This is a genomic window from Reichenbachiella carrageenanivorans (genome assembly GCF_025639805.1).
GTDB lineage: Bacteria > Bacteroidota > Bacteroidia > Cytophagales > Cyclobacteriaceae > Reichenbachiella > Reichenbachiella carrageenanivorans.
The window spans coordinates 519,045-576,715 of sequence record NZ_CP106735.1; the positions used below are offsets into that span (position 1 = coordinate 519,045).

Consider the following 57,671-nt stretch of genomic DNA (forward strand, 5'->3'; position numbering starts at 1 on the left):
TACATAACTCTATCCATTCCAAACGCTAAGACTACGACATCTAGGTAGGATACCAGGTCCTCATATTTCCAAGATGACCAATCTGCCTCTGTCACTAAGCCAGAGACCTTGCACCAAACATTAGCATACGAACCGAGCACCTTCATACACGCTTTCCACTCTTCTATTTCACCAGCTTTGATCGCTGGCTTAGCCATATGATCAATCACAAATTTCTGCTGGGGATGACGTTTCACCGTTTCGATGGCAGCCTGTAACTGGCTCGGGTATACTAAAATATCATATGTGAATCCATATCGATGGAGTTGAGCCAGTCCATTTTGAAACTTAGTGCCCAGCATAAAATCAGGGTCTGGTTCCCCTTGTACGATATGCCGAAAGCCAAGCAGTTTCTTGTATTTTGAATAGTTTTTTAATTGATTTTCGATGTCTACTGCCTGCAAATCCACCCATCCGACCACGCCTTTGACCAGGTCGTTTTTCTCTGCTTGCTGTAGCAAAAACATCGTTTCCTTATCACTTTGATCCGCCTGTACAGCTATACATCCATCAATTTTGTTGGCTTTTAACTCTACGGCTAAATCAATGGGCATGAAATCTCTTTTCAATACAGCCATATCATCACTGATCCAGCTGTCTCTCACGGGATCATATTCCCAAAAGTGTTGATGTGAATCAATCACTTTCATTTGATTAAATGATTAGGAAAGTCTTCTACTCGATGACAGCACACTTGCTGCATGACTTGATCTAGTTCTGTCTTGAGCAATGAAATCGTATGATCGCCTCCTTTTTTTCCCAAGGCACTAACGCCATACATGAAGCTACGACCCATAAAAGTAAAATCCGCTCCACTTGCCATGGCTCTGGCGATGTCTGGCCCACCTCTGAGTCCTGAGTCCACCATCACTTTGAGTTTGTCTTTAAACTTAGGTGCAAGTGCTGCCAATGGCACGATAGATGACTGACCAGCGTCTAGTTGACGACCGCCATGATTGGATACGATTATCCCATCCAAGCCCAACTTCACAGCCTTCTCTGCATCCGATTCGTTGACGACTCCTTTAATCACTAGTTTGCCTTTCCACTGGTCTCTGATGGGTGCAATTCGCTCTTCGCTCAACCAACCCGAAAACGTATCATTCATGAATTTCCCCAACTGAGATAAATCCAGATTTTTGGGCATATAAGGTTTTAACGTTTCAAAATTGGGCTGCCCTTTGATCAGGGTATTTAGCGCCCAACTCGGCCTGCCAAATGCTTGCATGATATTGGATATCGACATTTTTGGGGGCATCGATAGCCCATTGCGAATGTCTCTGGGTCTATGTCCAAATACGGGCACATCGGCGAGAATCACCAATACGGGCATTTCTACATCCGCTGCTCTTTTCAACAAATCGTCCCTCAATTTGGTATCTACTGGATGATAAAGCTGAAACCATGCTCTTCCTTCGGTCAGCTCCGCGGCACGTTCGATACTAGAGGTAGTCACTGTGCTCAAAACGAAAGGCACATTATGCTTGAAAGCAGCCTTGGCAAGAATATCTGGGGCACCTGGCCACATGAGGCCTTGCAATCCTACTGGCGCTATGCCAAATGGAGCATCATAGGTATGCCCAAAAAGCTCCGTACGCATATCTGACCCTCTCTTGTCAGACAAGTATTGAGGCATCAATTCGACTTGTTGTAAATCCCTTCGATTTCTATCCAAATTGACGTCCTCATTGCACCCGCCATCGAGATATTCAAATGCGAATTTGGGAATCCTTTTTTTAGCTTTTTTTCTCAAGTCATCCACAGAAGGATAACGAGAGTCATAAGCTATTTTCACTTCACTCATGGTGTATCTGTTATTTTAAGCGTACTCTATTGACTAGCAAAAAGCATGAAATCCCGCCAGAGCTTATGGTATGGTTGGGACCAAAACACCTTCTCTGGCGGATTCCATTCATTCTAACACAAATGCTGACACAATACGGGCGTAATCAGCATTTACGTTATCCTTCGTAGTTTTTCACTTCTTGTCTAGACGACCCTAGACCTTCTATCCCTAGCTCTACTACATCTCCTCCTTTTAAGTAAACTGGAGGCTTGAAGCCGAACCCTACTCCCTCTGGAGTACCTGTAGAGATCACATCCCCTGGCATCAAACTCATAAACTGTGACAGGTAGGAAATGACATGCTGTACATTGAATATGAAATCGTTTGTGTTTCCGTCTTGCACTTTTTTACCGTTCACGGTCAACCACAAGTTGAGATTGTTAGGATCCTTGATTTCATCTTTGGTGACTAGGTATGGACCTAAAGGAGCAAACGTATCGCAGCTCTTTCCTTTCACCCACTGTCCGCCACGCTCTATCTGAAATTCTCTTTCGCTTACGTCATTGTGCAAGCAGTAGCCTGCGACATAATCCATGGCTTCTTCTTCCGAAATGTAATTGGCTCGCTTGCCAATCACTACGGCTAGCTCTACTTCCCAATCCGTTTTTTTACTGTTCTTAGGGATTTCAATCGCATCGTTTGGTCCGACGATCGATGAAGTAGCTTTAAAAAACACGACAGGTTCTTTGGGTACATCCATCCCACTTTCTTCCGCATGCTTTCGATAGTTCAATCCGATACAAATAATCTTGCCAGGGCGATGAACAGGTGCGCCCAATCGGGTATTTTGATCCACTTCTTTGGCTAGTTTAGGATCAAACTCTCCCTTCAATTTATCTAGGCCTCCAGCCGCAAAAAAATCTTCGTCGTATTCACGTACCAAATGGCTCATATCGTACCACTTGCCTTCAAATTCCAAACCTGGCTTTTCTTCGCCTACATTTCCGTATCTTATTAATTTCATTCTTATATTATTTTGTTTTGACCTCTATTTTTCGATCATTCTCATTATTAATATATTCTCCAAGGTGGAGAAATGATTTCTTATTAAGTATTTAGTGTCACAAATCCACCATCAATCGGAAAGTCACTCCCAGTAATAAATGAGGCTTCATCAGAACATAGATAAAGTACAAGTGCACCGATTTCATCTGGGTTGCCCATCCTGCCTATCGGCTGAGATTTTGACAAGGTGTCAAACATTTCTTTTTCGTTTCCAGGATAGTTCTTTGCAAGAAATCCATCCACAAACGGAGTATGCACCCGACCTGGTGAAATGCTATTACACCTGATGTTGTGAGCCAGAAAATCTTTAGCGACAGACATGGTCATGGCATGTACGGCTCCTTTGCTCATCGAATAGGCAAATCGATCTGTAAGACCTACGTGGGCAGCTATCGACGATAAGTTGACAATCACGCCCCCTTTCATTTTCATCAATTCGACTGCAATTTTCGAACAATGAAAAACACCTTTTACATTGACATCTAAAATCCGGTCAAATTCTTCCGAGCTGGTTTTAGAAATACTACCAACATGGGCAATTCCTGCATTATTGACCAGTATGTCTAGTCCATTCTCTTTCGCAATTTCTTGAAACGTATTTTTGACCTGATCTTCGTCTGCCACATTGCACGCAACGGCAACAGCCGATCCTTCAGCGTCAGATATCTCATCGGCCACTCGCTGAGCAGCTTGTAGAGACAAATCCGCAATTACTACTTTGGCCCCTTGCTGCGCCAATGTCTTGGATATGGCTTCTCCTATACCACTCCCTCCGCCTGTGACAAGCGCTGTTTTTCCAGATAAATTAAATTTTTGAATCATAGTGACACTCCTCTTTTCCATGGTATAAAATCATTTTGTTCCAACTTCATGGCTTTGGTTTCTTCTCCACTAGCCACGGCTATTATTTTTTCGATAAGTCGGTCAGACGTTTCTTTGAGTGAGGCCTCTCCTGCAGCCACAGGCCCTGTATTGAAATCTATGATATCAAACATTTCTTCATAGACTTTGGTATTGCTCGACACCTTGATCACGGGAGTGATCGGATTGCCTGTGGGGGTGCCCAATCCAGTCGTAAATAAAATAATATTTGCTCCTGACCCAGCCAATCCAGTGGTCGATTCCACATCGTTTCCTGGTGTGCATAGCAGGTTCAATCCTGGCTTAGTAACTGGCTCTGTATAATCCAACACATCGCTAACAGGTGCCTTGCCTCCCTTTTTGGCAGCACCTGCTGACTTGATTGCATCTGTGATCAACCCATCCTTTACATTGCCTGGAGATGGATTCATATCAAACCCTGATCCCACTGCATGAGCTCGCTTGGCATACGCATCCTGTATGCTCAAAAATTTTTCTGCGGTAGGTTTGTCTACACATCTATCGATTATATTTTGTTCCACGCCATTGAGCTCTGGAAATTCACTCAAAATGGTACTTCCGCCTAGCGTCACTAGCGTGTCTGATGTTTCGCCTAAAACTGGATTGGCCGATATTCCCGAAAAACCATCTGATCCACCACATTCCAGCCCTACGATCAATTTATCTAGCGAAGCTGGTTTTCGCTCTATTTTATTGACTTCTTCCATATGAACCAATGTCTGCTCGATGGCAGTAGTGACCACCTTTTCCTCGGTTTTTAATTCTTGCTGCTCTATAAAAACGACAGGCTTCTCATTCTGAGGATACAACCCATTTCTTACTTTTTTGAACCACTCTACTTGGGCATGCTGGCACCCAAGGCTAAGGATGGTCGCACCTGCTACATTGGGGTGACTCACATAGCCAGATAGCAATCGGAGAAGTGTTTCCGAATCTTGCTGTGTCCCCCCACAACCACCGTCGTGGTTCAAAATTTTAATCCCATCTATGTTTTTAAATACTCGCTTTTGCTCCAACGTATCAGCTTTTTCCGAACTTCCAGAAACCTTATTCCTGACCATTTGTTCGTATTGATTGGGTTTGTAATACCCCAACCCCTTGATCAAAGCCTCTTCGATAATTTTGACATTCCTGTTTTCACAAAACACTAAAGGAACGATCAACCAATGATTGGCTGTGCCTACTTTTCCGTCTGACCTGTGATAGCCCATAAATGAACGGTTTTTCCATTGATCCACCGAAGGGGCACTCCATTGATAACTGAAATTTTCTTTGATAACAGGGGCATCTGCAAAATGTTTGATATTAGAAGTACTGATCAGACTACCCTTGGGAAGGTCGTGGTTGGCCGTAGCCACTGGTACGCCATACATGATCACTTGCTCGCCCGCCTTCAAATCAACCGTAGTGAATTTATGTTTTTGAGCGACTGGTTCTTGAAGTGTAAAAGTCTGATTCTCTACGACCAAATCTCCTTTTTCAATCCCAACTAAAGCCACCAAAACATTGTCTTTTGGGTCTATTCGAATCGTCTTCTTTTCCATTTCAAGTTATTTATATTCTTCCTGTTCTACTTCACATAGATAAGGGTTATGGTATCCTTTAGTCAAAAAAATCAATGGATAGTTGCTGCGCACAGGTGTGTAATTTATATTTGATCATGGGAAATTTTGTAACAGTAAGCGATATCGCACGGCAACTAGGCATTTCACATAGTACCGTATCCAGAGCGCTAAAGGACAATCCAAGAATAAGTAAATCCACGACAGAAAAAGTAAAAAAGCTAGCGGATCAGCTGGGTTATCGCACCAATGCCAGCTCCCATCATTTGCTCAAAGGAAAGAGCCAACTCATAGGCGTAATAGTCCCTGATATTTCACTCCACTTTTTTGCCAAAGTAGTGGATCAAATAGAACAGATTCTAAATGAAGCTGGCTATGTCGTGCTTCTACTAAACACGCAAGAGTCTGAGCAAAAAGAGAAAAAAGCTATAGAAAAATGTCTGAATTATCGGGTAGATGGGGTTATTGCTGCCTTGTCGATACAAACCAAAAAATTTGACCACTATGAAAAGCTACTGAAGTATGATATCCCTTTGGTTTTTTATGATCGAGTGGCCAACTTTTTGCCTGTCCCCAAGGTGATTTTAAATGACTACCAAGGTTCGTATGATGCCACCAAACACCTGTGTGAAGTGGGCTGCAAAACGATTGCGCACATCTCTGGCAGTATCAACCTGAACAATAGCAACAACAGGCTATACGGCTATATAGATGCCCTAAATGACCACAAAATAAAGCTCGATGAAAAACTCATCCACTATCAGGAAGAAGACAAAGAGAGTACCAAGCAGTTTTTGAACAAAATATTTAAATCGCACCCCTCTTTAGACGGATTATCTGTATTCAACGATTATGTAGCCAACTATTCCATCAATATTCTTCAAGAATTAGGAAAAAAAATACCAGATGACATCGTCGTGATTGGGTTTTCTGATGAGCCCGTAGCTACTTATATGGAGCCACAGCTTTCGTCTACTCAGCAAGTAGGCCCCAAAATGGGCAAGCTAGCTTCTCAAAAACTACTCTCTCTGATCAGGGGCGATGAAACCATGCAAAACGAAAAGATTATAATCAAGCCAGAGATTGTCGTTCGGGCATCCACAAAAAGAAAGCAAAACTAAATGCATGTGTTGATTGAAATTTAAAATATACCAAGCAAAACTTTCATTGTATTTTATCAAAAGGAGACAAATACTCCGCCTTTGGGTTGGTTTCGTTAAACTTGACCATCAGCTCATATACATTAGGTATTTGCTGTTTAAACCGCTCCAAGATATCTGATGAGATATTTTTCTTAGAAAAAGGCACCACCTTCACAAATTCCTGATTTTGTCCCGCCTGACGTCCATATTTATAATCATATGTAAAATTGCCCTGCTTATCTGTCTGGATATGCTGATTGGTCTGATTAGGCACACTAATATAAAACTCACTGTTTTCTATACGATTAGTTTCACTAAACAATGCCGACTCCTGCAAATGAGCAAACAACTCTCTGGCTGTATTCACAGCAGGATCTACCAATGTAATATGCTCCACCATATATGACCGATAAATCAATTGCCCCTCCTGATTTTGATAATTATACAGTTCTGTGAGCACCTTACTGATTTCTTCGGTAAGATAAGGATAATGCGTACAGCCTAGGATGATGGTTTTCAACTGGTTTGATGATTCTGATTTTCTGATTTTCTCTAATAGAGTTACCAAATGATATCGAACGTAGTTTTCAGCATCGTTGATCTGCATAATGGAGCAGTCATCAGCACTGGCAGCATCACAAAGCATCTTGCCAGCATCATAGTCAAAGTTATAAATATCTAATAGTGTCTTATCTATTTTTAAATCACCAGACAAATCTGGGCCTTTATATGATTCTCTTGGGGTTTTCAGTCCTCTCACAAAGTAATTAGCATCCTCATCTACGGCTTCTGCGATACCAACTCCCCCTTGATCAAACACCTCTATATGCCCCGTATAGCCTAGCTCTTTGATATACTTATCCAGAGCACTTTTATAGCCTTTTGAGGCTACTGTCCCTGCTGTGGCTAGTACGCCAACAATACCATTTTCGTCTTGTCCGAACAGCTCCAAGGCACCACGCACTCCTGCATCAATAACGCCAATAACCTTTACATCCGAATGAGCCATTTGCAAAAAATCATCTAAATCACTCTTTCCATAAGCTGTGGCTGTATTACAAGCTACCACAATGGCCTTCACAGGATCTTTGTCCGATTGATAAACAGAATCCTCTGGTCCGGTGTAATATTTATTGCCTAATAAAAACTGAGCATCTTTGATGATATGTTCTTTTAGCAAATCCACTTTTCCTGCATTCGAGTAATTCCCATAAGGCATATTGGCTTGATCCCCTAAGTAGATAAAAGACTCTCCTGCAAAATCTTGCACTCCGTCTGCTCCCAACGCATGGCTTTCCCCTCCATATTCATCAAAATTCACTATGGCCTTGAGTACAGTCAACCCTCCTGTGCCAGAATCAAATACTCCTATAGGAAGGCTTTTCCTATTCGCAGGATAATTCTCAAAATCGATATGATAGAAGCTTTTTTCATCACCTATAATCGTACGTCGTATATCTGTATCAACTGGTGAATTAGGACTCTGACAAGCAAAAACCAGCCCTACTAAAAACAATAAAAAGTGTGGTTTAAATATTCTCATGATTGATATAGTGTCAAATTATTTATGAAACAACCTATTGATATCTTTGAAGGCTTTAAACTCTAGCGCATTGCCTTCTGGGTCTAAAAAAAACATAGTAGCCTGCTCGCCTGGGAGGCCTTCGAACCTAATGCACGGTTCTATCAAAAAAGTAATTTGCAGTGATTTAAGACGATCGGCCAGCTTGTTCCATTCTTCCCACGACAGCACCACACCAAAATGCGGTACAGGCACCTGCTTACCATCTACTGGATTGCGTTGCTGATCGGCATTTGCAGGAAGAGCAGGTACTTGATGAATGACCAACTGATGACCATAAAAATCAAAATCCACCCATTTGCTATCGCTACGGCCTTCGGTACAAGACATTGTTTCCCTATAAAATTCTCGACACTTATCAAGATCAACTACAGGAATGGCTAAGTGAAAAGGTCTAATATCGCTCATATTCAGTGTTTTTTTACTTTTTAAAACCGCAATCCCCAAGCTCAAATAGAGCTTGAGGCATTGCTTGTTTTGGGTTAATGTAGTTTTAAATACTTTTAGGCTGTTCTGCGTGCGCCACCACCATCGTAACAGTAGCATCACCTGTCACATTCACGGTAGTTCGGCACATATCTAGCAGGCGATCTGGTGCCACAATCAGTGCAATCCCCGCCGCAGGTACTCCGATAGATTCCAATACGATGACCAGCATAACCATCCCTGCTCCTGGCACTCCAGCCGACCCCACAGACGCCAGCGTAGCTGTAAGTACAATCATGAGCTGACTACCAATAGATAACTCCATACCTAAAGCCTGAGCAATGAATACAGCAGCTACACTTTGATAGAGACTGGTACCATCCATGTTGATGGTAGCACCTAGCGGAAGCACAAAACTGGCTACCTCCTCTGGTACCTTGAGGTTTTGCTCTAAACAATCCATCGTAACAGGAAGTGTCGCCGAGCTAGAACTGGTGCTAAATGCAAGCAATTGAGCTGGTCGTATACCACGAAAAAAATCGGCATACTTTATTTTGGTGAAAACCATAAGTACAGAAGGGTAAACCAATAAGATCATAGCTCCTAGGCCTAACAATACAGTCGTGACATACCACATCAAAGCATAGAGCAGGTCAAATGCTTTGGCAGCATCGGTACCTGCCAGCTCTACAATCAGCGAAGCAATCAAAGCAAACACACAGTACGGAGCCACTTGCATGATGTAGTGTACCAGCTTAATAATGATGTCATTGAGACCATCAAAAAAAGCAATTACAGGTGTCCCTTTTTTCTTTGGTACTTCGAGCAAGGCAATACCTGCCGCTATAGCAAAAAGTACTATTTGTAACATCATCTTGTTGTCGGAAGCCGCTGAGATGATATTGGTCGGTATCAGTTTGACTATTGGCTGTAGCGGCCCTTCACTTTTCAACTCAGATGCCGAATCCGCTTTCTTTTCTACCTCTTTAGCATAGAGAGACATCAGGTCATCCCGAGTCTCTACTGAGAGCTTTTCACCAGGTTTCATCACATTCACCGCCAGCATACCAAGGCTGGTAGCCAGTACTGTAGTCGCCAGATATAAACCGATCGTTTTAGCTCCCATTCGCGATAGCTTTGAGATATCACCCAAATTAGAAACACCCACGATGAGCGAAGCCAATACCAACGGTACTGCGATCATTTTCAGGGCATTGACAAACAGTGTACCAAAGGGCTTGATATAGTAAATCGTAAACTCTGGAGGCCACTGACAGATAATGCTCAGCACACCAAACAACAAGCCTAAAGCCAGCCCTAAAATGATTTTTATATGTAAGGGTAATTTTCTCATGGTCAATTATTATATCTACTTATTTGCTGTTTTTCTCAATACCTGACCAGACAAGGCACCTGTGTACATCCCCTGTTCAATCGTCAGTTGTCCGTTTACAAAGGCATATATGATCCCTGAAGACATTTTTTCTGGATCTACAAAGTCTGCCAACGCCTTGTAGTTTTTTGCATCCCAAACCAATACATCTGCTTTGAATCCTTCTTTTAACACCCCACGCTCAGGTATGCCAAACGTCTGAGCAACTAAGCCTGAACTACGGTGCACAAATTCCTCAAGAGACAGAATCGGATCTTCGAGCACGAAGCGTTCATACTTCTCAGGAAAACTGGCATATTTTCTTGGGTGCCCTTTGGTACCATCAGAGCATGTCATCACCCAAGGTTGCTGCATAAAATTCTTAATGTCCGTTTCATTCATATTGAAAGAAGCTACTCGTGCACCACCATTGCGTAGAATATACAAGACGGTTTCTTCAGGGCTCATTTGGAGTTCCTCAGCTATTTGTTTGATGTTTTTGGCAATGAATTTTTCTTCCCAGCAATCGGCCGTGATCAATAAAGCTTCTGCACCACCTCTTCTTCTTAAATTTTCATTTAACTCCGCTCTGATTTTTGGAAGTAGGCGTTCATCTATAAGTCTATTTTGATAGGCTTCTTTACCATCTGCCATCACCCAACGGTTGAGCAGTGCATTGCCTAGGTGTGTACCAGAAGCCCGCCACGGATACTGATCAGCCGTCACTAAAACACCAGACCTTTGTGCATTTTCTATCAGATCAATTACTTCTTGGCTTTTTCCCCATACATCTACGCCAAGTGCCTTGATGTGCGCTATATGCACAGGCACTCCCGCTTCTTTTCCGACCGTAATGGCTTCGTCTATTGCCGCTACCAAACCAATATTATAGGTGCTTTCATCTCGAATATGGCTTTCATATAGCCCGCCATATGGTTTAACAACGGCTGCCAGAGCTGATACTTCATCTGTTTTAGAAAAACTCCCAGGAGCGTAGTACAACCCTGCTGATAGCCCAAAAGCACCTTCCTTCATCCCTTGATCGACCAACAGCTTCATTTGTGCCAGTTGTGCTGAATCTGGCCGTTCATCTTTGCTGCCCAACACGGCCTCTCTTACCGTCCCATGACCGACTAAAAATGCAGTATTGGTACCTATGCCATTGGCGAGTAGTACTTCACTTATACGATCTACGTTATATGGTCCTTCACCATCATTCCCATTCATTACGGTAGTCACTCCTTGGGTCAGGTAATTCAAATTCTGACGTCTAGACAGACTCTTTAAGTCTCCAATACTGTGGGTATGTGGATCTATAAAGCCCGGAGAAACGATAAGACCTCTGGCATCAACAATTGTTTTTGCGCTAATATGCGAACCCAGATTCTGGTCTACATGGACTATTCGATCTCCTATAATGGCAAGATCTCCGACATAGGCTGCCCGTCCAGTACCGTCTACAATGGTGCCTCCTTTGATCCAAACCTCTACATTTATGCTTTTGAAAGAAAAAAAGAAAAACAAGCAGACCAATACAGCCAGAGTTATTCCGATAAGATATTTCATGAGTTGTTGATTACAAATCTGATTGTAAGAGAATCTTTATTAATTCTTGAGCTGAGACCGAACCTATGGTTTGAATTTCGTCTCTTGGGGTACTATCACCTATTTCATAAGTAATACCCTCCGCTCCAAACTGCGTATAGAACCACCCTTTGGTGACAGGAGTGCCCAAACCAGCCGCGCTTTCATTGGCATGGTATCCCTCTATTTGATTTTCCAAGCTAGCAAACCATTGATTCCTCAACCAAGGAATGGTCTGTACAGAAATCTTATCGGCATCCAAAGTATAATAGACATCATGGAAAGTAGAATGAAAATCGAGACCTAAGATTACCTGTGCCTTGAGACTATCCACAGCATTGGCCAAGTGATTTGCCACCAGGCGAGTCTCTGGCTGACGGTAGTAGGCCCAATCTCGATTGAGATCCACCCCGCCAGAATTGTGTCTCCAGTGTCCCAAATCCACGCCATCAGGATTGATCAATGGGTAAACAAATACTTGATATTCTTCCAAGAATTCATCAATCTGATCGGATTGGAGCAAGCCCTCAATAAAAGCTTGCATGGCGAGATATCCCGTTACTTCTGGGGGGTGCTGTCTACTCAAGACAACAATCATTTTCTTGCCTTTTGGATCGCCTTCCTTGATTTGCAACCAGGGAATTTGACGACCAAGAGCTGATCGGCCTATGGTCTCGTAGGTGACAAGTTCAGATTCTGAAATCGTCTCGCACCATTGCAGCCCCATTTTAGCATCTAAGACTTCCTGAGCAGCTACCCAAAGCGTATCCGAAGACACCTCTAACTTGAGCGTAGTCATCTGGCTAGCAGAATCGTACAAAATACGAGCGGAATCTAACAAAGACCATGTCACTCCATCGTGACTGAGCTTTGGGTAAAACCGATGCTTTCCAGTGGGGTATTCCAAGGTCACATATTGCTCAGAGGCTTCTTTTCTCCACAATTTGAATGCGTACCATGCACTCTGATTTATAGGTTCGTTTTCAGGCATTATCGTAGCGTAAAATGAACTGTCGCTGATCTGCCTAAAATTATTGAGCCGTGCACCATCAAACAGATTGCTTGCATAAAGCCCAGCCGCGGTGGCATATACTTTCTTTTCTTGATACGCTATAGTTTTAGAATGGGTATCGACTGGCTTAGGAAAATCGTAGGTACTTGCTCCCTTTTGGGAAACACTACACCCCGCTCCAATCGACACACACGCCAATCCATAAACTATATAAACCAATACACCATATCCAATTTTAATTCTCATAATTCTAATTGTCTGCGATAACCCTAGACCTGTGTTATTCCTTGCTCAGTATGAAAGTGTAAGAACCCGTAATTCCTTTGCTACGAGCTCCTAATGGCTCGTTGGTATCATTGGTAAATGTGATTGTAAGTACGGTATTGTCTTGAGCCAATGCGACTGCAATGGGTCGTTCATCTTCATTCAATACAATTTGTCCGAAATTGCCATCTACATATTGCCAAGTCCCTTGTGGATAAATGATATTGTTGGGATCTCCCTCTGCGTAATAGCCGAATTGCTCGGTAAAGAAGATGGAAAAATCTTGATAGTCTAAAGTAATATCATTGCCATCTCTCAGCACTTGAGAATTTTCACCAAGCACCCAAGTACCTGCGATTAGCCTACTGTGCTCCTCCTCTTCTGGTATATTCGACGAGTCGTCTCCACAGCCGACAAGCGCACTAAGCAAAACCAATAATAGTATGTGTATAGGATTAATTTTTTTCATCTCTTTCAATTTTTTTGATTATTTAGATAACTACTGTTTGACTAGTTTGCCACTTCTTACTACTTGCTGTCCGTCGGACACTGTATATAAGTACACACCCCGCTCTAGAGCAGAAGCAGACTGATTATTGATTCCTACTTCGATAGACCTATTCAAGACCTCTTCTCCACTCAATGTGAAAATTTTGAGATTCAGCCTGCTATTCATCGAATTTCTAATGCTTAGAGAATTAACAATTGGATTGGGATACAAATTGATGTCTTTGGGCTCGCCTATGCCTACTGAGGTAATACTTCCATCAGACAAGGGAAAGGTGGCTTTTAAGGCATTTGCCATTTTTTTCCACTCGTCCACATCTTTTCTCAATCGATCGTACTCTTGCTCAATGTGTATAAATCTACCGTTGGCAGTTTCTGCATTCGACATACAAGGATCTGTGCCTTGGTTGATGTACCTTCCTTGGGTATTGGTAAACCCCAATAGTTTACTCCAGCTGTTGTTGGTCGAGTTTTCGAATGTAAGTAGGTTGTCTTCTACTTTCAGGTTCGTCTCTATATCTGGCATTTTATTGCTTCCCACTATGGTACGCCCCCCCAAACTCAAGATAGCACTTGGATCTGAAGAGGTTTTATCAAACCCATGAAGCTGAATAAAGTAATTGCTTTCGGCATCATTCAAAAGTTCGGTCACTATCTGAAAAGCTCCATTGGTATTGTGAGCCACGTCCGAAATTCTATATTTTTCTTCATAGCCACAGACACTTGTAGTCCCTGAGCAACTTGATGAAGCCAAACTATTACAACGGTCGGTACCTGTCAAAAAGAACGCCCTAGCACCCATTTCTCTAAAGACATATGCTCCCTCAACACCTGTATTTCGATCTTTAATGGCATGTGGACTTTGGATTACTACTTGTGCCCGCGCAGGTTTATCATTGAAGATATAAGTCCCCCAATAATTGTCAGAATCTGCAAGCTTGCGTAGCATATACAAATTGAGTGACTTACCTCCATCTGTATCCTTTACATTGACCAATTCATACCCTAACCCAGTAGCTGCAAGAGCTGCCTCTGCATACTCTTTGGAGATCACCTTATCTACCAAAGTCTGCCATTCAGATTTATCTTCACCATCTAGCGATGTAAAAACATTGGTAGATGCCCCTGGCAAGGCGGCTACTTCTGCATACACGAGGTCGTAAATGTTCGCATCGATTGTTTCCTGGGCTGCCATAGGCAGCCAGGAAACAATCGATACTATAACACATATTATCTTTGTGATCCTTTTCATTATTTTTTAATCAATAGTTTACCATTATTAATACTCTTGGCATTGAGGTCTCTAATCGTATACAGGTACAGTCCGTTTTTCAATGCCGAAACCTGAATCTGATTTTGTGAAACAGGATTCAAATCAGCTTGCAATATCATTTCACCCTGTATGTTGTATAGATTGAATATAAGATGATCCATACGATTGCTTAAGCTAATCTCGATGACATCTGAAGCTGGATTTGGATACACACTGGTTTCCAATTTGATAGGGTCGTCTGTAGCGGTAACGATATTGATGAAAACGGACTGATCCACCTTTCTCCCTGGCGAGTACAGTTTTCCATTTGCACCTTCTACTTGAGAGTGTAGCGCATATTCACCATAAATATCTGGAGATCGGGTAATTGACTGATTGTTGTCTCCATCTTCACCATAGATCGTAGATGCTTGTACTTCTTCCAATGTATTCTCGATCCGCAACTTGTCGCCCGTATTGGTCAGACTCAAGCCTCCTTCTTCTGTCGCCACCTGTACTTCGGCTCCTAAGATGCCTCTAGGATTTCCTCCTCCGAAAACCACAATAGCATGCCCAGGCTGAAGTGTGGTTCCTGCTGAAAAGACATGTCTCAATGCAGATTCATCGTAGAATTTGTATCCACTCATGTCTATGATTTCTTTAGATCGATTGACTACTTCAATAAATTCGTCTTCAGCGGCATCTCTTATGCCATCATTGTTTGCGTCTCCTAGGTCACCAGAGGCGGGATCCGCATGGATTTCGTTAAATACTAGCGGCACATCATCATCTAAGATGACAAAGCTAAATTGTGTTATTGCTCCTGCCTTGGCCGTAGACCCTCCAGATATATTTTCTAAAGTAAATGTGAATAATTCATCGCCTTCGAGTAAATCATCATCGATCACATTAATTTCCACAAATTGACTCTCGGAACTACCAGCAGGGAAGGTCACGGTCTGTGTAGAGTAGACCAAATCTCCATCCAAGTTTTCTGACGATAATATGACATCTACCATCGTCGCATGGTCTGCGCTTGCTTTTTCTATAGATACTTCTAATTCGAAAGTCACATTGCCCTCTCCTATTCCACCTAGTGCCACAGGAAAAGACACCTTGGTGGAATTATCTACTACGAAAGGTGTACCGTCTACTTTGGTACCAGGAGAAATCGTGAGTCCTCCTAAAACTGGATGCAGTTCAAAGTCGCCAGTGATATCTGGATTTCTTGTATAGGATACGCCAATGTTTGTCGAGTTATAGCTATAGGCATATACCTCTTCATCTAGGTCATTAAATATGGATATTTTCGTACCTGAGTTTAAAATCCCCAAACCAGAGAGCCCTTCTGAGGCTATTTGTACAGAAGCTCCTCCAAAGCTACCCTCGGGACTACCTCCTCCAAACAATACCAAGGCAGAACCTGCATTTATCACCGTGCCAGAAGGGAAAACATGCCTGGTTTGATCGTTAGCCACGATACTCCAATTGGAAATGTCCAAGTCCGAAACCCCGTCGTTTACAAACTCCATGAATTCATCATTCGTTCCGTTAAAGACTCCATCTCCATTGGCATCTACTTCGGCGGGATCTGTTACACTAGTAGACGATGGATAAGGAAGAAATTCATTCAACACCAAACTAGAAGGTGGGAAATCATTGTCATCCATGGTAACCTGAGTAGTACTCGTAGCTCCTACTTTGGCGTTTGTACCACCAGCTACATTTTGTAATTCAAATGTAAACTGCTGTATACCCTCTACCTCTGTATCATCCGTAATCGTCACCGTAACAAACTGTTCTTGATTACTACCTGCTGGAAAAGTAATAGGCTCTATGGTATAATTGTTTAGATCTGCAGCATCTCCCGAAATTAGCGCCACATTGGCTGTAGTGGCATTGGTGTTGTCTTCCTGAGATATGGTTACCCCAATGGTAAAACTCCCATCTCCTTCATCGATCAATATAGACGGAGAGGTAAACTGAACCAATGTAGAAGTTTGTTCTATAAAAAACGTTCCGTCTACCTTCAACCCTGGCGAGGCTTTAGCATTGGTATCGTCCTGATTCTTATAGGCCGAAATGGCAGGGTGAGTCACGAAATCTCCCGTAATGTCTGGGTTTCGCACAAAAGCAACTGCCCTTGCCCCATCGGTATATGAAAAAGTCAACCTTATGGCATCGGTATCATCCAAAATAAAAAACTCATCCTCAGAGTTGAGCATACCCAAGGATGCACCTGGGTCTTCACCTAATGAAGCAACCTGCACCAGACTATTTCCAAACGTTCCGACTGGTGATGATCCTGCTCCAAACACTACCAATGCGCCTCCTGCTGGAATGACGGTAGGGTCTGGGAAAATGTGCCGATCAACACCGTCATTAATTTTCCAGCCAGAGATGTCTAAGTCTGTATCACCTGAGTTTACAAATTCGATGTATTCATCTGAAAAGGCACTGTACGAACCATTTCCATTGGCGTCAAATTCTGTGTCATCCGAAGTAGATCCCGCAGGCCACGGCATAAATTCGTTGACCACCAAATCTGTCGGGCCAAAGTCATTGTCGACCACTGATAGTGTAATAGAAGACTGTGCACCCAGTTCGGCAGAGTTGCCTCCTGCCACATTTTCCAAACTAAAAACAAAATCCTCATCCCCCTCTATCTCATCGTCGTCCGAAAGTGTGATGGTAACGGTCTTCGAATCGCTAAATCCTGCTGGAAACGTGACCAGCTGCGTTGTATAATTGCCCAAATCTGCTGCAGTACCAGACGTGAGTACCACATTCACTGTGGTAGCCACGCTGGCATCTTCCCCTACAATAGTAACCGTAATATCTACTGTACCGTCTCCTTCATTTACACTAGCGGTAGCAGCATTGAATTGTACCACAGTGACTGATGGCTCTATAAACAAGTCTCCATTGATCTTGGTACCTGGCGAACACAACGCACCTGCCGAACCAGTAGCTACTGTATGCTCTGTCATGGGATTGACAGCCCCTGTAATGTCAGGATCTCTGGTTATAGAATGGCTATTGCCTCCCTCACTGCCATAGGTATAATATAAGATCGTGTTGTTCGAAGCATCTGTGATAACAAAGGTCTCATTGGTATTAGTGGCACCAAGACCTTCACCCTCAGAAGCGGTCTGTACCAAACTATTTCCAAAAGAACCTACAGGAGAACCTCCTCCAAAAACTACTATGGCACCACCTGCTGGCACCACAGTACTAGCAGGAAAAATATGTCTGACCTTAAATTGTGACACCTTATCAAAGATCTGATATCCGCTAATATCCAATGGAGAGGCGCTTGTATTGACAAACTCTATAAACTCATCATCAGAAGAAACACCATCCACCCCGTTGGCATCTACATCTGGAGTTTGATCAGCAAGAATTTCATTGATAATCAAATCAGAAGACGTGGTCTCATTGTCGTATATGGTCAAATCAAAAGCAGCTTGTGCTCCTACTTCTGCAGCATTCCCACCACTCACATTCTGAAGTGCAAAAGTGAATGTCTCTGCGCTCTCTACCTCTCCATCGTCTGTGATAGTAATACTGATGGTTTGCGAATCTGAACTTGATGCTGGGAATGTCGCCTGCTGGGTAGTATAGTTGTCTATATCTCCAGCCGTACCAGCCGTCAGCACCACATCTACAACAGTAGGAATGGCGTCTTCATTGGCAATATCAATGGTAAGATCGAACGTAACGCCGTCCTCTGTAACTATAGCCGAAGCCGAAGAAAACTCTACAGTAGTTTGGGCTTGAACCAAGAAACTGGTCAATAACAGAACTAGTGTAATATGTATAAAATTGTAGTACATTTTTTTCATTGTGATCGTATTTAAGTTCTAATTATTTATTCACCTCAGTGACAAGTACCAAATCAGGTAATGGTGTGGGTATATTCGAATTAGTATTGATCTCATTGGCTGGATAGATAAACCTTTCTGGTTGCTGCGAAGCAGAAGGCGAGTTTAAAGGAATAGCTACAGCAATGTCACTATCAGATTTTCGTAAACGTCTCGCATCGTCAAATGGCATATAAGTCAAAAAACCTGACACATATCTCTCTTCGATAATTTCCCTAAGCAGAGCACGCGACTGAGCTATGCCGTCTGCATTTTCTATTCCTCCAGGTAGAAAATCCGTAGAAAGGTATGGATTATAAACGTGCGAAAGAGAAGCGAAATTATCATTCAAAAATTCACCCCCATTTAGCCAAGCTCTCAATTCGTTGAGGTGTGCCAGTCCTGTAGCCATATCTATCGTACGAGTACCTGCTTCTGCCAAAATGAGAATGTTTTCTTCATAAGAAATCAACCGTTGTGGTTCGTACATATCGGCAATCCCAGTACTCCCAGGTGCTATTTTATAATACTCATACCTAGCTCTTTCGTCTGTTTTAGCGTTATTTCTGCTATTGACTCCAGACGGATTCAGCACGTCCATAAGATAACTCGATGCCGTGCCAATGTCGCCACTTCTGGTACTTTGCATGAGTGTATAGAATGTGTTTTTATTACCATTCTGATCTTCGTCTCCAAACGGCGTGAAATACATCGTATTTTCTGCCGACACAATACCCTTTTGAGCTGCAGCATATGCAGATTCATAATCCTTCATATGCATATAATATCGGGCTTTCAGTGTCCATGCAGCCTCTAGCCATTTGTCTCTATCGCCACCATAATAAATGTCTTCGGCCAAAGTCACGCCGGAAAAAGACGCTTCGAAGTTTTCTATAGCCAGATCCAAAAGCACTTGTAAATTTTGAAAAACACTAACCTGAGACTCATAATCAGGCTCATCGATCTCCTCATTATAGGCTTGTGTGTAGGGCACATCTCCAAAAAGAGAAGCACATGTGCCTACCGAATGTGCTTCGAGTACTTGACTAATACCTTGCAATAGCACATTTCTATCGCCCAACTTAGACAGGATCAATCGTACCTGAGGCACTACGCCCTGATAGGCTCGTGTCCAAGTTGTATTTCCTGTAGTAGATGCAAAATTGTAACTATAAAGCGCTCCATAGTCTACCGCATAACCAACCATCTGTCCACTATAAAGGGCGGAAATTCTCAATGCGTGCCCCTGCTGTACCATGATGTTTGATAACTGAGCTCCTCTCAGCAATGCTTCTGGTGGTACTGCGTCTGGGTCTAATTCTGTCAGATCTTTATTAATATCATCTACCAAATCGGTACAGGAAAAAGCAGAAAATAGGATAGATATAAGTAATAGATATTTAATTCGTTCCATGATTTCGTTGATTTTCTAATTAATAAGTGATTTTGACCGAGAATAGGACTGATCTCGAACTAGGATTGGTGAAATACTCAGTTCCAAAACCATTGTTCACTCCGAATTGACTGGTTTCAGGATCTATGCCGATGATATCTGTCCAAAGCGCGAGATTCCTGCCTGTCGCTGTAAATTCTACACTACTCAATTTAAGCGTCTCCTGTAGCCAAGGTGTATTGAGGGTATAGCCCAAGGAAACTTCTCTCAACTTGGTCCAGCTCGCATCTTCACTAATTAACAATTCATAAATAACACCAGAGCCAAATCCACCCCCTTTGGTAGTGTACCATGCCTCATCTAATAGCACTGGGCCTGCTCCAAAGTCTGCCACGTTGCCTCTCACTGTAGTGCCGGCAGTAAAAAGCTGACCGTTTAGATTGCGAACATCTTGCCCCAAGGTTACGTCATTGCCCACATCTGCATGTGTTCCAAACCCATAAAGCACCATTCTGGTCCGGTCTGCAAACTGCCCACCATGAGAATGCTCAAAAAGTAGGTTAAGCTTTAGGTTTTTCCAACGCAAATCCAAGGCAGCTCCTCCCCTCCATTCTGGGTTTGGGTCGCCCACTACACCGCCCAAAACGTCGGTCAAAGGAAAACCGTTAGCATCTAACGCTAATGTACCATCCTCATTTCTCTCCGCCTTGTTGGCCCAGAGCACTCCTAGTGGCTCTCCTACCACAGCCCTCGAGCTGATGGCTTCTCCTGTTAGATTAACAGATTCTGCCCCGTACAGGCTCAATACCTCATTTCTGTTTCTGTTAAAATTGGCACTCACGTTTATCGACCAATCAGGTGTTCTGAGCAACTGATAGTCTAATTCTAGCTCGACCCCTCTGTTCTCCATCGAGCCTGCATTCATGTATATATTGGTAAATCCAGTAGATGCAGGCTTAGCGATATCGAGAAGTATGTCTTCTATTTTATTGTAATAGTAGGTGAAAGACACGTTTAGCTTATCTTTTAAAAACCTAAAATCCGCTCCTGCTTCGTATTCGGTTTTCACCTCAGGCCTTAGGTCATCATTTCCCTGATCATCGTCTAACCTGAAGCCTCCACCGAAGACGGATACATCCAAGGCATCGTTATAAGTACTGACTGAAAAACCGCCATCAGTAAGTGTTTGCGATCTGTGAGCCGACGGTCTGATACCTACTTTACCCCAAGACCCTCGAATTTTACCAAACGATAAAATATTTTGGTTATTAAATATGGGCAACCGTGTAAACTGCCAAGCGACGTCGGTAGAAGGATAAAAGAAGTTGTCTGCGATAGTAGATGCTGCTTCTAGTGCACCATTCACATTTACAAATACCTGATCATAGAGATCTACTGAAGCCTGTGCGTATCCTCTGTTTGATCTGGTAATAAATGCCGTCTTGCTAAGACTGGAAAAATTCTGATTGGTGACCAACTCAAAAGTGGCGAAATCTGTATTGGCCTCAAAGTTTTCCACATGCATATAAAAAGACTCTCCTTCACTTTGAGTGATATTCCATCCCAATGTGGTTTGCAATCCAATGTCTTTATTTAGATTAAAAGACATTTTTGTAATCGCATCAAAATTCAATTGTTTCCTTGTGAGTATATCTTGTGCCTGAACTCCGATTTTTCTACCTGCTGACGCAGAATTTTTCGGAAAGAAATATTCACGAGTATCAGTGAAAACATCCGCTCCTCCTCTAAATGTAAACCCTAACCAATCTAACGGATCTACATTGATCTGAGGGGTAATAGTAAAACGATCCACTTGAGTAGTGGCCAACTGCTCGTCTGTAGCCCACTGTGGATTGGTATATATTGGGTCTTCATTTTGGCCGAGCTGATTTCTATATGCCCGCTGCCTTCGTTCATATATCCCTCCCAATCCGTCATAATACGTTCCTATATAATCGGCATTGTTAAAATCTGGGGCAGACCTGAGCAAACCCACATACATACCCGACACATTTGAATTTTGCTGAATTCTGTTCGAATTGGTATTGGTATAAGAAGCCTTGGCACTCATGCTCAACCAATCATTGAATCGGGTATCTCCATTGAGCCGAACATTATACCTGTTGTAATCGCTATTACGAATGATGCCCTCTTGATCCAATTTTCCGAAACTGAAAAAGAAAGTTGATTTGTCTCCACCTCCACTGATGGATAGATCTTGTTGAAAAAAGTGTCCTCTTTGAAAAACTTGATCAAAATTTCGGTCTACATAAGTTTCCTGCGAATTTTTGGAGACAATTGGATAGTACAGTGTGCCATCGGCAGCCTCAAAATATTCGCCAAAGAAATCGACTTCATCTGGCGTTCCTGACCGATCGGCAATCCTATCTCCCCATGAGTTTCGAGCGGTAGGATCCCAGGCACCATTAGCCCCTTGACCATAAGTGCTCTGCATCGGGTGCTTTACATTTATTTCATCTAATGAATAGGTTGCATTGTATTCGATTTTTGGCCTACCTGACTTCCCTCTTTTGGTGGTAATTACGATCACACCATTAGCCGCTCTAGACCCCCAAAGAGACGCTGCCGATGCACCTTTCAGTACTTGCATCGATTCTATATCGTTGGGATTTATATCGTTGAGTCGGGACTGCTGGGAAGTACCTCCTGAAGAACCACCTGTGATTCCATTTCCAGCACCATTTATACTGTTATTCGCCAATGGCACTCCATCTACAATAATCAAAGGCTGAGTTGATCCTCCGATCGTATTTTGCCCTCTGATCTGGATAGAAGCACCAGCTCCTGGGTCTCCATTGCCTCTGGTTACTTTAACACCTGCGACTTTGCCAGACAAACTATTGATAATGGTGGTCTCTCCAGATCGCAATAGTTCTTCGGTCTTTACTACAGAAGAGGTAGAGCCCAAGTTGTCCTTTTTTTGCTCAAATCCAAGTGCACTGACAACAACCTCTTCTAACTCGTTTACATTTAGAATGAGGCTCACATCCACACGGGTACGTGTGCCTACAAATACCGTTTGTGGTTCATACCCCACAAAGCTGACCTTGATCGAGGCATTTTCGTCTGGCACTTCGATAGAAAAATTTCCATCAATATCACATATTACACCAACAGCCGAATTTTCTAGCTGCACGGTAGCCCCTATTAAAGGGCCACTGTTGTCATATACTGTACCTGTCACCTTATGCTGTGCTAGCAACGATTGGTGACAAGTCAGAATAAGACAAACCAATAAAATTTTAAGTAACGTTCTATCCATTTTTTTTTGTTTACATATATTAATTGAATGATGAAATCATTGGCCTACTAGCCATGGTAAGTAATCCTAATCTGATACTCAGAATGGGTAAAATGTATCTAGGGGAAAACCCAGTTTGCCTTCTAGCTCTGACCAAAAGATTATGCGAGTTGTGCTTTCCTACGATGCTGAAATTGCTATTTCTAATTTGCCTTAGCCGATATTGCGACGGTGATCCACTCTCTTGTATTTTAGTCGAAAAAGAACTTGGCCTCTCATAACCACAAGACGTGGTCATGTTTTGGGTACTTCCCTTAGTTCTATTTTCTAAAGGAGTCATTCCGACAACCTGTCTGAATGATTGTAAAAATTGGAAAGTGAAGATATTCGCCATCAATTGTTTATTTAATATGAATGATCTGATTGTCGTGATGAACTTGAGCATCTAGAGATATCGCTATGGCCGATAGCAAAACATCAAGGTCGTCTAGGGGTAGATTACCCGACAATTTTTTGCCTTGATATGCGTCTGCAAATACTACAGATACGCCATATAAATCCTCCATGGTTTGTGCCACTTCGGCTGTAGGTGTCATGTGCAAATGAAGCTTTCTACTGAGCCATGCGGTGTCATCTTCGGCTCCCTGGTCGGCCTTTTCAAATTTGCCATTTGGCAAATAGGAGCATGTATTTCCAGGTTTCAGAGTCGCCTTGAGTCTATCCGAAACCAGCACATTTACCTTACCTTCTATCAAGGCTATATCGGTACGCTGCCTTCTGGATCGGACAGCAAAGGAAGTGCCCAATACTTCTACTGTCAGCTCATTGGCATGTACTTCGAATTTTGGTCTGGTAGCCAGCGGTTTTTTGGTAACCTCAAAAAAAGCTTCTCCACCGATGAGGCGGACAGACCTACTGGAGGACTCATCCCAATGGGTGAAGACCTCTAAACTAGAATTTGCCTGTAAGGTGATTTGAGTTTGGTCTGCAAGCACAAAAGTCTTTTGCTCACCATATCCCGTAGCATAGATCATAGTCGCTGGCTCCGACCATTGGAACAACCCCCATGCAAACAAGAGAAGTAAAGAAATAGAAGCGGCATATCTCCAAACTGCTGGCTGTGCCCAAAATGGCTTCGTTTTACGATTTGAAAAGGCCCCAACTGGAATCTGCGTTATCTGTGTAGTGGATAAAGGCTTAAAGGCAAGTACAAGTAACTTCGCCTGATCCTTGTAAGGTCGATATTCGCTATGCTGCTCAAACCATGTCTCCCAGTAGGCAGCGTGCTCACCACGCCAAACCCAGTCCTGAAATTTTTCATCAGACGCTAAGAAACTTATCGGATCGTTCGTATGGATGTTTTTGTCTGTCATTTGAAAAGTAGACAGACAACTATCCTTTTTGTACTGAAAAAAAATAAAAAAAAATTATCTATCTCAGCTTTTCATCACAATCGCATCATGATTTTTAACCAGCCTCTGTATCACCAATGAGCTAATCCACCCAACACAAGCAATATAATCGACAGTGAACCTTTCATGATTTTCATCGCCTCATAGATACAGTTTCTTACAGATTGGTTTCTGATTTTAAGTGATTCTGCGATTTCATCGTATGACATCTCCTGAAAAAACCTGAGATAGATCATTTCTCTCTGTTTTTTGGTAAGTAGGCTAAGGGCATGCTCTATCTGCCCTCTCCGCTCTTCGTCCAGTTCTTCTGAGATCATCAAATCTTGAACAGACAATGAAGGTTCGAAGCCTTCGGGGAATTCACCATCGACTGATAATACCTTTTTTTGAGCAGTCAGCTTATCTATAATAATTCTCCTCAAAGCAGAGATCAGATAAGATTTGATGCTTAATTTGATATGGATACTGGTACGTTTGTCCCAGACTTTGATAAAAAGGTCTTGAATAGCATCTTCTGTCAGCCCCTCATCTTTGCTGCAACTAAGTCCAAAATAATAGAGATTGGTGTACTGTTTTTCATAGATATAGGCCAAGGCCTTCAGGTCTGATTTTGCAACCAACGCCCAAAGAGCAACATCTTCCAACCCCTCATAACCATTACTCTCTCTTTGCTGTTTTTTCATTCCATGAGAAAAAATATGCTAATCACTTTTCTTTAGGTTGGTTTTTGGCACAATCTAAGCAGATTATCGTAGTATCAATAAATTTAGCCTCATTTAAAAGCCCACATATCAATATCTAGCAAATGACCTCCTTGTCTCTGGATGGCTTGTTGTAAATTGTCTGCATTGGTAATTCGCTCGCTGATAGGATACAAATACCTGCGGGGTACCACCTTAGTTGGATTGAAACTTTCATTAGCATTAGACGGTGGAATCAGAACTGGATAGCCAGTTCGGCGATAATCAACCCAAGACTCTATACTACCTTGTACAAATTGGGCTACATATTTTTGTTCGATGATCAACTGCAATTGCTCTTCGAAGCCAGACAAGGTAGTGAGCTGCGGCAAGTGAATCAAAAAAGTATCAATCTCTGGTTTAGAAATACCCAAACCGTCCATACTAGATTCAATTGCCTGCTGTAGCATTTGCTCTGCCTGTGCTTCGTTGCCTTGTCTTAGATAACACTCAGCCTTAATAAACTGAACTTCGGTTACTGTCGTCAAAGCCATAGGTGCATCAAACTGTCCCCAATATAGTTGACTATTGTCTCTATCATACAGCAAATTGACCCCATTGGAAAAAACACTATAAACAGACATTCTAGGATCGTTGGTAGATGACAATATAGATGTCATAAAATCACCTAATGCCAATTGATTGGGTCTATCTTCACCGAATCTAGCAAACGGATTTGCTTCGTTTAAATTGTCGGCATATGGAAATTCAGGCGTATTATCTATCCCCAACTCAGCACCCGCACCAATAGCTGCCAGGGCTTTGTTCGCTGCCTCTGGGTCTCTTTTAGACAAATGCAGATAGTATCTGGCCTGAAGAGCTCTAGCAGTAGCCACCCACGCATCTATATCACCACCGAATATGAGGTCATCGCGCCTAGGCTCTAATTCGCTAGGAGCAGCTAGATCCAGTATAGCCGCTCCTAATAACTCTTGGATGCGTTCATAAATCTGATACTGCTCATCATATTTAGGGGTATTATTGTCTTCTACAAAAGCATCGCTATAAGGCACATCTCCCCAGAAGGTAGTAGCAATGCCCAAATTGATCGCGATAAGTATTTTAGCCACTCCTTCATAATGAGGGTAGCGTCCATCACTTTTATTGATGATAAGATGGCTATCTCTAAGTGCTGCTGCATACAACCCTGTACGCCAATATTGGTCTAACTCATTTTCATTGATTAAATAAGAAGTATATGTCTCTGTCTGCGCTTCGATACCTTCGAAATGTTGGATAACCGAACCCGTAACTCGTAAACCTATAGAGGATAGATTTTTAACCGTCTGTGCTTGAGCAGAAGGAAGCAGGAGACTAACATTTACATCTGCAAAAGAGGTTGGGTCAATATTAGTATCTCCGAAATCACAAGAAACGAAACCTAATACGACTAATAACCAGCCTACATATTTCTTCTTTAACCCAGCCATTTAATTAAACTTTGCATTTAACACAAACCCATAGCTTTTGGTATTGGGTAAATTGAAATAATCCCAGCCTTGAGCATTGGAAGGGCCATAGAGGTTAGTCTCTGGATCTATTCCAGAGTAATCTGTGATAAGCCACAAATTTCTACCATACAAGGAAACGTTGAGCGATGAAAAAATCTTCATATCCTCAATCCAATTTCTAGGAAGTTCGAAATCGAGGGTCAGCTCTCGCAATCTGGCCCAAGATGCATCTTCAATATTGTTTTCTGCGACACCTAAAAAACCTCCGATACGCCAATAGATACCATTCAGACCCAATGCAGGATTAGCAAAATCAACAGGAATGTCATTCACTTGTCCATTAGCCAACACACCATCAAACACATAATCCTTCACCTCTCGTAGATCCCCAGACTCTTTGGATATACCCAGATAGTCCATTACACCTTTGGTGCCGTTCCACATATCGCCTCCTTTTTTGATATCCCAAAGTATAGATAAGGTCAGTGATTTGTACCTGAATCGATTACTAATACCTAATGTCCAATCTGGATTAGGGTCTCCAATCAGTCCTTGCTCTGTATCAATAAGAGGGAAACCATCAGAGCCTATCACTAATCGGTTTTGATCGTCCCGTCTGTATCGGGTGCCACTAAAGACACCAAACGGCTGCCCTACCAGATTGATGCTGGATATATTGGAAAACTCTGCTAAAGTAACCCGCTCTATATTCTCTCCCAGTGACCGAACCATCGATCGATTTCGCGTATAATTTAGATTTGTTGTCCAGGTCCAGTCCTTTCTATCTACCCAATACATCTGGGTTGCTATTTCCAACCCCTTATTCTCTATTTCACCAGAATTTTCAACGATAGAGGTGTAGCCAGATGGCCCCGGCAGGGTAACGGTAACCAACGCATCTGATGTAATGGCTTTGTAGTACGTAACATCTATGTTCCATGTGTGATTGAACAAACCTAGATCAGTACCTAACTCTATGGTTTTTGTGACCTCAGGAAGAAGTTCATCATTACCCTTTCTCCCATTTCTCTCAAAAGCATTGACATTGAATGCAGGAAATTCGGACGAGCTCAATATCCCATCACCATCGATCACGGTATTTCTATAGGAATCTTGAGTTTGATAAATGGTAGGGTCATTGCCCACAAGGCCATAAGACCCTCTCAATTTTACTTGACTGATTGCAGACGAAGACATACGTAATCCTTCGGCCAGATCAATAGCCAAACTAGCAGCTGGGTAGAAATATGCGTTGTTTTTCTTTGGCAAAGTTGATGACCAATCATTTCTACCAGCCAATTGCAGGAATAGATAATCTTGATAAGATAACTTGACATCTGCAAACACCCCTACCAGCTTGCTTCTATTAATTTCTCTATCCGAAATGACCTGAGTAGCATTGCTAATATCATAAAACCCATAAATGGCGAGATCCGTGCCCGTAGTAGTCTTTGCTTCAAAAAGTTGACTATAATAATTATATCCAATCGTACTTTGTAATGAAAATTTAGGCGAGAGGTCTTTGTTTAGGTTGATATTAAAATCCACGTTATACCTACGCGAAAATAAAGTGGACTGATCTACTCTACCTGATGGCTCAGAGGAAGAGTTGATATCCCAAGCGGAATCTCGACTGTCTATATAATTATCTATTCCTATTTTGGCTGTCAAAAAAAGCCATGAAGTCCAGTCGTACGAAAAATGGGTATTGGCAATGACTCGGTTTACTTTGTCGGTATATGGGATTTTGTTGGTGACCCAAAACGGGTTATCGTAGAGCGCGTTACCTCTATAGGCTCGTTGCTCACCATTGGGTAGCTGATAGGATGTAGGATCATTAGAGGCCGATTTGCCTGTTTTACCGTTGCCAATATCGAATGTAGTCGTGTTTCTATACAGAGCTGCTGTGACTCCAGACACATTTGATCCGCGTCGAACTCGTTCACCTCCTGAGTTGACCAAGCTAGTAGATACTCCCACTCTCCATTTGCTTGTCAGATCAAAATCAATATTCGCCTTCATTGAAGTTCGAACAAAAGTAGATGTAGGAATAATTCCAGATTGGAACAAATGACCCAGAGAGAAATAATACTTAATCAAATTTGATCCTCCAGTAAATGATATGTTATTATCAAGTCTATAACCTGTGACCCAAAAGGCATCGTAGTCGTCGTAACTATTCGCTGGTTTTCCATTGCCTGTACCTATTGGGACGAGGCTTCCGTTGGTGTCGTACGGATAGGAAGTATCACCATCATACTCTAATTGATCGATGCGAGGCCCGTATGAATTGGGCTCTCCCGTCTCTGGGCCACGATATACAAAGACTCCCGTATACGGTCTGCCTTGCGCATACGTTCTTTGTTTTGCTGGCAGTTTATTTACTTTTGAAAATCCAGTTTCCGAATAAAAAGCAATCCTTGTTTTACTCTCTGTCCCTCGGTTTGTATTGATCATAACAGCACCATTGGCAGCTCGTGAGCCGTAAAGTACGGTGGCCGCAGGTCCTTTGAGAATGGTGATTTTATTGATGTCGTGTGGATTGATATCTATGACTCGATTAGATACATCTACTCCGCCTGATGTATTGCCCGAGGTCGTATTGCTAATGATCATACCATCTAAGACAAACAAGGGTTGATTAGATGAATTGATGGATTTGTATCCTCGAATTTGAATGTTGGCCGAGGCGCCTGGTGAACCAGAAGTACCAATTACGTTCACACCGGCAGCTTTGGCACTTAAAGCACTGACTAGGTTGGATTCGTGCGACTGAATCACATCAGCTAGGTCTACATTCTGAACCGAATACCCTAGTTCTCTTTTGTTTCCATTCATTCCCGAAGCAACGACGACTACTTCTGACAACTCCAAATCATCCTGCTTCAACTGTACTTCCAAATAAGTAGCGTCACCAAGTTTGACCTCTGTCTTCTCATAACCCACATAAGAAAAAGTTAGTCTTTCATCGCTATTCTGATCTAGAAGTACACTAAACTGACCATCCACATCGGTAATGGTGCCGACATTAGAAGTAGTAGACCGGACACTTACCCCTGGCAAAACCTGATTGCCTGTGTGAGTACGGACTATGCCCGATATCACTACCTTTTCATGCGGTATGCCATCAAATTTAATCGCATAAATATTATCTGATACTTTAATGAACCTCAAGTGTAGAGGAGACAAAAGCTGAGTTAAAACAGTTTCAATTTCGCCTTGGGCATCAATTTCAAATTCGCCAAGTGCTCGATTTACCACTTCTGATTCGTACACAAAATCTACTTGATATTGAGACGCTATTTGATCTAAAATTTCGCCTAGGGATGTTTTTTTTACTATTTGAGCAGAATTCGAATGGTCTTTAATTTGCGCATAGGACACAGAAAAGGATACCGCCCACAACCAAGCTATAGAATGTACAGAACGTACAATAAGCGAAGACCTGACCTCGCTTACTATTGGCAGGAACCTAGTATATTCTGACCACTTTGCCATCCCTGTCTATTTTGACTTCCAATAATTCTTGTATTACGTCGAATATGACATCCAAGTCATCGTCAGGTATGGTTCCACTTAGTTTACTTGTCTTGAGTGAAGCATCTAATATCTCCACCTTCAAACCAAAATTTGTTTCAATGGTATTGGTCAAATCAATCAAAGGAGTGTCATCAAGTATTATTTTGTGTTCTAACCAAGCATATAACGCCTCTTGATTTCGTTTCTCTTGCCTCCATTCATTCTTTGTCTGATTGTAATTCCAAACTTGACCAGGTCGCATCATCAATTCAGGTTTGTCTCTAGCCTTCATCATGATACTGCCCTCTCGAAGGGCAACCAACGTATGCTCGTCTCGGTATCTGACATTAAACTCGGTACCAAGCACTACAATATCCAAGCCTCCTGCATGTACAACAAAAGGTCTATTGTCTTTTGTGTCTTTGTTTACTCTAAAAAAACCTTCCCCATTTAACCATACCTCACGTTCATTCCCTTGCTGAAGGTCTTCAGCTACTTGTAAAGTAGAGTTGGAATTAAGAGTAACCTCTGTGCCATCCTTGAGTAGAATGGTTGAGTTGGTGGCATAAGGAGTCGTGTGTTCGATTCGTCCGATGGGCTGGCCCCAATACCAATAACCCACATACGAAAGCATGAGTAGAGCAACAGCAGCTGCATATCTAATCCACGAACTCTTATCTCTAACTTCAGTAGGAGTTGTAGCTGGTGTATCCTCCTGCAAAATATGCTCAAGCTGACCCCACTTTGACTTGATATGATCAGGTGCTATTGGTGGATGTGGTTTGGCCTTCAATGTATTTAAGACTGCCGAAGCCTGATTCACTTTTTGAATTTGCTCCTCATCTGATCGTACAAAGGTTTGGATGAAATCATCCTTTCTGCCGTCTTTTACCCAATTTTGGAATGTCTCGTCGGCAAGAAACTCCTCTGTGTTAAACTTGTGATAGTCCATTTTAAAAAATTTCTCTGAACTTAGATGATCAGCAATTTGGCAAAACTACTTAAAAAAAACGAGCGACATGAATACCCACATGGATCGAATGAAAATCTTTTCTACCCTATATCATACAAACCCTATGTCACTCAAACACGAATATTCTATGATTTTAAAACTATTTATCAGACAGCTAATCTAGCCTCTCCTTACCCTTAGAGCAACAACCATTTGTATTTCTGGTTACCTTCTAATTGCTCCCGAAGTATCGCCACCCATTAGACTTATGACGTTATCTAGGGACACCAAATTTACATCGCCAGGAACAGTATGCTTGAGTGCGCAAGCCGCTGATGCAAAATCCAAAGCTTTATCATCATCATAGTGCATCAATCCATAAATAAGACCCGAAGCAAACGCATCTCCGGTCCCCACACGGTCGATGACGTGTGTGATGTTCAACATTTCGGTTTTATTATATTCTTTCCCGTTCCACATTTTGCCCTGTATTTGATTGTGAGAAGCACTGATGGATTTTCTGGTTTTACCTACCACTTTTTCAATTCTGGGATAGGCGTCCATAAGTCGCTTGGCTGAATATCGAAACTTATCGTCTGGCTCTACCAAACCCAATATTTGATGAATGCCATAGCTACTGGTAATCACGATGTCACAATTTTTCACCAGCTCAGGCATCACTTCCTGCATAGTCTTGCCATATTTCCACATATTATCACGAGAATTGATGTCTCCCGAAACCTTGATCCCCATTTTGTTGGCGGTCTTAATGGCATCCAGACAGCACTGTGCCGCTCCCTCCGAAATAGCTGGGGTGATCCCTGTCCAATGAAACCAATCGGCGTCTTTGAGCACGTCTTCCCAATCGATCATTTCAGGTTTTATTTGAGAAAAAGCAGATCCCTCTCTTTCGTAAATCACCTCACTGGGTCTGTGCACAGCACCTTTCTCCAAAAAATACATCCCCAGTTTATCTCCACCATAATACACATGCTCGGTATTTAGCCAATGCATGCGCAAAAATTGAGTTGCTGCTTTACCCAGAGAGTTATTGGGAAAACGAGTGACATGGGTGGCCTTTACACCAAGATAGGCTAATGAAATAGCCACATTTGCCTCTCCTCCTCCATACGCCAATTCAAAAGATGTCGCCTGTGAAAATTTTGAATATCCAGGGGGAGACAATCGCATCATTACTTCTCCAAATGTTATTACTTTCTTAGCCATGCTCTTTATTTTTCGTATTCTAATGAATACCTCCTTAAAACTATACTTACTTGTCTAATCGTCATGCAGATTCATGATCAATACATCAACTTCAGCGGCAAATTTTGCTCGGTGATGATTTTACCTGAGTTCTGAATCGTGTTGTCCGACTCCGAGTTGTTTTTGGCTCCCCATAGTCTCGTTACAAACTCTACTTTGTTGTTAAGAAACTCGTTGCCTGTGATCTCTACGTTGATAATGCCATAGGTATTGATCAATACACCATCTTTTTCTTTACTTCCTGAGTTTATGAAAGTACTGCCTTTAACCACCAAGTTTCCTCCGACGGTAGATTCGTCATATCCTCCTCGATAATAATCGATCACATTTTGATCAACAGCTTCAAATCGACAATTGATAATAGAAACATTTTCAGCATTATAGTCTCCCCTGTCATCCTCTTCAGCTGATAGCTCAATACCATTGTTGCAATTTTTGATCACAGTAGATTCAAACCTGATAAATTCAGAAAATGAATATTTATAGGCTTTGAGTACATACTCGAAATTTGATATTTCAACGTCTTTTACCTTCAGGTTATAGAGGCTAGACATATTTTCTTTCAAACTCGAAAAGGCATAATTTTCACCTGTTCCTTCAAGATTCACCGATTTCAATATCAGCTTGGCTTTCGGATTCATTTCAAATGCCGGAGTTGTAGGCGATCCAGTATATACAATGGTCGATTGGCTTGCCGTATCAGCCGATACGATAGTTAGCTTTTTGTTGATTTTTAGGGGCGTATTCATTTCGTATTGCTTAGCCGCTAATTCGACAATATCTCCACTCTTGGCATTGGCTACAGCTTTAGCCAATTCTTGTGATGTGTCCACAACATGGGTGCTGGGTGCTACTGTTGCAGGATTAGGGTCGTACCAATCTGGGCCATATAAAGACCGATCCATGACATTGGGCTTTGGTGCATTCGCATCATTTATAGCGCCTACCAAATGGTTTTCTGTCCTAGAATTCCCCAACAAGTCCTTAGTGATTTTATCAAATTCGAACCCATTAAAAACCTCCACATTCGGGAGATCACTTGTAGGCACCCAAATGTTTTCTTCTAATTCCTTCATTGTGAAATTCTGGACTTCGAGTCCATCCACACCTTCGAAATCTACGCCTTGATTATTAATCAAATTACTTTCAAAGTCTATCCCATCAATAGAATCATGGCGAAAGATGGGCATTTCATCTCCATGACCGTTGTAGATGAGGTTGTTGGCGAGCAACGTACGTATAGGTCTTTCGGATCGAATTTCTGACGCAGGGAGTACCTCCTTTTGGTCTACGTTTGACCCTACACCAAATTGCCATGGTGAGGTACAATTGACCCAAGTGTTGTAGGCCACTACCACATCCGTGACCTGAAAGTATCTATTGACTGCTGGGCGTCGAATGCCATTCATCATGGCAAGGGGTGCTCTAAAGATCTCACCTCGCAGATTGTAGAAATAATTGTTAGTCACCGAATGGCCAGTGCCTATAAGGCGAACGCCCCCTACCTCAGGAGAATCATCATCGCCGATGAAGTAATTGCCATCTACGATGCAGTAGTTACCATGTCTAGTCACCAGCGATCCCTGGCTTTTGTAGAAAACATTGTTTCTGAATTCGTTGAAATTGCTTTTGCTAGAAATGATCTCCACTTCGCCATTGCACCGATCGAATAGATTGTTCGCTATCAAAGTGTGACTTGGCGACATAGAAGTCCCACTGTTTCCAATTTGAATGGTTTCGGCACTTGGACCTCCTTTTGGTGGTCTGGGGCCGAAGTAATTGTGATTGATCTGATGATAATTTTTAATGCTTTGATTGCCCTCTAAGTCAATTCTTACAGTTGGCCCACGGTTAGCCTTTCCTTCTAGATAGCAATGATCGAGTTGATTGTATCTGCCTCTGAATTGTACCCATAGGTCTGTCATGTTCCGCTGAGCTTTATTGAAGTCTAAGATCACACAATTGGTCACTCGGCAATGGTTGGCGAATGTTTTGCTATCAATGGCAAACTGAATGACGGTATTAGAAGGTGACGCCCCGTTTGTAAAATACAGACCATCTACCACCAAATATTCACCAGCCAATTTCAGATCTGATTGGCCTTGGATGATCACTTGGCCTGGTGTCTCTGCCCGAAGCACAATGGGTTGATCTTCGGTTCCGCTTCCTGTAAATTTGATTTGAATATCACTCCATTCTCCATTGGTCATGATGATTTCAGTGCCTGACTGGGCGTTCGAAATGGCATCCTCCAATTCAACTTTATTTGAAACTTTTATGCTCTTTTTAGGAGTTGATTGATCACAACTGGCCAACGTCGCAAATAGTGTAAATAGTAAAAGTAAGTGTTTCATATGTATCGTAGTTTTTGTTTAGGTTGACACTAAGCATTTTGCCACAACTGTTGAATGGCCGTCAGATCTTTTTTCATGGCATCAAAAACCACTTGCTGATCTACGCTGATGTCGGGCAGCCCTTTTTCGGCTCCTCCTAGTGGGTATTCAAGATGCAGACTGACAGGAGGTTTCAATCCAAAACTTTTCAAAAGCTGAAAATACGAATTAAAATCTACCATTCCTTCTCCAATCGGAACATTTACTATTTTCCACTTACCACTCACTTTGCCCCATTTAAAATCTTTGAGTACGATTGTTTTGATCTGACTGCGGAGAAGTTTCACCCCATTCGACCAAGAACGACCTCCTTCCGCCACGGCATGACGGATGTCGTATTGTGCACCAAAATACTTCGGATTGGCGGTTCCCAATATTTTTTTCACCTCCCACACAGAAGAACCAATGCTCGTCCCAGAGTGGTTTTGATAGCACCCTACGATACCGTATTGCGCATTCAAATCGCTCAACTCACGTACTTTGTCTTCATAATAATCCAGCGATTCTTCAAATGACCAATCTGCTTTGTATTTGAACCAATTGCTTCTATAAAACTTTACTCCTTGAGCAGCAGCTGATTTGATGATATCCGCATCCAATGGATTGCTCGCATCTGAAATGGCTGTTGTGATCATGTCACACGAAAGTCCGGCACTTTTGATATCGTTGATGGCTTTAGGCAATTCTTCTTTCACCTTTTCAGGAAAAACATGTCCTTTCGGACGAACGGTTAGGTCTAATCCATAAAAGCCTATATCTGCAGCAACTTGGGCAGCAGCTTTCCAATCCAAAAATTGAAGATGCTTAGAGAAAATATGAACTTCTAGCGGATCTTTTTTTTGATCAAAATCAAATAAATGAATGGGAGAAGGTACCAAAGGGGTAGTCAGAGCCGCTACGCCTATTTTTTTAATGAACGTTCGTCTGGAGTTGGTCATATGCTTTTTTGTCCTGCACTTATTAGTAAGTAAACTGGCCAAATAGGTGATTCTTCAAAGCATACTACGGCATAACTACCGTGATCTTGTTGTTTTTTGCCACAGCACCACCAACTATCTATCCAGCACTCCAAAATATAACCTTTATATGACTATATAAACATCAAAAAAGATTTATTCTCTGGAAATTCGGAGTACTTGTTCTTTGCTGTTGGTCACACCCTTAGAAAATAGGCTAACTCAAAATCATTTGGAAACGGAACAACTAGCCTCGAAAGCCCTTGACAAGATGGCTACTTTGCAAAACCAGAAAGAGCCAACACCGGACCGACTAAGTGCTGACTCTTTTCTGATTGCTGTTGTGGTATTCAAAAACCTACTTCTTAATAAACTTGGTCACTGTAGACCGCTCTCCTATGGCATGGATAAAGTAAATCCCAGCTTCTAGATCGTCTATCGCAATGGCTTGGTCAGTGGCTGTGATTTGCTTGAGCAATCTGCCTTTGATATCCAATAGCGAATAAGTATGTACGAATCGGTCGCTACTGATCCTAATGTACTCGCTCGACGGATTGGGGTAGATGTGTAGCTGACCTCCACGGTCATTATCAACAGAGAGCGCTACGGGCATATTCGCATCTATGCTGAAAGTGCCCTCACTATTGCCGTTGCCTGCTGCGTCTGTAGCTGAGCCTGCGGCTATTGCCACTGTGACTGTGCCATGGGCTAGCGGTGTCAACGTCACGCTATAGGTATCGCCTGTGCCCAAAAAGCCACTGGCTTCGACATTGCTAAGCGTGAGGTCTTCTATGGTAAATCCTGTAACCACCTCGCTAAAGACGATACTGACCTCGAATGCTGCCGAAACTGGCGCTGTAGCCATGCTACTGATCATGACAGATGGCGTGATTTCATCCACATCAGTGACGGTAATCGTCACCTCCTGATTAAGCGAATGCGTTCCATCACTGGCGATCACGTTGATCACGTAGGTGTTGCTGGCGTCTGCATCGATAGGAGACTCAAAGTCAGGAGTAGCCTTAAAGGTCACTACTCCTGTGTTCGCTACTAGATCGAAGAGGGCTTCGTCAAGGGCTGTTCCTAAGCTATAAGTCATGACATTGATACTTTGAACTACTGCCGTATATGCCGTGCCAGTCGCATTTTCCGCAAAGTTTGCTGTGGTCTCTGAGGCAAATTCAGGATCCACGTTTTCGTAAGCCCCCATGTCTATATGATCCGTGCTAGCCACTCCATCATAGAGACGAGGGTTCCCAGCCAAATCCACGTCATTGGCTAAGTCTCCACCAGCACTGGTGTAGAAGCTATTGCTTCCAGCATTTACTGCTGGGCTCGTTTGTACAAGACTATAATCTCCATTGGCCAAATCAGTGAAGATGTCCGTATCTGTCAAGGCAGTGGCATCTATGTTGCCCTCTTCGGTGGTGGTGGTGCCTTTGATCAGGCTATTTTGAGGCGTATAAGCTCCAAATACATCATCCCAGACGATACTGTTCTTTAGGCTTGGGATAGCATTATTTTCATTATAGATGCCATCACCTTCGCCCGTATCTGTATTGCCTACTACGGTAATATTCACAAATGTAGGCGTTGAGCTGTCTACATTATATATAGCTCCTCCACTGGTGCTTGCTTGATTGTCTATAAAAAGCACATTGCTCAACACGGGTGATGACTGATCCTGATTCGCCATAGCACCACCATCCTTGGCCTTATTATTTCTAAAGACGCTATTGCGAACTATAGGAGATGATTGATAGCTGAACATACCTCCACCAGACTCTGTATTAAAATTTCCATACAATAAAAGGTTTTCATAAAGGGGCGAGGAGATAGAGTTGTAAACACCAGCACCTGAACATTGATAAATAGGGTTGCCATTTACTGTTATGTTATTATTATTCTCACCATTGGCGCCAGTGATGGTAAAGCCATTTAATAAGGCCGTACCCATATCGCCACTACTAACCATTACCCTAATGGAATTTTCACTATTGTTGGCAAAATCACTTTCATCGTCACCGTCTACATCACCACTTAGTATGGTACCAGTATTGCCTGAGCTTGGCAAAATCCGGGTATCAGTAAGGTCATTGATTCCATTATCTGGATCAAATCCTCCATACAACTGAACGTTTTTGACCATAGAGAAGCTATTGTCACGACCTTGGTCGGTGCCAAATTTGGCACCATCCTCTGGGCTGTACATCGGCTTGTAAGTCCCAGTGGCTACATATATTTTTAATGGAGTGGTTTCCCAAGCATTGTCATAATTTTCTTTCGCCCAAACCATGGCATCTGCCAATTCGGTAATGGCATTTTCCCATGAATCGCCACTTTCATTACTGTCTTTTACGTTTTTGTTGACGTAGAGTATGTTGTTGGCACCTGGAGAGGTGGGCTCCTTACGGATTCTCTGAAGCTCATAGGCACCCACATCGATCACATCATCAGCAGGAGGGCCATCATAAAGCCTCACATTGCCCGCTAGATCTACATCAGCAGCCAAGTCTCCTCCAGCATTGGTGTATAAGTCATTGCTTCCAGCATTTATGGCAGGGCTAGTGTTTTTCAAAGTATAATCACCGTTGTCAGGATCAGCAAATACGTCAGCTTCATTATAGGCTGTGCCATCCAGATTGCCACTCAAATGGAATCCTTGTATTAGACTATACTTTGCATCTGGAGCGGAACTTTCGACGAGAATATCGGGGGTAATAGAGGCTGTGTTTCCAAAAATAATGGTGTTATTGAGTTTGGCATTAGAAGCAGCGACAAAGGAAACTCCACCTCCTACGAAGGCATTGTTTCTAGCGACGGTCACATTGGTCAATACAGGCGTAGAACTGGTACTATACATGCCGCCACCATTGGTAGCTTGATTCTCGCTTAGAATCACATTGATCAAAATGGGGGAACAATTGACAATGTAAATACCACCACCTTGGCCACTACCACCCTGGTTCGCAGTATTACCTGTAATGATTAAGTTGCGGAGCGTGGGTGAGGCATTTAGAACATAGATTCCTCCTCCTTGGTCAATATTTCCTCCTCCGGTAATCACCAGGCCATCCAAAGTGTTTGGTGAAGGATCTACTGGTGGATAATTAATGGTGATTACCCGCTGGTTCCCGTTGCTTTTTAGAATAGTCGCGTTACTTGCATCATTGGAAAAGTTGCTTAGGTCACGTTCAGCCAATGTAGTTTCGGCACCTGTGAAGCTGCCATATATCTCCATTCCTTCTTTGGGGGTAATAGCGGCAGTAAGCAAGTATTCACCTTTTTTTACAAAAATGACATCTCCAATTTCGCCATTATTGATCGCCGTTTGCAGGTCGTCGTAGGCACTGGCCCAAGAGCTACCATCACCGCCACTGGCTGCATTGATATCTACATAGCTGTCGGCTGTGGTCTGGGCATAGGATGTCGAAGCTGTCAAGGTAAGTATGAGGGCGATCATCAATCCCTTCATACTATTCAAAAAATCTGTGCGCTTCCCTTGGGGATATTTTAATGTCGTGTTCATATCTCAAATTTTTGCTTAAAATGTAGACTCCATTTGCACACCCAATGAGGCATACATCTGGAAGTGCTAAACTAGGTATACAGTAGGGTAGCGGTCAAAAAAGCAGCGGGTAGTTTTTCCCACCCTTATGGGTAAATGGCTAGATATGAGATAGTTAAAAATCAGTACCCTTGTGTCTGTTCGCTAGAAATGCTAACCAGTTTGCTCCCAGCTTCTTTACGATTGTTCACATTGAGCTTGTCAAAAATGTTTCTGATATGATACTTTACCGTGTTTTGACTGATGAAGTGCTTGTTAGCTATGTCTTTATTGGTACTCCCGCCAGATATATCTTGGAGTATCTCTATTTCTTTGAGCGTAAAGCGATAGCGCTTGATCAATTCTAAGGTGTGGGTTTCCTTTTCATTAGAGTTTTCATGAAAATGGCTAAGCTGAGCGGTATAGTCAACAATCTTTTGTCTCATCTCATGGTTTTTCAAAGACAACCTTTTGGACTGATAAATAATAACGTAAGTAAAAACGGCCATTTCGAAAACTGAACCTACCTTGTACCATACGAATGAAATATTCATAAACTGTAGGCCAAAATATGGACTGAGATAATACCCATGGGCCACAAACAGCGGAATGCCATAGGCCAAGAAAAACATGCCAGATTCTAAGGATTTAGTTTTTCTCCAAAGTAAATAACCAGATAAACAAAATACATCCAAGGCCAGCAGCACGACCAATTCAGTAGTTACATAATACCAAAAGCTACCGTGCGTAAGGAGTACGCCGATATTGAGCAACTGTGAGAGCACCACTAGCCCAATGCCTATTCGATACAACCTAGGATAGTCTCGGCTGATACGCAAGTAGCTCTCGATACAAAAGATACAGCTGATGCCCAAAATACTGTTGATGGTGGGTTCGATATATTCGTTGATGCCTTCTGCGCCAAATAATAACGCAAAACTACCATCTTTATACACGGCATTGGCAGACATGCATATGGTCATGAAGATGTAATACAGGTAAGTTTTGTGGCTGAGATTGAGATAGGAAAAAAAATTTATCATCAAGATGCAGATCACAATACCATAGTAAGCACCTGTACCTAGGATTTCGAGCTGCTCCGATCTATAATACTCCACTTCCTCGAGCAACTGAAGCGGTATTCGGGCTTCAAGCAAGCAGTCTACTTTCAAATAATACGTAGTGGTTTTCTGAGTTGGCAGCAAACGGAAATGAACAAACCGTGTTTTTTCTGTCCGTGATATCTCTACATCTTGTTGGTAAAGCCAAGCACGTGTGATGTGGGCTTCGGGGATATGCAACACATAAGCCTCTGAGGTGGCTGGTATCTCGATTTTGAACCAATATACTCCATTATTGATCCCCTCATAGATCGGCTCGGTATAGGATAGCCAGTCTTGATTACTTGTTTTTTTGATCTGTAAAAGGGGCTCCTCACTCTTCTGGTAGTGAATAGTTTGTGCATAGGATTGTGACCACCCTACCAAGAACAAAAACAACAGACACCACAATTTAGCAGTCATTGACAATCTCTTTCCATTAGCTATGGCAATAATAGAGTTGAACTTGATCAAAACAAAACTTAGGAATCAAATCAGAACGTTTAGAAATACACATAGCTATGTAACAACGAGCTGAAAGCAAATAAATGATGAAAGTAGTTTTATAAAAAGCCTCTGCAATCAGCTGAAACCTGCTGTATATCTAGCCATCAATCTTTCGCCAAAAAACGAGGAAAATCTTTAACCTCTTCACAGCAGATTTGCTCCATCACTTGCTGAAGCTGTGTTTTGAGCAAACCTATGGCATGGTCGCCTCCACGGGCGCCTAGTGCCGCTACACTATACATAAATGTGCGACCCAAAAACGCAAAATCTGCCCCACTAGCCAGTGTTCTGGCAATGTCTGGTCCAGATCTCACTCCGCTGTCCATCATCACCTTGATCTGATCTTTGTATTTCTGTGCAATACCTTTGAGCGGATGAATGGCCGACTGTCCCGCATCCAGCTGTCTGCCGCCGTGGTTGGACACGATGACCCCGTCTAGCCCCAGTTTGATGGCTGTCTCGGTATCTTGCTCGCTAGCCACTCCCTTGAGCACAATTTTGCCTTTCCACATATCTCGGATGGGTGCGATCTTTTCCTCATTTAGCCGTCCCGAAAACGTCTGATTCATGTATTGCCCGAGCTGCTTCATATCCAAGCCTTTGGGCATATAGGGCTTTAGTGTTTTAAACTCTGGCTGACCATTAATCAATGTGCGAAGTGCCCACTCTGGTCGAGTCATCATTTGCCTGATATTCCTAAAAGTCATCCGAGGCGGCATGGCAAGTCCATTCCTAATGTCTCGTGGGCGAAAACCAAACGTAGGCACATCAGCCAGTAGTACTAGTACAGGGCATTCGGCAGCAGCGGCCCGCTTGATCACGTCGTCTCGCAGTCGATCCTCTGCGGGATGATACAGCTGAAACCACACCTTGCCCTCCGTCAGTTCGCTTGCCCGCTCGATGTCCATGGTAGTGACTGTGCTCAGAATGAACGGCACATTGTGCTTGTGAGCGGCTTTCGCCAAAATCTCAGGAGCCTTGGGCCACATAAGCCCTTGCAACCCTACTGGCGAAATCCCAAACGGCGCATCGTAGACCTGTCCAAACAATTCGGTTTTCATCTCAGACCGATGATGCTTAGTCAGGTATTGAGGAATCAGCTCTACCTCACGGATTTCTCTTGTGTTTTTATCCAGATTGATATCTTCATTGCAGCCACCATCCAAGTATTCAAAAGCAAATTTTGGAATTTTCCGCATGGCTCGGTACCGCAAGTCGTCGATCGATGGGTAATTGGCATCGTATGTATAGCTCATAAAATAATTGGTATGAATAAGACCCGTAAGACTTATTCGTTCATCAATGTTTCTATCTCTTCTAGTTCGAGCGGAATGTCTCGCATCAAATTAAAATTCTCTTCTTTGCCAATCACCACGTTGTCTTCTAGTCGGATACCCAGCTTTTCTTCTGGGATATAAATACCTGGCTCCACAGTCAGCACTGTACCTTCCTGAATCGGCGCATAGAAATCGCCCACATCGTGTACATCCAAGCCCAAAAAGTGAGACGTGCCGTGCATAAAATACCTTTTGTAAGCGGGGTGGTGAGGGTCTTGATTTTTAATATCTGTCTGATCAATCAAACCTAAACCTACCAGCTCCTGTTCCATGATGAGTCCTACTTCTTTGTTGTAATCTGTGATGACTACCCCGGGTCTCAGCATTTCAGTGGCTTGTTTTTTTACACGCAGCACGGCTTCGTATACGGCCTTTTGTCTTGGCGAAAACCGACCACTCACTGGGATACTCCTAGTCATGTCGGCGTTGTAGTTGGCATACTCAGCAGCCACATCTAGCAATAAAATATCTCCTGCCTCGCATCTTTTCTTATTCTCTATATAATGCAAAATACAAGAATCCGCCCCACTCGCCACAATAGGCGGATAAGCAAATCCTCTGGATTTTTGTCTTACAAATTCGTGTATGAATTCGGCTTCAATTTCGTATTCGGTCACGCCCGGTTTTACAAATTTCAAGATGCGTCTAAAGCCGTCGTTGGTAATGTCACAGGCCGTCTGCAGCTGATCTATTTCATCTTTGGACTTCATCGTTCGGATGCGCTGCATGATGGGTGCCGCCCGCTGGTAATGGTGATTGGGATACTTGGCTCTGCACCATTTGGAAAAACGATCGTCGCGTATCTCCACATCTAGCATGGCTCTGGTGTGCTCATTGGCATTGAGATAAATATGCTGAGAAGCTACCACCAATCCACTGAACATTTGCTCAAATGACGAAAGCCATTGAACGTTCTGAATACCAGAAATGGTGCGGGCTTCATCCTTGGTCAGTTTGTGTCCTTCCCATACGGCAATCAGTTCATTCGTTTCTCTTATAAAAAGAATCTCTCGCTGAGTGGGATCAGGGAAATCTGGTCGGAGCACCAAAATTGTTTCTTCCTGATCTATGCCTGTCAAATAAAGCAAATCATTGTTTTGTCGAAAAGGCATCACCCCGTCGGCATTGGTGGGCATGATGTCGTTGGAATTGAAAACTGCTACTGCATCTGCAACCATGGCCTGCGTCAGTTTGGCTCTGTTGCTGATGTATAAATCATTAGTTGGGGGAGTGTATCGCATGTTTGTTGTTTAATAAATTAAATACAATGAAAGGATTATTAAAACACTCCCAAGGCACCATTGGATCACGATAAGAGACCCTAAGTACCTTGAGAATATTGTATTTAGTATTGGCTCATCCAAGTCGAAACGGGCAGTAACTACTTGCCTATCCCAATACTATTTTTTGTACGTTTTTACTTTTTGCACGGAAGTGCCCAGACCATCGATACCCAGCTCGACCACATCGCCGTCTTTGAGATAGGTAGGCGGCTTGAGTCCCATGCCTACACCGAATGGTGTACCTGTAGAAATAATATCTCCTGGCAATAATGTCATATACTGACTAATGTAGCTCACCAAATGAGGCACATCAAAAATCAAGTCCGATGTATCGCTGTCTTGCTGCATTTCACCGTTTACTTTGAGCCACAGCCTGAGGTTTCCTGGATCTGATATTTCGTCTCGTGTGGCTATGAATGGCCCGATCGGCGCAAAGGTGTCTGCACTTTTGCCCTTCACCCACTGGCCACTTCGCTCTAGCTGAAAAGCCCGTTCACTCACGTCGTTGTGTAGCACATATCCAGCGATGTGATCCATGGCATCTGCTTGGTCTACATAGCTAGCTTTTTTGCCTATCACGATGGCAAGCTCTACTTCCCAATCAGTCTTTTCACTACCTTTTGGAATCACGATATCGTCGTTGGGGCCTACGATGGCAGATGTGGCTTTGAAAAACAATACTGGCTCTGCAGGAATATCCATTCCGCTTTCGGCAGCGTGTTTGGCGTAGTTTAGTCCTACACAGACAATCTTGGATGGACGTGCTAGGGGAGCTCCCAATCTCACAGCTGCCTCTACTTTGGGCAAAGTGTCCACCTGCGCTGCAACCTTGGATGTCAAATCTGCCAAAGCATCTCCTGCAAAAAATGCTTCATCGTATTCGGCTACCAAGCCGCTTACGTCTAATCTCGTACCATCACTAAGTAGCACGCCCGGTTTCTCACTGCCTTCGGCTCCAAATCTTATTAATTTCATCTTCCTCTTTTTATACTGTTAATAACTCTACTGCTTTTTGTGCAGCCAATGTTTGTAGTTCGGTAATACTACTGCCGCTGTGCCATGCCGTATGGCTGGTCACTACCAAATTCTTTGCTTTGAGCAAGGGATGATCGTTGGACAGCGGCTCTTCTTCTACTACATCCAGCGCTGCACCACCGATCACTCCATTGTTGAGCGCGTCCATCAGGTCATTGGTGCTTACCAAACCGCCTCTACTGGTGTTGACCACAATGCTTGTAGCTTTCATTTTGGCCAGCACTTCTGCATTGATGAGGTGGTGCGTAGCTGGTACCAATGGACAGTGCAAACTCACCACATCTGCGCTTTCCCAAATTTCTTCTAGTGTAGCCGATGCTACGCCTAGCTCGGCAAACTGCTCCTCGCTAAGCCCTGGATCGTAAGCGATCACAGTCATCCCAAAAGCCTGTGCTCTGCTCGCTACTCGCTGGGAAATCCTACCCAAACCAATCAAAGCCAAAGTAGACTGCCGTAATGGTGGCAAGGTCTGTGGTGAAGTGATGACCCATGTGCCCTGATTGATCCTATCCCAAGTAGAGAGGATCTGACGCTGTGCAGCGAGCATCAATGCCACGGTATGATCCGCCACCTCGTTGAGGCAGTAGTCTGGCACGTTGGCCACGGGTATGTCTTTATCTTTAGCAGCTGTCAAGTCTATATTATCTAATCCTATACCATACCTCACGATGCCTTTGCATTGAGTCATGGCTGCTATGGCGGCGGCCTTTACAGGTGCCCACTGGGCGATCACAACATCTGCATCTTTGACTAATGTTGCTACCTCTTCTTCGGTCTTGCACTGGGCATCTACTACTGTATGACCTGCTCCTTCTATAATTTCTCTTTCTACGTCTATATTTGGAAAATTCCAATCCGTAATTACTACTTTCATACTTCTCTTATTTTACTTTTCAATGGCCTGATTCAGGCATTTATTCCTTGTGCGCTACTGCTAACCTTTCCTCAAATAGTCATGTACTATTTCGCCTTCTACCAAGGTGAACTCCCCCTTCCAAAAGCATGCATGGCCTTCTTCTAGCACGGGCAGTTTGTAGATAGGTGCTTGCATATTGGGCCTGAGTGCCACCGAACATGGGTCTATCCAGCTTTCGGCTATTTTCACATTTTCCAAATTGCGGGATGTGATTTGCCGAATGGCTGTCTCGCCATTGATATGATTGATCACCTTGTAATTGAGATTGACGGAAAAGTCGAAGGTCATGTCTTTGAACTCCTGAATTGTCCCTCGGTTTTGCTTGTAGGCCATGGTGCCATTGACTACCTCTATGCCATTGCGCTCTAGCGAACCGATGATTAGGTCTCCATTGAAATCCACCTTCGGATTGCCCCATTTTTTGGGCTGTCCGTGTACTTCTCTGCCTTGCGAAATACCGCCGTCGCTATTCAAAAACAAAAACGGCGAATAACCACCCACTGCTTTGCCTGGTAGCTCTGCGTCTAGCATCACATTGCACTCCTGATATTGCCCGAGATAATCGGTGTCATTCATGTTGTAGATGTGAATAAGTACCCAGTCGCTTCTCAGTTTGAGCGGAGCAGGCAGCAATTTTTCAGCAGCTTTACGATCCGTTTTGTACGAAAGCGTGAGCACCTCCACATCGCGAAACGAAAACGGAAAAGGAGCCGCCAAAGGAGCTCCTATTGGCGTAGACCAATGGTTGTTTTCTTGCAAACTCATTATTTTTTGTCCTTTAATCGTGGGGCATGGGCGGGTGCTTTTTTGCCTACTCGTTCATAGTATTCGGCTGGGATCTGCTTAGGGTCTTTGTACACGAGCCACTTGCACGGTGCCTCCGAATCTGGGTTGTATTCTGTGACTCTCATCGGGTGACCATAATTTTCGATCGATAGGATCTCATTGACCATGGTGCAATGGGTACAGTAGTAGCTAATGTCTTTTTTGCCCCAGCTCCAAGGTTGTGCTTTTTTGGTACAGCCGAATACTTCGGGATTTTCCACTTCGCCACGATCTACCCGCTGACGAGCCACTCCTCCACTCCCGCAAGAGTCTAACACGAGCGTATATTTTTCTTCGTCTTCTACTACTTCTATTTCTCCCTGTCTATCTGGCCCCATCAAGTGACCTCTTAGTCCTTCGATAGTCAGCTGCAACTGAGTCTCTACATCCTGCACCATTACTTTATCGTATCGGTCTTTGTAGTAGCTACCCAAAATCGAGCGGTAGGCTTTTTCCAATTCGTCTTCGCCAAAATTGTCGGCGATATAGGTAAAAAAAGACCATGCCCAATTGGTAAACATATCATGAACTACCTCCCACTCTAATCGAGCATATTCGGTGATTCTTTTGGCTTCTTCGAGATCGCCCTTTTGCATGGCTTCGTAGGCTAGTGCCAAAGAAGACTTGCCTACCTCAGAAGGTTTGTCCTGTCTAAGGTCTCGGTTGATAATATCTGATTTTGATAATTTCATAGGTATCTATTTTTGAATTAATTAGCTATTGAGCATAAAGCCGCCACACACGTTGATGTCTTGTCCGGTAATGAAACTGCCCTTTTCAGAAGCCAAAAAGACAATGAGATTGGCTACATCATCGGCTTTTCCTAGCCTGCCTAGGGGTGTCTGAGCAGTCCAGGCTTCCGCCAATTCTGCTGAGTTTTTGCCAGTAATAGGTGATAACTCTGGATATAGGTCGTTCCACATCGGTGTCATGATAGGGCCTGGGCTCACGGTATTTACCCGAATGCCTTTGGCACCATAGGCCAGTGCAAGCGATTCTGAAAAATTGCTCACGCCAGCTTTAGCTGCGGCATAGTGTGCTGACACGGCTCTTCCTTTTCTGCCTGCATTCGAGCCTAGGTTGATGATGATGCCACCATGATCCATGATCTCTGCGGCGCCTACAGCTACCTGAAACAACGCCCGAACATCTATTTCAAATACTTCGTCCCATTCTTCGATCGTGATTTCATTCAGTTTATTAAAATGACAAACACCTGCTGAGTTGATTACTATATCGATTCTGCCTGCAAGGTCCTTTGCTCTAGAGGCTACCGTTTTGGCGCCTTGGGTATCGCGTAGATCTTGTACTATGGCATGATGCTGAGTATGTGCAGTAGGTAGCTCAGTCAAAAGTGCATTGAGTTTGGTTTCGTCTCTTTCTACGCCCACTATGGTGCAGCCTTGTGCGGCCAATTGCTTGGCTGTAGCTGCTCCAAATCCACTCGCCACTCCTGTAATTAGTGCTACTTTATTTTCAAATTCCAATTCCATCTTTTTTTCTATTTATTATGCTCCTACTATTAAATTTGGGTGTTTCTTTTGTATATCGCCGTCGTATAGTGGCAAGACCATGTCTACTTCTCGTTCCATTTTGGCAAAGAGTCGATAGTGCTCTTCTATTGATTCGCTCAACCCTAGAGGAATCTTATCTTCAAAATTTCTGTACTTAAATACGGCATCGGTCAATCCTACCAAACCGTCTTTGGTCTGCACTTTGAAAAGCATGGATGAGCGATGGTGACCTCCACAAAACCAGGAAGTAATACCTGGCAAGAATTCGGTTTCTTCATCGGGCAGCAGTTTGATTCTCGCTGCGGCCTCCTGTTTCACCAGATAGCTGATCACATGATCTGGAAAGAGGATATTTCGAGGCAGCTGCGGAATCTCAGGGTCTGGCGCATGAAAATCCATCCAACCTTTGTGTGAAACCCAAATGTTGGCATTAGGAAACTGATCCAAACCGCCCGTGGCGTATGAGGTAATCGGCGTAATGATCACGTCGTTGATTTCTTCGGGTCTGACCTGATGCTGAGCCAAGGCGTTTACTATCCAATTGTCTTCGTTGATGACAGGCTCATGCCCGTGTTCGTTCATGGCCTCGTAAGCCCAGTTGGTCCAGAGTGCATCTAGTGCAGAATAGTCTTTAGGAAAGCCAGTATTGAGCAATACTTTCCGATCTTCGCTTTCGATCAGAAAAGACCAAAAGGTGAGCATTTCCCAGCCGTATAGCTTGGTCATCCAGTATACTTCGGCAGCAGGCACTCTGGCCTCTCCCATTTTCAAAGCAGTTATTTTGTAGTTTTTCATCATAGTTGTGCATTCCATCCCCCATCAACAAAAATGGTAGAGCCTGTGGTGTATTCGGCTTGTTTGCTAGCCAAGAAAAGTACGGCAGATTCCAAATCCTTAGGCTTGCCTAGTCGGCCTACGGCTAGTTTGGACTCGATCCAGGGAGTCACCGATTCTAGGTCTCTCGACTCCTTGTCGTTGATATCTGTATGTATCCAGCCTGGCGCGATACTATTTACAGTAATGTTATACTCACCTAGCTCTATGGCCATACCCATAGACAGTAGACTCAGTCCCGCCTTCGAAGCGCAGTAGTGTGTCTGTCCAGCATTGGATCTGTAGGCTCCCACACTGGTGGTAAATATAATTCTACCTCCATTTCCTTGTTTGATCATCTGCTTAGCAGCCAGCTGTGTAACCATAAATGGACCATTCATATTCACATCCATGTGGCGCTTCCAGCTGTCTATCGAGATGTCTAGAAATTCTGTGAACTTGCAAATGCCTCCATTGCTAATCATAATATCTATACCTCCCATGATACGCACCGCCTCTTTTACCAAGGCTTCGGTCTGTACTGGGTCTGCAATATCAGACTCTATGTGATGAATCTCTGCCTTGCTGGCAGCGTTGAGTCGTTCGCATTCGGCCGTTGCCTTGTCTGTATCCTTATAGTGACTAAATACCACGGTGCAACCTTGTCCTGCCAGTGCTTCCACATAACTCAACCCAATCCCGCGAGACCCGCCTGTCACCAAAACTCTTTCACCTTTTATTTCGAACATATTATCTCCTCCTATGGTAGTTTCTCTTTCAATTTCATGATTCGGCTAGGCCAAAGCCCAACTTCATATGGTGAAGATCTACAATCAAAAAACTCGTGCTGTCCTGTCCTATACTGCTTTGACTTGCTCCTTCTGTTTTTCTGGTTTGCGCTCGCTAGCCCTGTATGTGTATCGCTCCGCGCGCTGCTATTAGCAAAATACAGTACTACAGCAGATCTAGCACAGATCAGACATATCATAAGTGCTCATACATGCCATACTGTTAGTTTTTAATAAGGTTTGACAAACAAAAACGTGACTATTAATAAATAAGTAAAGAAAGTGAAATAATCATTTTGTATAAAAACTTAATCATTATGACTATTCCGAATCGTGTTTGAAATCGCAATGTTTGTATTGTGGGAAATGGCAGCTAGCCTCATGCGATATGGCAATCGTCCGATTTGTATGAAAAATCTCGGCCAATGGAGATGAAAAACTAGCAAAGAATGCCACGACCACACGAAGGGATTTTACAACATAAATGAAACATTATGAAACACGATTTTATTCAACTAGACATTTGTGATGATTCCAACACACCTAAATACAAACAAATCATAGACAGCATCACATGGAGTATCAAAGCAGGCAAACTAAAGTCTGGCGACAAACTTCCATCGATCAACCAGCTGAGTTTTGACTACTATCTATCGAGGGATACTGTAGAAAAAGCTTATCGCTATCTATGTGCTCAGAAAATAATCCAATCCATCAAAAGAAGAGGCTACTACATACTAGACGACAGTGGCGCCTCTGAAGAAATAAAAATCTTGCTTTTGGTCAACGATTTCAATAGCGAAAAAAAGACCATCTACAATGAGATGATCCAAAAGCTCAGCAATCAAGCCACGGTAGACTACTGCGATTACTCGCTCTTCAAGAAAATAGTAAAAGGCAACCTAGACGGGTATCAATACTATGTGATCATGCCAGGCTTCGAAAGCAAGCACCAAGAAGAGCTCAACGAATTGCTCCTGAAAATCAATTCAGAAAAGCTGATTTTGCTAGACACTAAATTAGACCAGCTGGCCAACTGCAAAGGAGGCATGTATCAGGATTTTAAAGAAGACATCTACAATGCGCTGGTAGAAGCTAGCACGTTGCTCAAAAAATATGAGAAATTGATTTTGATCTTCCCTGAAGACAAAATGCATACCTATCCCGCAGACATCATCGCTGGATTCAAACGGTTTTGTGGATTCAATCAATTCAAATACGAAATCTACAACGACGCCTCGTGCATAGACCCTAAAAGCTATAAGAAGTCGGCCTTTGTAGTACTCGAAGAAGCGGATCTGGTAACGATCATCAAAAACATACAGCTCTCCAAGATGAAGCTGGCGAAGGATACTGGCATATTGTCGTACAACGACACCGCACTCAAAGAAGTCTTGGCTGAAGGCATCTCTGTGATCACTGCAGACTTTGCTAAAATGGGTCAAATAGCGGCAGACATGATCCTAGGGCAAGTATCTGGCCTAGTGAAAAACGATTTTCATTTTATGTCTCGGGCATCGCTTTAGTTTGCCTATACAATCATTTTGTACAAACATATAACCAGAAATGATTATACTTGATCATGGAGAATTATTGGAAGTACTTTTCGGGAGACAATGAAAACTGGGGCATCAAACTGATCACTTGCGGGTATGAGCAGGTCAATAGAAATGCCGCCTATCCAGTAGAGGGGCATCCAGAATCTCATCTTTTCTCTTGGGAAGAAGGTCGGACACTGCCCGATTACTATATCATCTATATCCCCACTGGGGGTGGAATTTTCGAATCTGAAAATGCACAACTGGAGATCAAACCTGGAGATGCCATTGTCATCAACAAGGGAGAATGGCATCGCTACAAGCCACACAAAGATTTGGGGTGGGAAGAGTACTGGATCGGATTCAAAGGCGAATATATAGACAGCTATGTAGTCAAGGATTTGTTTCCCAATCAGGTCACCCACATCAAATCTATGGGCTACCAAAATGACATCATCACGCTGTTTAACCACGTGCTTCGCCTAGTAGGCACACCTACCAAACTGATGGAAAAAGTGCTTTTTGGATCACTCATCCAGTTAATCAGTCACTTCACCATAGAGGATAGAGTCAAAATCAACACCAACAGACACGACTATATCGTACAGTCTAGTATTGATTTTATCCGACAAAATATCACCAGCAAGATTGATTACAAAAAGATGAGCGAGCGGTTCAACCTCAGCTATAGCCAATTTCGTCTGACCTTCAAAAAAGCTACGGGCTCTTCACTCAATCAGTTTTTAATCTCCGAAAGGATAGGTTTGGCGCGAAGACTGCTACACAACACCGACATGGAGATCAGCGAGGTAGCCAGCAGAGTGGGGATCAACTCGGTCTTTTACTTTTCTAAACTATACAAACTAAAAACTGGTAAATCACCCTCCCACGACCGACGCAACCAAATGATGATCTAACCTCGTTTGGCACTTAAAATGATTACCGACAGGGCAACACAGGATAGAGTGGAATATCAGATACACCAACTTACCTCATCATCAGACTCATCACTAATCTAAACCTGTAAAAAGAAATACGAGGACGTCGCTTAATTAAGAAAAACAATGAATACCGATTTTAAAAAAGTCTTATTGCTTATTGGTCTATCTATTTGGACAGTGGTTTTATTTGCCCAAGAATCTCAGGTAACCATCAATCACCAAGGCAAGGACTTCAACATGCTCAAGCATGCATGGAACGCGCAATGGATCACCCACCCATCGGCCTCTACGATGGACTACGGCGTGTTCAATTTCCGAAGAACATTCGATCTAAAAGAGGCTCCCAAGTCTTTTGTGGTGCATCTCTCTGCCGACAACAGATACAAACTCTATGTAAACGGCACCTACGTGGGTAGAGGCCCAGCCATTGGAGACATCGCACATTGGAGATACGAGACACATGACCTAGCGCCATACTTACAGGCAGGCACTAACACCATTGCGGTAGAGGTCATCAACTTTGGTGAGTTCAGACATGCCAAGCAACAGACCTTCCAGACGGCCCTTATCCTACAAGGAGACACCCACAATCCCGTATCTATAGATACCGCCAAAGACAGCGAATGGAAAGTAATCAAAAACAACGCCTACAGCACCATCCCATTTGTGAGTGACTCCGTGGGCGGATACTATGCTGCAGGCCCAGGCGACCAGGTAGACGGGACGCTATACCCATGGGGCTGGAAATCTCCAACCTACAATGACAGCCAGTGGCAAAAACCAAGATTGGCCATGGTAGAATTTGCCGTAGGCAGAGGTTTTTTGTTTGGCAGCACTTGGTATTTGGTACCACGCCAGATTCCTTTCTTGTCGGACACAGTGACCAGATTCAAAAAAGTGGCTCAGGCCAATGGTATCAACGTATCTAAAAACTTTGTCTCTGGCAATGAGGCGATCACCATCCCAGCAAACGCCAAAGTATCTATTCTGCTAGATCATGAAATACACACCATAGGCTATCCAATACTTACCGTAAGTCAAGGGAAAAATACAGTAATCAAAACCACTTATGCAGAGGCTTTGTTTTACAAAACATCACATGAATTTAGTGCCCATGGAGGATGGAAAAAAGGACCAAGAAATGACCTCGAAGACCAAGAAATCCGCGGCTACTACGACATCTTCAAAACCGATGGGGGTGCTCAACGCAGCTTTCAGCCACAGGCCATGCGTACATTTAGGTTTGTATCGCTAGACATCACTACGGCAGACGAACCATTAGTAATCGAAGATTATCACAACATCTACTCCGTCTATCCATTCGAAGAAAAAGCGACCTTCCAATCCAGCGACCCATCGCTCAATGCGATCTGGGATGCCGCCTGGCTTACCTTACAAAATTCGTCTACAGACCAATTTGAAGACCCCTACTATGAACAACTTCAGTACATAGGCGACACAAGAATCGAGTCGCTGGTGTCGATCTTCGTCTCTGGCGACGACCGCCTGATGCGCAAAGCCATTCAGCAATTCGACGATTCTCGCATGCCCAATGGACTCACCCAAAGCCGCTATCCTTCTTATATCAATCAGGTCATTCCGACCTACTCATTGCTATGGATCGGTATGCTGCATGACTACATGAGCTACCGAAACGATCCCGAATTTATTCGCAACTTTTTGCCTGGGATCAAGAGTGTGCTGGGCTGGTTCGAAAACAAAGTAGACGACACGGGCATGCTCGCCAACCTAGCGTGGTGGAACTTTACAGACTGGAGCGAAGGCTTTCAAAACGGCATACCAGTGGGCGCTGACGATGGACACTCCGCCAATGTAAGTCTACAATATGCACTAGCGCTACAAAAAGCCGCTGAGGTCTTTGAGCTACTGGATGAAACAGCTCAGGCTCAAAACTATCGCAAGCAAGCCGCTGCCATCATCCAAGCTACCGTACAAAACTGCTACGACGAAGACAAGAAGCTCATTGCCGAAAGGCCCGAAAAGGACGTGTTCTCACAGCATACCAATGTATTTGCCATATTGGCCGATGCCGTAGCACCAGCAGATCAACCAGCCCTCTTGGCACAGCTTCTTAGCGAAAAGGATTTGATACAAAGTTCTATCTATTTCAAATTTTACCTCACACGTGCCATGCAAAAAGCAGGTGCTGCGAATCTGTACACGGCCAGTCTTGCCCCATGGAAAGACATGCTGGATCGAGGCATGACCACCTTCGGTGAGACCGACGTAAACCCACGATCTGAATGCCACGGCTGGAGTGCCAGCCCTTGCTTTGATTTCATACACACGATAGCTGGCATTCAATCTGCCGCTCCGGGTTTTCAAAAGGTTCTCATTGCGCCAAGCTTCGGAGACTTGACTGAAGTCGAAGCTTCGTTTCCACACCCCAATGGCACCTTAGCGGTCCACTTTTCAAAAAACAAAAAAGGCAAGGTCAGCGGAACGATCACATTGCCAACAGGTATCACTGGCGATTTCAAATGGAATAACCAGTTCATAAAATTAAAATCAGGAGTTAATCATCTATAGAATTTGTGAAAGAGAATATGAAGAAGCTAATATTATCACTTGCGATTGTCATCACGAGCCAAGCGCTTTTCGCACAGGTTACGGACATTATTTCATTGAATGGTGTGGTGCCTTTCGAGCAAACCCAAACGGCTTTCCCGCCAAGTAAATTTACACGCACCATCCCCGTACCCGGCTTGATCGACTTAGCCAAACCAAGAATTGACCAATACGAGGCTTACTTTTCGGGCACTCAACAACCCCGATACAACTGGTACAAATTCACTTTCAAAGTACCTAAATCGAAGCAAAACAAGACGGCCATACTCACCGCCCTCAAAAGCAGATTCAACACGCAAGTACTCCTCAATGGCATAGACTTGGGCACATATATGCAAAACAATACGCCTATCGATGTAGATCTCTCAGACTACTTGGTGTATGGCAAAGAAAATGTGCTCCTCCTGAGACTAGGCGAACGTGCATGGATGCCTAAAGATGCAGCTACTGGCTTCGACAGAGAAAAATACACAGACATCCCTGGTATATGGGATGATATTTCGATCAGCTTTGGTGGCCCTATCAGAGTACACAGAGCCCTCGCCTTACCAGACCTGGCTAGCCAGCAAGCCACGGTAAAAATACAACTTGAAAACTATGCCAAAATACTAGAGAGAAACACCGAATACAGCGCCATCGAATACACGCTAAAAGCACATATTCGTGAGAAAAAAAGCGGCACCATCGTAACAGATACAAAAACAATCTCAGGCAAAATCCAATGTCAGATCGAGCAGCAAGAACTACAGCTCATATTTGATTTCAATCAAGACATTCAACCTTGGTCGCCAGCAGATCCATTTCTATATGAAGCCGTAGTAGAAGTATCCGCAGATCGTAGGTTTTTCGACGATTTTGGTAACTCAGAAAGCATCAAGCCAGCTGATGATCAACCTTGGATAGGCCCGTCTGATCTAGAAACAGTCACTTTCGGTATGCGTGATTTCAAATCAGTAGAAAAATCATTTCAACTGAATGGACAAGAGATTGCACTCTTTGGTTCTACGCTTACGCTCAATAGATTTTTCGAAGACAGGGACAGAGCCCACCTCCCTTGGGATCGCGAATGGGTGGAGAAAATGATGATTGAAATACCGAGCGCTATGGGCTGGAACTTCTTCCGAGTAAGTATAGGGCTACTCCCTAAATTTTGGTACGATCTGGCCGATGAGCATGGTATTTTAATCCAAAATGAATACAACATGTGGAACCTAAGAGGCAGACCCGCCCAATATGCCGTAGAATACTCAGATTGGATCTGGCAAGATGGCAACCACCCCAGTGTGGTGATCTGGGATGCACTCAATGAGCAAAAACAAGAATACATCGGCAGAGAACTTATCCCACAGTTGAGACTGATCGACCCTACCAGATTATGGGATTTAGGTTTTATGAAAGCAGAAGCTGGTAGCAGACTGGATGTATTCGAATATCACTGGTACCCACTCGCTCATGGCTGGTGGGTAGGAGACGACTTTATCCAGCAGACACGCGAGGCTTTCCGATTTGGTAAACTCAACGACAAAGTAGCTGGGCTGGAGCATATGAAACAAGCCAATGCACCTGTGATCGTCAACGAATTTGCCTGGCTATGGCAAAACCGAGATGGCCTCACCTCTGGCGTCCGAACCTTCGGCAACTTCACCGAAAAAGATCGTGTGCCTCACAAAGTAGACTACGAATACTACGAACCAGACGGATCACAGCTCTACGAAAGCAACCGAGATGTGTACGAATACTACATAGGCAAAGACGCTACGGCAGACGAGCGATGGGCATTCCAAGCTTATCTACAAGCCATAGAGACAGAGATGATCCGATCCACCAGAGAAGCAGACGGTGTGGCTTCATTCGCCTACCTGACCAATAACAACGGACACACAGGCGACTGGTTTATCCACGACATCAAAGACCTAATTCCGTCGCAAGCATTGCTATCGCAATACCATGTGACTAGACCTTTCGCGGCGTTCTTAGACATCGAAGATGCCAGATATGTGAAAGCTCCAACGGTACAAAAACCCGGCAGCTCATTCAATTTCAACATCATGGTAGTGAATGACACCGCACAAGTAAATACAGGAACTGTACACTACAAACTACTAGACCCCAAAGGAAACATAGTCTCTACTGGACAGCAAGACGTATCCGTGCAGCCTTTCTGGCAAACACTCGTGCCTGTGACCATGACCCTCCCAGAGCAAACAGGGGGCTATTTAGTCATGACCGAGCTCGAAGACCCTAAGAGCAAGCGCATGAAACAAGTAAGCCTTCGCTATATCCAAATAGGTGATGTGAAGCAGCCTGAGTATTACAATTACATCTACCAAAAACCCGAAGGATGGCCAGAATAAATCGTAGTACTATCACAAAAACGCTCTCTTCATGGAAAGTGTACGGCCTCGTTGGACTCGTTCAATGTATGGCCGTGACCACTCATGGACAGCATACTACCGAGAGAAATCCTCAACTTGAAGAAACCCTCACGCCGTTTAGACTACCCCTGCCCGATCCTGAGCACATAGAATACCTCTATCGCAAAAAAGAGGGAAACCCAGTGGGTATGAAAGTAGTACTCCCCAATGGCCTACATGCCCTCTGGCTAGACGACGATGGAGACATGCGCACGGGCGACCTCGAAGGTGACCTCGACAACGACTGCCTACTGATAGACCTAAACCATGATGGTAAATATGGCGACAGTGGCGATCTGATCGTGGACTACATAGACGAAGACCACGACGGACTGGCCGACTATCAAGTGATCATCGAAAATGCCGAAAAAGACTACACTGGCAAATGGAAATCGCACTATATGTGGTTTGTCGACAACGACAAAGACGGCGTACTGGGCTATATGAACTGGGACACCTTTCGATACGAAGGCTGGGATCACAGCGGCAAAGCCAATTTTTTTGCGGACTACCACGGCCAGAGCACCATGCTAAAAGTTCACATTTCTTCTTGGAATATCGACGACCTGAGCTTCAATTGGGAAAACCCATTCCTATTTTACGATCTAGACAATGACGGCCTCACAGAAATGGCCATCCGAATCGTAGACGAACCCATGGCCATCGAAGGAGCCAAAGATTTGGTAACCTGGGCTTTTAGCCAACAGGCTTCGTTGGTACAAATGACTTTTGATCTAGACAACGACAACGGCGCGGGCAATGAGCTAGATTTTGACATGAGTCTAAAATTTAGTGGGAAGGGATTCGACTATTCAGATCAAATTCAACCTATAAAAGAACAT

At 43.4% G+C, this 57,671-nt stretch carries 40 protein-coding genes (2 of these 40 cut by a window edge); 6 read left to right on the forward strand and 34 right to left on the reverse strand.

Features of this window, described 5'->3' with window-relative positions:
• From N7E81_RS01915 to N7E81_RS01935, 5 genes are all read right to left on the reverse strand, one after another.
• On the reverse strand, positions 1–689 hold the 5' portion of the coding sequence (locus N7E81_RS01915; protein WP_263051591.1) for an amidohydrolase family protein. 145 nt of this gene lie to the left of the window's left edge; the window shows 689 of its 834 coding nt (coding positions 1–689); the start codon lies at positions 687–689; its stop codon lies beyond the left edge, outside the window.
• Positions 686–1,843 carry an alpha-hydroxy acid oxidase gene (locus tag N7E81_RS01920; RefSeq protein ID WP_263051592.1) on the reverse strand — a complete coding sequence of 386 codons (1,158 nt, stop codon included), beginning with the start codon at positions 1,841–1,843 and terminating at the stop codon, positions 686–688. Before N7E81_RS01920 ends, N7E81_RS01915 begins: the two co-directional genes overlap by 4 nt.
• Positions 1,844–2,000: 157 nt before the next feature.
• Positions 2,001–2,849: a fumarylacetoacetate hydrolase family protein gene (locus N7E81_RS01925; protein WP_263051593.1), complete on the reverse strand. Its 849-nt coding sequence runs from the start codon at positions 2,847–2,849 to the stop codon at positions 2,001–2,003.
• Positions 2,850–2,932: 83 nt separating this feature from the next.
• Positions 2,933–3,733: an SDR family NAD(P)-dependent oxidoreductase gene (locus tag N7E81_RS01930; RefSeq protein WP_263051594.1), complete on the reverse strand. Its 801-nt coding sequence runs from the start codon at positions 3,731–3,733 to the stop codon at positions 2,933–2,935.
• Positions 3,709–5,316, reverse strand: coding sequence for a UxaA family hydrolase (locus N7E81_RS01935; protein WP_263051595.1), 1,608 nt, complete (start codon positions 5,314–5,316; stop codon positions 3,709–3,711). Before N7E81_RS01935 ends, N7E81_RS01930 begins: the two co-directional genes overlap by 25 nt.
• A 116-nt stretch (positions 5,317–5,432) precedes the next feature.
• Between N7E81_RS01935 and N7E81_RS01940 the strand changes: the two genes are divergently transcribed.
• Positions 5,433–6,455 (forward strand): LacI family DNA-binding transcriptional regulator, encoded by a 1,023-nt coding sequence (locus tag N7E81_RS01940; protein ID WP_263051596.1) that lies wholly within the window; start codon positions 5,433–5,435, stop codon positions 6,453–6,455.
• A gap of 43 nt (positions 6,456–6,498) precedes the next feature.
• Here the strand turns inward: N7E81_RS01940 and N7E81_RS01945 are convergent, their stop codons facing one another.
• The 29 genes from N7E81_RS01945 to N7E81_RS02085 all read right to left on the reverse strand — a co-directional run bounded on the left by N7E81_RS01945 (position 6,499) and on the right by N7E81_RS02085 (position 49,308).
• Complete coding sequence (locus N7E81_RS01945; RefSeq protein ID WP_263051597.1) at positions 6,499–8,019, reverse strand: glutamate racemase; 1,521 nt, start codon at positions 8,017–8,019, stop codon at positions 6,499–6,501.
• Positions 8,020–8,037: 18 nt separating this feature from the next.
• The gene (locus N7E81_RS01950) at positions 8,038–8,466 is read right to left on the reverse strand and encodes a VOC family protein (protein ID WP_263051598.1); all 429 of its coding nucleotides are present in this window, start codon (positions 8,464–8,466) and stop codon (positions 8,038–8,040) included.
• Between the two features lie 85 nt (positions 8,467–8,551).
• Positions 8,552–9,838 (reverse strand): dicarboxylate/amino acid:cation symporter, encoded by a 1,287-nt coding sequence (locus N7E81_RS01955; RefSeq protein WP_263051599.1) that lies wholly within the window; start codon positions 9,836–9,838, stop codon positions 8,552–8,554.
• A 15-nt stretch (positions 9,839–9,853) separates the two neighbouring features.
• On the reverse strand, positions 9,854–11,422 hold the full coding sequence (locus N7E81_RS01960; RefSeq protein WP_263051600.1) for an N-acyl-D-amino-acid deacylase family protein: 1,569 nt from the start codon (positions 11,420–11,422) through the stop codon (positions 9,854–9,856).
• 10 nt (positions 11,423–11,432) lie between these two features.
• Positions 11,433–12,698, reverse strand: a complete 1,266-nt coding sequence (locus tag N7E81_RS01965; RefSeq protein WP_263051601.1) for a M14 family metallopeptidase — start codon at positions 12,696–12,698, stop codon at positions 11,433–11,435.
• 34 nt (positions 12,699–12,732) lie between these two features.
• Entirely contained in the window at positions 12,733–13,185 is a 453-nt protein-coding gene (locus N7E81_RS01970; RefSeq protein WP_263051602.1) for a hypothetical protein, read from the reverse strand.
• Positions 13,186–13,215: 30 nt separating this feature from the next.
• Entirely contained in the window at positions 13,216–14,418 is a 1,203-nt protein-coding gene (locus N7E81_RS01975) for a T9SS type A sorting domain-containing protein (RefSeq protein WP_263051603.1), read from the reverse strand.
• 56 nt (positions 14,419–14,474) lie between these two features.
• Positions 14,475–18,320, reverse strand: coding sequence for a lamin tail domain-containing protein (locus N7E81_RS01980; RefSeq protein ID WP_263051604.1), 3,846 nt, complete (start codon positions 18,318–18,320; stop codon positions 14,475–14,477).
• Between the two features lie 22 nt (positions 18,321–18,342).
• Positions 18,343–19,752: a SusD/RagB family nutrient-binding outer membrane lipoprotein gene (locus N7E81_RS01985; protein WP_263051605.1), complete on the reverse strand. Its 1,410-nt coding sequence runs from the start codon at positions 19,750–19,752 to the stop codon at positions 18,343–18,345.
• Positions 19,753–19,771: 19 nt separating this feature from the next.
• Positions 19,772–23,014 carry a SusC/RagA family TonB-linked outer membrane protein gene (locus N7E81_RS01990; protein ID WP_263051606.1) on the reverse strand — a complete coding sequence of 1,081 codons (3,243 nt, stop codon included), beginning with the start codon at positions 23,012–23,014 and terminating at the stop codon, positions 19,772–19,774.
• Positions 23,015–23,394: 380 nt separating this feature from the next.
• Positions 23,395–24,366, reverse strand: coding sequence for a FecR family protein (locus tag N7E81_RS01995; RefSeq protein WP_263051607.1), 972 nt, complete (start codon positions 24,364–24,366; stop codon positions 23,395–23,397).
• Between the two features lie 110 nt (positions 24,367–24,476).
• Entirely contained in the window at positions 24,477–25,088 is a 612-nt protein-coding gene (locus tag N7E81_RS02000) for an RNA polymerase sigma factor (RefSeq protein WP_263051608.1), read from the reverse strand.
• An 89-nt stretch (positions 25,089–25,177) separates the two neighbouring features.
• A complete protein-coding gene (locus N7E81_RS02005; protein ID WP_263051609.1) occupies positions 25,178–26,575 on the reverse strand; it encodes a SusD/RagB family nutrient-binding outer membrane lipoprotein in 1,398 nt (465 codons plus the stop codon).
• Positions 26,576–30,094: a SusC/RagA family TonB-linked outer membrane protein gene (locus N7E81_RS02010; RefSeq protein ID WP_263051610.1), complete on the reverse strand. Its 3,519-nt coding sequence runs from the start codon at positions 30,092–30,094 to the stop codon at positions 26,576–26,578.
• Complete coding sequence (locus tag N7E81_RS02015; protein WP_263051611.1) at positions 30,069–31,067, reverse strand: FecR family protein; 999 nt, start codon at positions 31,065–31,067, stop codon at positions 30,069–30,071. The genes N7E81_RS02010 and N7E81_RS02015 overlap by 26 nt, the downstream gene beginning before the upstream one ends.
• A 225-nt stretch (positions 31,068–31,292) precedes the next feature.
• Positions 31,293–32,294, reverse strand: a complete 1,002-nt coding sequence (locus N7E81_RS02020; RefSeq protein ID WP_263051612.1) for a sugar kinase — start codon at positions 32,292–32,294, stop codon at positions 31,293–31,295.
• Between the two features lie 77 nt (positions 32,295–32,371).
• Positions 32,372–34,687: a chondroitinase-B domain-containing protein gene (locus N7E81_RS02025; protein WP_263051613.1), complete on the reverse strand. Its 2,316-nt coding sequence runs from the start codon at positions 34,685–34,687 to the stop codon at positions 32,372–32,374.
• Between the two features lie 29 nt (positions 34,688–34,716).
• Positions 34,717–35,664 carry a sugar phosphate isomerase/epimerase family protein gene (locus N7E81_RS02030; protein WP_263051614.1) on the reverse strand — a complete coding sequence of 316 codons (948 nt, stop codon included), beginning with the start codon at positions 35,662–35,664 and terminating at the stop codon, positions 34,717–34,719.
• A gap of 376 nt (positions 35,665–36,040) precedes the next feature.
• Positions 36,041–39,211, reverse strand: a complete 3,171-nt coding sequence (locus N7E81_RS02035; RefSeq protein WP_263051615.1) for an Ig-like domain-containing protein — start codon at positions 39,209–39,211, stop codon at positions 36,041–36,043.
• A 161-nt stretch (positions 39,212–39,372) separates the two neighbouring features.
• Positions 39,373–40,752 (reverse strand): LuxR C-terminal-related transcriptional regulator, encoded by a 1,380-nt coding sequence (locus N7E81_RS02040; protein WP_263051616.1) that lies wholly within the window; start codon positions 40,750–40,752, stop codon positions 39,373–39,375.
• A gap of 188 nt (positions 40,753–40,940) precedes the next feature.
• A complete protein-coding gene (locus N7E81_RS02045) occupies positions 40,941–42,092 on the reverse strand; it encodes an alpha-hydroxy acid oxidase (RefSeq protein ID WP_263051617.1) in 1,152 nt (383 codons plus the stop codon).
• 32 nt (positions 42,093–42,124) lie between these two features.
• A complete protein-coding gene (locus N7E81_RS02050; protein ID WP_263051618.1) occupies positions 42,125–43,414 on the reverse strand; it encodes an aminopeptidase P family protein in 1,290 nt (429 codons plus the stop codon).
• 159 nt (positions 43,415–43,573) lie between these two features.
• Positions 43,574–44,431 carry a fumarylacetoacetate hydrolase family protein gene (locus N7E81_RS02055; protein ID WP_263051619.1) on the reverse strand — a complete coding sequence of 286 codons (858 nt, stop codon included), beginning with the start codon at positions 44,429–44,431 and terminating at the stop codon, positions 43,574–43,576.
• A gap of 10 nt (positions 44,432–44,441) precedes the next feature.
• On the reverse strand, positions 44,442–45,365 hold the full coding sequence (locus N7E81_RS02060) for a C-terminal binding protein (protein WP_263051620.1): 924 nt from the start codon (positions 45,363–45,365) through the stop codon (positions 44,442–44,444).
• Between the two features lie 60 nt (positions 45,366–45,425).
• Entirely contained in the window at positions 45,426–46,172 is a 747-nt protein-coding gene (locus N7E81_RS02065) for an acetoacetate decarboxylase family protein (RefSeq protein ID WP_263051621.1), read from the reverse strand.
• On the reverse strand, positions 46,172–46,924 hold the full coding sequence (locus N7E81_RS02070) for a hypothetical protein (RefSeq protein WP_263051622.1): 753 nt from the start codon (positions 46,922–46,924) through the stop codon (positions 46,172–46,174). Before N7E81_RS02070 ends, N7E81_RS02065 begins: the two co-directional genes overlap by 1 nt.
• Before the next feature lie 21 nt (positions 46,925–46,945).
• Positions 46,946–47,725: an SDR family NAD(P)-dependent oxidoreductase gene (locus N7E81_RS02075; protein WP_263051623.1), complete on the reverse strand. Its 780-nt coding sequence runs from the start codon at positions 47,723–47,725 to the stop codon at positions 46,946–46,948.
• Between the two features lie 15 nt (positions 47,726–47,740).
• Positions 47,741–48,544, reverse strand: a complete 804-nt coding sequence (locus tag N7E81_RS02080; protein WP_263051624.1) for an MBL fold metallo-hydrolase — start codon at positions 48,542–48,544, stop codon at positions 47,741–47,743.
• Positions 48,541–49,308, reverse strand: coding sequence for an SDR family NAD(P)-dependent oxidoreductase (locus N7E81_RS02085; protein WP_263051625.1), 768 nt, complete (start codon positions 49,306–49,308; stop codon positions 48,541–48,543). The genes N7E81_RS02080 and N7E81_RS02085 overlap by 4 nt, the downstream gene beginning before the upstream one ends.
• Positions 49,309–49,841: 533 nt before the next feature.
• Here N7E81_RS02085 and N7E81_RS02090 point away from each other — a divergent pair.
• From N7E81_RS02090 to N7E81_RS02110, 5 genes are all read left to right on the forward strand, one after another.
• Positions 49,842–50,873 (forward strand): GntR family transcriptional regulator, encoded by a 1,032-nt coding sequence (locus tag N7E81_RS02090; RefSeq protein WP_263051626.1) that lies wholly within the window; start codon positions 49,842–49,844, stop codon positions 50,871–50,873.
• A gap of 56 nt (positions 50,874–50,929) precedes the next feature.
• The gene (locus N7E81_RS02095; protein ID WP_263051627.1) at positions 50,930–51,802 is read left to right on the forward strand and encodes an AraC family transcriptional regulator; all 873 of its coding nucleotides are present in this window, start codon (positions 50,930–50,932) and stop codon (positions 51,800–51,802) included.
• A gap of 147 nt (positions 51,803–51,949) precedes the next feature.
• Positions 51,950–54,376 (forward strand): alpha-L-rhamnosidase-related protein, encoded by a 2,427-nt coding sequence (locus N7E81_RS02100; protein ID WP_263051628.1) that lies wholly within the window; start codon positions 51,950–51,952, stop codon positions 54,374–54,376.
• A 17-nt stretch (positions 54,377–54,393) separates the two neighbouring features.
• Entirely contained in the window at positions 54,394–56,769 is a 2,376-nt protein-coding gene (locus tag N7E81_RS02105; RefSeq protein WP_263051629.1) for a glycoside hydrolase family 2 TIM barrel-domain containing protein, read from the forward strand.
• On the forward strand, positions 56,757–57,671 hold the 5' portion of the coding sequence (locus N7E81_RS02110; protein ID WP_263051630.1) for a hypothetical protein. 864 nt of this gene lie beyond the right edge of the window; only the first 915 of its 1,779 coding nucleotides appear in the window; it begins with the start codon at positions 56,757–56,759; the stop codon falls past the right edge of the window. The genes N7E81_RS02105 and N7E81_RS02110 overlap by 13 nt, the downstream gene beginning before the upstream one ends.

Excerpts from the sequence above, each read along its gene's own strand:
- N7E81_RS01920 (WP_263051592.1), bottom strand. The coding sequence starts at position 1,843 with ATGAGTGAAGTGAAAATAGCTTATGACTCTCGTTATCCTTCTGTGGAT.
- N7E81_RS02090 (WP_263051626.1), top strand. The coding sequence starts at position 49,842 with ATGAAACACGATTTTATTCAACTAGACATTTGTGATGATTCCAACACA.
- N7E81_RS02005 (WP_263051609.1), bottom strand. The coding sequence starts at position 26,575 with ATGGCTGGGTTAAAGAAGAAATATGTAGGCTGGTTATTAGTCGTATTA.
- N7E81_RS02040 (WP_263051616.1), bottom strand. The coding sequence starts at position 40,752 with ATGACTGCTAAATTGTGGTGTCTGTTGTTTTTGTTCTTGGTAGGGTGG.
- N7E81_RS02060 (WP_263051620.1), bottom strand. The coding sequence starts at position 45,365 with ATGAAAGTAGTAATTACGGATTGGAATTTTCCAAATATAGACGTAGAA.
- N7E81_RS01995 (WP_263051607.1), bottom strand. The coding sequence starts at position 24,366 with ATGACAGACAAAAACATCCATACGAACGATCCGATAAGTTTCTTAGCG.
- N7E81_RS02020 (WP_263051612.1), bottom strand. The coding sequence starts at position 32,294 with ATGGCTAAGAAAGTAATAACATTTGGAGAAGTAATGATGCGATTGTCT.
- N7E81_RS02045 (WP_263051617.1), bottom strand. The coding sequence starts at position 42,092 with ATGAGCTATACATACGATGCCAATTACCCATCGATCGACGACTTGCGG.
- N7E81_RS01925 (WP_263051593.1), bottom strand. The coding sequence starts at position 2,849 with ATGAAATTAATAAGATACGGAAATGTAGGCGAAGAAAAGCCAGGTTTG.
- N7E81_RS01990 (WP_263051606.1), bottom strand. The coding sequence starts at position 23,014 with ATGGATAGAACGTTACTTAAAATTTTATTGGTTTGTCTTATTCTGACT.
- N7E81_RS02075 (WP_263051623.1), bottom strand. The coding sequence starts at position 47,725 with ATGGAATTGGAATTTGAAAATAAAGTAGCACTAATTACAGGAGTGGCG.
- N7E81_RS01975 (WP_263051603.1), bottom strand. The coding sequence starts at position 14,418 with ATGGCAGCCCAGGAAACAATCGATGCGAACATTTACGACCTCGTGTAT.
- N7E81_RS01985 (WP_263051605.1), bottom strand. The coding sequence starts at position 19,752 with ATGGAACGAATTAAATATCTATTACTTATATCTATCCTATTTTCTGCT.
- N7E81_RS02085 (WP_263051625.1), bottom strand. The coding sequence starts at position 49,308 with ATGTTCGAAATAAAAGGTGAAAGAGTTTTGGTGACAGGCGGGTCTCGC.
- N7E81_RS01980 (WP_263051604.1), bottom strand. The coding sequence starts at position 18,320 with ATGAAAAAAATGTACTACAATTTTATACATATTACACTAGTTCTGTTA.
- N7E81_RS01930 (WP_263051594.1), bottom strand. The coding sequence starts at position 3,733 with ATGGAAAAGAGGAGTGTCACTATGATTCAAAAATTTAATTTATCTGGA.
- N7E81_RS02050 (WP_263051618.1), bottom strand. The coding sequence starts at position 43,414 with ATGCGATACACTCCCCCAACTAATGATTTATACATCAGCAACAGAGCC.
- N7E81_RS01965 (WP_263051601.1), bottom strand. The coding sequence starts at position 12,698 with ATGAGAATTAAAATTGGATATGGTGTATTGGTTTATATAGTTTATGGA.
- N7E81_RS02000 (WP_263051608.1), bottom strand. The coding sequence starts at position 25,088 with ATGAAAAAACAGCAAAGAGAGAGTAATGGTTATGAGGGGTTGGAAGAT.
- N7E81_RS02095 (WP_263051627.1), top strand. The coding sequence starts at position 50,930 with ATGGAGAATTATTGGAAGTACTTTTCGGGAGACAATGAAAACTGGGGC.
- N7E81_RS02055 (WP_263051619.1), bottom strand. The coding sequence starts at position 44,431 with ATGAAATTAATAAGATTTGGAGCCGAAGGCAGTGAGAAACCGGGCGTG.
- N7E81_RS02105 (WP_263051629.1), top strand. The coding sequence starts at position 54,394 with ATGAAGAAGCTAATATTATCACTTGCGATTGTCATCACGAGCCAAGCG.
- N7E81_RS01960 (WP_263051600.1), bottom strand. The coding sequence starts at position 11,422 with ATGAAATATCTTATCGGAATAACTCTGGCTGTATTGGTCTGCTTGTTT.
- N7E81_RS02080 (WP_263051624.1), bottom strand. The coding sequence starts at position 48,544 with ATGATGAAAAACTACAAAATAACTGCTTTGAAAATGGGAGAGGCCAGA.
- N7E81_RS02070 (WP_263051622.1), bottom strand. The coding sequence starts at position 46,924 with ATGAAATTATCAAAATCAGATATTATCAACCGAGACCTTAGACAGGAC.
- N7E81_RS02015 (WP_263051611.1), bottom strand. The coding sequence starts at position 31,067 with ATGGACTATCACAAGTTTAACACAGAGGAGTTTCTTGCCGACGAGACA.
- N7E81_RS01940 (WP_263051596.1), top strand. The coding sequence starts at position 5,433 with ATGGGAAATTTTGTAACAGTAAGCGATATCGCACGGCAACTAGGCATT.
- N7E81_RS02035 (WP_263051615.1), bottom strand. The coding sequence starts at position 39,211 with ATGAACACGACATTAAAATATCCCCAAGGGAAGCGCACAGATTTTTTG.
- N7E81_RS02065 (WP_263051621.1), bottom strand. The coding sequence starts at position 46,172 with ATGAGTTTGCAAGAAAACAACCATTGGTCTACGCCAATAGGAGCTCCT.
- N7E81_RS02025 (WP_263051613.1), bottom strand. The coding sequence starts at position 34,687 with ATGAAACACTTACTTTTACTATTTACACTATTTGCGACGTTGGCCAGT.
- N7E81_RS02010 (WP_263051610.1), bottom strand. The coding sequence starts at position 30,094 with ATGGCAAAGTGGTCAGAATATACTAGGTTCCTGCCAATAGTAAGCGAG.
- N7E81_RS01955 (WP_263051599.1), bottom strand. The coding sequence starts at position 9,838 with ATGAGAAAATTACCCTTACATATAAAAATCATTTTAGGGCTGGCTTTA.
- N7E81_RS01935 (WP_263051595.1), bottom strand. The coding sequence starts at position 5,316 with ATGGAAAAGAAGACGATTCGAATAGACCCAAAAGACAATGTTTTGGTG.
- N7E81_RS02030 (WP_263051614.1), bottom strand. The coding sequence starts at position 35,664 with ATGACCAACTCCAGACGAACGTTCATTAAAAAAATAGGCGTAGCGGCT.
- N7E81_RS01970 (WP_263051602.1), bottom strand. The coding sequence starts at position 13,185 with ATGAAAAAAATTAATCCTATACACATACTATTATTGGTTTTGCTTAGT.
- N7E81_RS01945 (WP_263051597.1), bottom strand. The coding sequence starts at position 8,019 with ATGAGAATATTTAAACCACACTTTTTATTGTTTTTAGTAGGGCTGGTT.
- N7E81_RS01950 (WP_263051598.1), bottom strand. The coding sequence starts at position 8,466 with ATGAGCGATATTAGACCTTTTCACTTAGCCATTCCTGTAGTTGATCTT.
- N7E81_RS02100 (WP_263051628.1), top strand. The coding sequence starts at position 51,950 with ATGAATACCGATTTTAAAAAAGTCTTATTGCTTATTGGTCTATCTATT.